This window comes from Teichococcus globiformis (assembly GCF_042646265.1).
GTDB classification, from domain to species: Bacteria; Pseudomonadota; Alphaproteobacteria; order Acetobacterales; family Acetobacteraceae; genus Pseudoroseomonas; species Pseudoroseomonas globiformis.
Genome location: NZ_JBHRTN010000008.1, coordinates 1 through 56,042 on the forward strand (window position 1 = coordinate 1; position 56,042 = coordinate 56,042).

General features: G+C 68.0%; 51 protein-coding genes and 1 tRNA gene (1 of these 52 running past the window's edge). 29 read left to right on the plus strand and 23 right to left on the minus strand.

Going from position 1 to position 56,042, the window contains the following annotated elements; all coding sequences use genetic code 11:
- Positions 1-114 precede the first annotated feature (114 nt).
- Positions 115-1,002, minus strand: coding sequence for a LysR substrate-binding domain-containing protein (locus ACFOD4_RS07270; RefSeq protein ID WP_379595281.1), 888 nt, complete (start codon positions 1,000-1,002; stop codon positions 115-117).
- A gap of 115 nt (positions 1,003-1,117) precedes the next feature.
- Here ACFOD4_RS07270 and ACFOD4_RS07275 point away from each other — a divergent pair, with 115 nt between their 5' ends.
- On the plus strand, positions 1,118-1,351 hold the full coding sequence (locus tag ACFOD4_RS07275; RefSeq protein ID WP_379595282.1) for a DUF1127 domain-containing protein: 234 nt from the start codon (positions 1,118-1,120) through the stop codon (positions 1,349-1,351).
- A gap of 102 nt (positions 1,352-1,453) precedes the next feature.
- Here the strand turns inward: ACFOD4_RS07275 and ACFOD4_RS07280 are convergent, their stop codons facing one another.
- Positions 1,454-1,783 (minus strand): hypothetical protein, encoded by a 330-nt coding sequence (locus ACFOD4_RS07280; protein WP_379595283.1) that lies wholly within the window; start codon positions 1,781-1,783, stop codon positions 1,454-1,456.
- 348 nt (positions 1,784-2,131) lie between these two features.
- Here ACFOD4_RS07280 and serA point away from each other — a divergent pair, with 348 nt between their 5' ends.
- The 4 genes from serA to ACFOD4_RS07300 all read left to right on the plus strand — a co-directional run bounded on the left by serA (position 2,132) and on the right by ACFOD4_RS07300 (position 5,250).
- On the plus strand, positions 2,132-3,391 hold the full coding sequence (gene serA, locus ACFOD4_RS07285) for a phosphoglycerate dehydrogenase (RefSeq protein ID WP_379595284.1): 1,260 nt from the start codon (positions 2,132-2,134) through the stop codon (positions 3,389-3,391).
- Positions 3,392-3,566: 175 nt separating this feature from the next.
- The gene (locus ACFOD4_RS07290; protein WP_379595285.1) at positions 3,567-3,752 is read left to right on the plus strand and encodes a CsbD family protein; all 186 of its coding nucleotides are present in this window, start codon (positions 3,567-3,569) and stop codon (positions 3,750-3,752) included.
- A gap of 159 nt (positions 3,753-3,911) precedes the next feature.
- Positions 3,912-4,916 (plus strand): hypothetical protein, encoded by a 1,005-nt coding sequence (locus tag ACFOD4_RS07295; protein WP_379595286.1) that lies wholly within the window; start codon positions 3,912-3,914, stop codon positions 4,914-4,916.
- A 49-nt stretch (positions 4,917-4,965) separates the two neighbouring features.
- Entirely contained in the window at positions 4,966-5,250 is a 285-nt protein-coding gene (locus tag ACFOD4_RS07300; RefSeq protein ID WP_379595287.1) for a CsbD family protein, read from the plus strand.
- Between the two features lie 90 nt (positions 5,251-5,340).
- On the opposite strand, the gene ACFOD4_RS07305 is transcribed toward ACFOD4_RS07300, so the two are convergent.
- The 3 genes from ACFOD4_RS07305 to ACFOD4_RS07315 form a co-directional block, all read right to left on the minus strand.
- Complete coding sequence (locus ACFOD4_RS07305; RefSeq protein WP_379595288.1) at positions 5,341-6,231, minus strand: PPK2 family polyphosphate kinase; 891 nt, start codon at positions 6,229-6,231, stop codon at positions 5,341-5,343.
- A 169-nt stretch (positions 6,232-6,400) separates the two neighbouring features.
- Complete coding sequence (locus tag ACFOD4_RS07310) at positions 6,401-6,847, minus strand: OmpA family protein (RefSeq protein ID WP_379595289.1); 447 nt, start codon at positions 6,845-6,847, stop codon at positions 6,401-6,403.
- Complete coding sequence (locus ACFOD4_RS07315) at positions 6,844-8,073, minus strand: cupin domain-containing protein (protein ID WP_379595290.1); 1,230 nt, start codon at positions 8,071-8,073, stop codon at positions 6,844-6,846. The genes ACFOD4_RS07310 and ACFOD4_RS07315 overlap by 4 nt, the downstream gene beginning before the upstream one ends.
- A gap of 156 nt (positions 8,074-8,229) precedes the next feature.
- On the opposite strand from ACFOD4_RS07315, the gene ACFOD4_RS07320 reads away from it, so the two are divergent.
- On the plus strand, positions 8,230-12,924 hold the full coding sequence (locus ACFOD4_RS07320; RefSeq protein ID WP_379595291.1) for an NAD-glutamate dehydrogenase: 4,695 nt from the start codon (positions 8,230-8,232) through the stop codon (positions 12,922-12,924).
- 126 nt (positions 12,925-13,050) lie between these two features.
- The gene (locus tag ACFOD4_RS07325) at positions 13,051-13,638 is read left to right on the plus strand and encodes a type 1 glutamine amidotransferase domain-containing protein (RefSeq protein ID WP_379595292.1); all 588 of its coding nucleotides are present in this window, start codon (positions 13,051-13,053) and stop codon (positions 13,636-13,638) included.
- 38 nt (positions 13,639-13,676) lie between these two features.
- Here ACFOD4_RS07325 and ACFOD4_RS07330 read toward each other — a convergent pair whose 3' ends face one another.
- Positions 13,677-14,795, minus strand: a complete 1,119-nt coding sequence (locus ACFOD4_RS07330; protein ID WP_379595293.1) for a glycosyltransferase family 2 protein — start codon at positions 14,793-14,795, stop codon at positions 13,677-13,679.
- A gap of 165 nt (positions 14,796-14,960) precedes the next feature.
- Positions 14,961-15,881: a 16S rRNA (cytidine(1402)-2'-O)-methyltransferase gene (gene rsmI, locus ACFOD4_RS07335; RefSeq protein WP_379595294.1), complete on the minus strand. Its 921-nt coding sequence runs from the start codon at positions 15,879-15,881 to the stop codon at positions 14,961-14,963.
- Between the two features lie 17 nt (positions 15,882-15,898).
- Here rsmI and ACFOD4_RS07340 point away from each other — a divergent pair, with 17 nt between their 5' ends.
- Both ACFOD4_RS07340 and ACFOD4_RS07345 read left to right on the plus strand, forming a co-directional pair.
- Positions 15,899-17,098, plus strand: a complete 1,200-nt coding sequence (locus ACFOD4_RS07340) for a penicillin-binding protein activator (RefSeq protein WP_379595295.1) — start codon at positions 15,899-15,901, stop codon at positions 17,096-17,098.
- A gap of 90 nt (positions 17,099-17,188) precedes the next feature.
- Entirely contained in the window at positions 17,189-18,580 is a 1,392-nt protein-coding gene (locus tag ACFOD4_RS07345) for an ATP-binding protein (protein WP_379595296.1), read from the plus strand.
- Positions 18,581-18,583: 3 nt separating this feature from the next.
- Here the strand turns inward: ACFOD4_RS07345 and ACFOD4_RS07350 are convergent, their stop codons facing one another.
- The 3 genes from ACFOD4_RS07350 to ddpX form a co-directional block, all read right to left on the minus strand.
- Positions 18,584-19,372 carry a TIGR03915 family putative DNA repair protein gene (locus ACFOD4_RS07350; RefSeq protein ID WP_379595297.1) on the minus strand — a complete coding sequence of 263 codons (789 nt, stop codon included), beginning with the start codon at positions 19,370-19,372 and terminating at the stop codon, positions 18,584-18,586.
- A complete protein-coding gene (locus tag ACFOD4_RS07355; RefSeq protein WP_379595298.1) occupies positions 19,362-20,618 on the minus strand; it encodes a putative DNA modification/repair radical SAM protein in 1,257 nt (418 codons plus the stop codon). The genes ACFOD4_RS07350 and ACFOD4_RS07355 overlap by 11 nt, the downstream gene beginning before the upstream one ends.
- An 83-nt stretch (positions 20,619-20,701) precedes the next feature.
- The gene (gene ddpX, locus ACFOD4_RS07360; RefSeq protein WP_379595299.1) at positions 20,702-21,250 is read right to left on the minus strand and encodes a D-alanyl-D-alanine dipeptidase; all 549 of its coding nucleotides are present in this window, start codon (positions 21,248-21,250) and stop codon (positions 20,702-20,704) included.
- A gap of 91 nt (positions 21,251-21,341) precedes the next feature.
- On the opposite strand from ddpX, the gene tsaB reads away from it, so the two are divergent.
- Together tsaB and ACFOD4_RS07370 are read left to right on the plus strand one after the other, a co-directional pair.
- Positions 21,342-22,001 (plus strand): tRNA (adenosine(37)-N6)-threonylcarbamoyltransferase complex dimerization subunit type 1 TsaB, encoded by a 660-nt coding sequence (gene tsaB / locus ACFOD4_RS07365; RefSeq protein WP_379595300.1) that lies wholly within the window; start codon positions 21,342-21,344, stop codon positions 21,999-22,001.
- Positions 21,994-22,428, plus strand: coding sequence for a GNAT family N-acetyltransferase (locus ACFOD4_RS07370; protein ID WP_379595301.1), 435 nt, complete (start codon positions 21,994-21,996; stop codon positions 22,426-22,428). The genes tsaB and ACFOD4_RS07370 overlap by 8 nt, the downstream gene beginning before the upstream one ends.
- Here ACFOD4_RS07370 and ACFOD4_RS07375 read toward each other — a convergent pair.
- A complete protein-coding gene (locus tag ACFOD4_RS07375) occupies positions 22,406-22,666 on the minus strand; it encodes a sulfurtransferase TusA family protein (protein WP_379595302.1) in 261 nt (86 codons plus the stop codon). The two genes, ACFOD4_RS07370 and ACFOD4_RS07375, sit on opposite strands and share 23 nt — an antisense overlap.
- A 147-nt stretch (positions 22,667-22,813) precedes the next feature.
- Here ACFOD4_RS07375 and ACFOD4_RS07380 point away from each other — a divergent pair, with 147 nt between their 5' ends.
- From ACFOD4_RS07380 to ACFOD4_RS07395, 4 genes are all read left to right on the plus strand, one after another.
- The gene (locus tag ACFOD4_RS07380) at positions 22,814-23,263 is read left to right on the plus strand and encodes a MucR family transcriptional regulator (protein ID WP_379595303.1); all 450 of its coding nucleotides are present in this window, start codon (positions 22,814-22,816) and stop codon (positions 23,261-23,263) included.
- Between the two features lie 281 nt (positions 23,264-23,544).
- Positions 23,545-24,003 carry a Fur family transcriptional regulator gene (locus tag ACFOD4_RS07385; RefSeq protein ID WP_379595304.1) on the plus strand — a complete coding sequence of 153 codons (459 nt, stop codon included), beginning with the start codon at positions 23,545-23,547 and terminating at the stop codon, positions 24,001-24,003.
- Positions 24,000-24,809, plus strand: coding sequence for a GNAT family N-acetyltransferase (locus ACFOD4_RS07390; protein ID WP_379595305.1), 810 nt, complete (start codon positions 24,000-24,002; stop codon positions 24,807-24,809). The genes ACFOD4_RS07385 and ACFOD4_RS07390 overlap by 4 nt, the downstream gene beginning before the upstream one ends.
- Before the next feature lie 76 nt (positions 24,810-24,885).
- The gene (locus ACFOD4_RS07395) at positions 24,886-25,839 is read left to right on the plus strand and encodes a lysophospholipid acyltransferase family protein (RefSeq protein ID WP_379595306.1); all 954 of its coding nucleotides are present in this window, start codon (positions 24,886-24,888) and stop codon (positions 25,837-25,839) included.
- Between the two features lie 15 nt (positions 25,840-25,854).
- Here the strand turns inward: ACFOD4_RS07395 and ACFOD4_RS07400 are convergent, their stop codons facing one another.
- The 6 genes from ACFOD4_RS07400 to miaB all read right to left on the minus strand — a co-directional run bounded on the left by ACFOD4_RS07400 (position 25,855) and on the right by miaB (position 32,069).
- On the minus strand, positions 25,855-26,304 hold the full coding sequence (locus tag ACFOD4_RS07400) for a helix-turn-helix domain-containing protein (RefSeq protein WP_379595307.1): 450 nt from the start codon (positions 26,302-26,304) through the stop codon (positions 25,855-25,857).
- Between the two features lie 149 nt (positions 26,305-26,453).
- A complete protein-coding gene (gene lnt, locus ACFOD4_RS07405) occupies positions 26,454-27,965 on the minus strand; it encodes an apolipoprotein N-acyltransferase (protein WP_379595308.1) in 1,512 nt (503 codons plus the stop codon).
- Between the two features lie 111 nt (positions 27,966-28,076).
- The gene (locus tag ACFOD4_RS07410) at positions 28,077-28,988 is read right to left on the minus strand and encodes a hemolysin family protein (RefSeq protein ID WP_379595309.1); all 912 of its coding nucleotides are present in this window, start codon (positions 28,986-28,988) and stop codon (positions 28,077-28,079) included.
- Positions 28,985-29,470 carry an rRNA maturation RNase YbeY gene (gene ybeY / locus ACFOD4_RS07415; protein ID WP_379595310.1) on the minus strand — a complete coding sequence of 162 codons (486 nt, stop codon included), beginning with the start codon at positions 29,468-29,470 and terminating at the stop codon, positions 28,985-28,987. Before ybeY ends, ACFOD4_RS07410 begins: the two co-directional genes overlap by 4 nt.
- Positions 29,471-29,535: 65 nt before the next feature.
- On the minus strand, positions 29,536-30,618 hold the full coding sequence (locus tag ACFOD4_RS07420; RefSeq protein WP_379596049.1) for a PhoH family protein: 1,083 nt from the start codon (positions 30,616-30,618) through the stop codon (positions 29,536-29,538).
- 53 nt (positions 30,619-30,671) lie between these two features.
- Positions 30,672-32,069, minus strand: a complete 1,398-nt coding sequence (gene miaB / locus ACFOD4_RS07425; RefSeq protein ID WP_379595311.1) for a tRNA (N6-isopentenyl adenosine(37)-C2)-methylthiotransferase MiaB — start codon at positions 32,067-32,069, stop codon at positions 30,672-30,674.
- 334 nt (positions 32,070-32,403) lie between these two features.
- On the opposite strand from miaB, the gene ACFOD4_RS07430 reads away from it, so the two are divergent.
- A complete protein-coding gene (locus ACFOD4_RS07430; RefSeq protein ID WP_379595312.1) occupies positions 32,404-33,900 on the plus strand; it encodes a tetratricopeptide repeat protein in 1,497 nt (498 codons plus the stop codon).
- Between the two features lie 66 nt (positions 33,901-33,966).
- Complete coding sequence (gene hemW, locus ACFOD4_RS07435) at positions 33,967-35,169, plus strand: radical SAM family heme chaperone HemW (protein WP_379595313.1); 1,203 nt, start codon at positions 33,967-33,969, stop codon at positions 35,167-35,169.
- 6 nt (positions 35,170-35,175) lie between these two features.
- Here hemW and ACFOD4_RS07440 read toward each other — a convergent pair whose 3' ends face one another.
- Positions 35,176-36,099 (minus strand): DUF305 domain-containing protein, encoded by a 924-nt coding sequence (locus tag ACFOD4_RS07440; protein WP_379595314.1) that lies wholly within the window; start codon positions 36,097-36,099, stop codon positions 35,176-35,178.
- 113 nt (positions 36,100-36,212) lie between these two features.
- Between ACFOD4_RS07440 and ACFOD4_RS07445 the strand changes: the two genes are divergently transcribed.
- On the plus strand, positions 36,213-36,875 hold the full coding sequence (locus ACFOD4_RS07445; RefSeq protein WP_379595315.1) for a LolA family protein: 663 nt from the start codon (positions 36,213-36,215) through the stop codon (positions 36,873-36,875).
- Between the two features lie 111 nt (positions 36,876-36,986).
- Entirely contained in the window at positions 36,987-37,397 is a 411-nt protein-coding gene (locus ACFOD4_RS07450) for a GFA family protein (protein ID WP_379595316.1), read from the plus strand.
- Positions 37,398-37,416: 19 nt separating this feature from the next.
- On the opposite strand, the gene ACFOD4_RS07455 is transcribed toward ACFOD4_RS07450, so the two are convergent.
- Positions 37,417-38,322, minus strand: a complete 906-nt coding sequence (locus ACFOD4_RS07455; RefSeq protein WP_379595317.1) for a DMT family transporter — start codon at positions 38,320-38,322, stop codon at positions 37,417-37,419.
- A 170-nt stretch (positions 38,323-38,492) separates the two neighbouring features.
- Between ACFOD4_RS07455 and ACFOD4_RS07460 the strand changes: the two genes are divergently transcribed.
- The 9 genes from ACFOD4_RS07460 (at position 38,493) to ACFOD4_RS07500 (ending at position 49,268) form a co-directional block, all read left to right on the plus strand.
- Positions 38,493-39,485 carry a Bug family tripartite tricarboxylate transporter substrate binding protein gene (locus ACFOD4_RS07460; RefSeq protein ID WP_379595318.1) on the plus strand — a complete coding sequence of 331 codons (993 nt, stop codon included), beginning with the start codon at positions 38,493-38,495 and terminating at the stop codon, positions 39,483-39,485.
- 130 nt (positions 39,486-39,615) lie between these two features.
- Entirely contained in the window at positions 39,616-40,419 is an 804-nt protein-coding gene (locus ACFOD4_RS07465; protein WP_379596050.1) for a gamma-glutamyl-gamma-aminobutyrate hydrolase family protein, read from the plus strand.
- Positions 40,420-40,671: 252 nt separating this feature from the next.
- Positions 40,672-41,478, plus strand: a complete 807-nt coding sequence (locus ACFOD4_RS07470) for an exodeoxyribonuclease III (protein WP_379595319.1) — start codon at positions 40,672-40,674, stop codon at positions 41,476-41,478.
- Positions 41,479-41,604: 126 nt separating this feature from the next.
- On the plus strand, positions 41,605-42,627 hold the full coding sequence (galE, locus tag ACFOD4_RS07475; protein WP_379595320.1) for a UDP-glucose 4-epimerase GalE: 1,023 nt from the start codon (positions 41,605-41,607) through the stop codon (positions 42,625-42,627).
- A gap of 109 nt (positions 42,628-42,736) precedes the next feature.
- Positions 42,737-44,398: a phytoene desaturase family protein gene (gene crtI, locus ACFOD4_RS07480; RefSeq protein ID WP_379595321.1), complete on the plus strand. Its 1,662-nt coding sequence runs from the start codon at positions 42,737-42,739 to the stop codon at positions 44,396-44,398.
- Complete coding sequence (locus ACFOD4_RS07485) at positions 44,395-45,987, plus strand: phytoene desaturase family protein (protein WP_379595322.1); 1,593 nt, start codon at positions 44,395-44,397, stop codon at positions 45,985-45,987. Before crtI ends, ACFOD4_RS07485 begins: the two co-directional genes overlap by 4 nt.
- A 106-nt stretch (positions 45,988-46,093) precedes the next feature.
- Entirely contained in the window at positions 46,094-46,882 is a 789-nt protein-coding gene (locus tag ACFOD4_RS07490) for a lysophospholipid acyltransferase family protein (protein WP_379595323.1), read from the plus strand.
- Complete coding sequence (locus ACFOD4_RS07495; RefSeq protein WP_379595324.1) at positions 46,879-47,982, plus strand: glycosyltransferase family 2 protein; 1,104 nt, start codon at positions 46,879-46,881, stop codon at positions 47,980-47,982. The genes ACFOD4_RS07490 and ACFOD4_RS07495 overlap by 4 nt, the downstream gene beginning before the upstream one ends.
- Positions 47,979-49,268 (plus strand): aldehyde dehydrogenase family protein, encoded by a 1,290-nt coding sequence (locus ACFOD4_RS07500; RefSeq protein WP_379595325.1) that lies wholly within the window; start codon positions 47,979-47,981, stop codon positions 49,266-49,268. Before ACFOD4_RS07495 ends, ACFOD4_RS07500 begins: the two co-directional genes overlap by 4 nt.
- A gap of 349 nt (positions 49,269-49,617) precedes the next feature.
- Here the strand turns inward: ACFOD4_RS07500 and ACFOD4_RS07505 are convergent.
- The 4 genes from ACFOD4_RS07505 to ACFOD4_RS07520 all read right to left on the minus strand — a co-directional run bounded on the left by ACFOD4_RS07505 (position 49,618) and on the right by ACFOD4_RS07520 (position 55,698).
- Positions 49,618-49,703: transfer RNA gene (locus ACFOD4_RS07505), tRNA-Leu, on the minus strand.
- A gap of 101 nt (positions 49,704-49,804) precedes the next feature.
- A complete protein-coding gene (locus ACFOD4_RS07510; protein WP_379595326.1) occupies positions 49,805-51,280 on the minus strand; it encodes an efflux transporter outer membrane subunit in 1,476 nt (491 codons plus the stop codon).
- 17 nt (positions 51,281-51,297) lie between these two features.
- On the minus strand, positions 51,298-54,459 hold the full coding sequence (locus ACFOD4_RS07515) for an efflux RND transporter permease subunit (protein WP_379595327.1): 3,162 nt from the start codon (positions 54,457-54,459) through the stop codon (positions 51,298-51,300).
- 9 nt (positions 54,460-54,468) lie between these two features.
- The gene (locus tag ACFOD4_RS07520; protein ID WP_379595328.1) at positions 54,469-55,698 is read right to left on the minus strand and encodes an efflux RND transporter periplasmic adaptor subunit; all 1,230 of its coding nucleotides are present in this window, start codon (positions 55,696-55,698) and stop codon (positions 54,469-54,471) included.
- Between the two features lie 123 nt (positions 55,699-55,821).
- Here ACFOD4_RS07520 and ACFOD4_RS07525 point away from each other — a divergent pair, with 123 nt between their 5' ends.
- A protein-coding gene (locus tag ACFOD4_RS07525) for a TetR/AcrR family transcriptional regulator (protein ID WP_379595329.1) crosses the window boundary here: on the plus strand, positions 55,822-56,042 show its beginning. It continues 397 nt past the right edge of the window; only the first 221 of its 618 coding nucleotides appear in the window; its start codon is at positions 55,822-55,824; the stop codon falls past the right edge of the window.

The following is a 56,042-nucleotide window of genomic DNA, read 5'->3' on the forward strand; positions in this document are numbered from 1 at the left end:
CCACCCAGCGGTCAGTGACCAACCAGCGGCGTGGGCGGGCTTATAACCACCACCACACACACCCGTCAAACCTAAACCTTCAATTAAATTGAAAGCGAAACGACATGCCTGGGCTCAGGATGGAAGACCGCCATCCTCATGCCGGAAACTGTCGATGATGTGACGCTCCATTGCATGCGCGGCAGGGCTGTCCGCGCCCCGCGCCAGGGCAATGCGGAACTCTGGTAGTGCTGGCAAACCGTCCTCGGTGGTGAGCACCTTCAGCCCTGCCGGCAAAGGACCCTCCAAACCCACCGTGATGGCAAGGCCTGCCATCACCACCGCATGGGTGCCCAGCTGAGAACTTGAAGAGTAGGTGACGCGCCACGGCAGCCCAGCCTGGTCCAAGGCCGCTGTCGCGGCCCGCGACCAGACGCAGTTGCCCCGTGCCAGGGAAAGCCGCAGCGGCATCTGGCGATGCACCGCATGGGCCACAGGTCCCACCCATCGGAGGGGACCGTGCCAGAGCGATGTCCCTTCCATTCCGGAGCGAAGCTCGTTTCCGGCGGAATAAAGGGTGAGGTCCAGATCTTCCGCCTCCAGCCGCGTCAGCAGCTCGGTGGAAGGCGCGCAAACCACCTCGATCTCCACCGCGGGATGCGTTTCGGCAAACCGGGCCAGAATATCCGGAAGCCAGCCCATCGCGTAATCGTCCGGTGTTCCCAGCCGCACCGGCCCTGAAACCTCGGTTGCACGGAAGTTCGCGACGATTTCGTCATGCATGTAGAGCCAGGGACGGGCCCGCTCCAGCAACCATGCGCCGTGCGGGGTGACGGCGAAGCCGCGGGGCCCGCGCACCAGCAAGGGCTGGCCCAGCAGTTCTTCCAGCCGCCGCATCTGCATCGACACGGCCGACTGGGTGCGCCCGACACGTTGCGCAGCCCGGGTGACGCTGGCGCCATCGGCGATCAGCACGAAGGAGCGAAGCAGGTCGGGGTCGAGCCCCGGAGGTAGGGACAACATGCAGAACATTATCAATTCCGCTGATGCCTGGCGTCAAAACAATTCGTTGGGCTTATTCCGTGTCCGATCCCATTCTGTGGTCCACAGCAACACGGTGCATGAAAGGCCCGAACCCATGTCCGCCCCGATCAGCTCCTCCCGCCTTCCTGCCGCCTGGCTGTCCCCGGCGAGCGCTGCGCGTCCGGGACCCTGGGCTGGCGTTCTCCGCTGCATCCTTCGGACGGTCAGGACCCGCCAGCAACTGGCCGCCCTGGATGAGCGTCTTCTGCGCGATATTGGCATGAGCCCAGGCGATGCCCTGGCGGAGGTCAACCGCCTGCCCTGGGATGTTGTCTCCCGCCGCGGCTGACACCCGGTTCATCGAGGCATCGAACGCCTCCAACGATCCGGACGTGAAAAAGGCCGGGACGCTACGCCCCGGCCAGTTCATCCATCGATACACTTCTTGACGTCAGGCGGCGCGCAGTAGCTCCGGTGCGCCACGCAGAAGCGCTGCCGCCCAGCGAGGCCCCTCTGCCAGGAGCTGATCCAGCGCGGCCGGCGGCAATGTCTCGGCGTATTCCAGTGCCGTCTCGGCATGGGCATCCCAGCCGGCCATCACCGGCGGCAGTGCAGCCGGTACCTCGGCCATGGCAAGGGTGCGTTGAGCGGTGCGCAGGATCTCGGCCGCGGCACGATGCCGTGCCCGCTCAGCCACACCGCCACTCGCGATCTCGGCCAACGCATTACGCGTCACTTGGATTTGCGCCGCACGCGGCAGCGCGGTGATCTTGTTCAGCATAGGGAATCTCCGGATGCAGGCCCACCTTCTCACGAAATGGGAGCGGGCACGTGGAAAGGGAGATGGACCGGCAAGGCCGGCGCAGCAAGGCTGAAGGCACGCATTGGACCTGCCCAAGCCGGCATGGTGCCATGCGATGAGCGAAGGGCTCCGGTCCGGTTATCCGATAAGGCCGTCCGGGCGTTCGGCGTCCGGTCGCGCATCCTGTGGCGGCAATGAATTTCCACCACATCGAACCCTCCGGACAAAACACAACCACCGGTAGGGTAGATCATGGGAGACACAACGCAGGTCCGGGCTGACGGTTTCGCACTTCACGAAACGGAAGCGGCACGGCATTCAACAGCCATGTCGCACAGCATCCCGAACCAACGCATTTCTCTTCCGAAGGATCGTATCCGTATCCTGTTGCTGGAAGGCATCTCGGATAGCGCGGTGGCCGTGCTGGGCGATGCCGGCTACACCAACATCCAACGCGAAACCAAGGCTCTGGAAGGCGACGCCCTGAAGCAGGCGTTGCAGGGTGTGCACCTCCTGGGCATCCGATCCCGCTCCCAGCTGACACGTGACGTGCTGGAAACCGCGGACCGGCTGATTGCTGTGGGCTGTTTCTGCATCGGCACCAACCAGGTCGATCTGGCGGCGGCGAAGGAGCTGGGCATTCCAGTCTTCAACGCGCCCTTCTCCAACACCCGCTCCGTGGCGGAGCTGGTGGTCGGCGAGATGATCATGCTGCTGCGCCGCATCCCCGACCGCTCCCGCTCGGCTCATGATGGCGGCTGGGACAAGTCGGCGGTGAACGCGCGAGAGGTGCGTGGCAAGACGCTGGGCATCGTCGGCTACGGCAACATCGGCAGCCAGCTCTCGGTCATGGCCGAAGCCATGGGCATGCGCGTTATCTACTACGATACCGTGACCAAGCTTCCGCATGGCAATGCCGTCGCCGCCGCGAGCCTGCACGATCTGCTCGGCGCCGCCGATGTTGTCAGCATCCATGTGCCGGAAACACCTGCCACCGCCGGCATGATCGGCGCCCGCGAGATCGCGGCGATGCGCCGCGGCGCAATCCTGATCAACAATGCCCGCGGCACAGTGGTGGATCTCGACGCCGTGGCGGAGGCGCTGCGAACGGAACAGCTCCTCGGCGTTGCCGCGGATGTCTTTCCCGAGGAGCCGAAACGCAACGGCGACCGCTTCGTTTCGCCGTTGCAGGGCCTGCCCAACGTCATCCTGACTCCGCATATCGGCGGCAGCACCGAGGAAGCGCAGGCCCGCATCGGCGAGGAAACGGCCCGCAAGCTTTCCGACTATTCGGACAGCGGCACCACGCTGAGCGCCGTGAACTTCCCCGAGGTCACACTACCCGCCCGGCCCAATGGCACGCGCTTCCTGCATGTGCACCGCAACGTCCCCGGCGTGCTGGCCGCCATGAATGAGGTGTTCAGCCGCTTCAGCCTCAACATCGGTGCGCAGTATCTGCAGACCGACCCGAGCATCGGCTATGTTGTGGTGGACGCCGAGGGCGTGACGGACCCCGAGGCGGTTCTGGCCGCGCTGCGCCAGATCCCTGGCACCGTTCGGGCACGTCTGATTTATGAGCGGCACTGAACCGCAGGCTTAAATCATCGTCAGATCGGGCCGATCGCACCAGGGACGCGGCCCTTTTCGCAACCAAGCCATGGCTTTCTCCGTTTCTTCACCGCAGCCGCCCCGCGAAGGGAAAAGCGCGGCAGGGGCGCCGCCTTTCCGGCGACGTCGCATGAAGAAGAGAGGAGTAGCCACCATGGACAAGAACCGTATCGAAGGTGCTGCCAAGCAGGCCAAGGGCGCCATCAAGGACGCTGCCGGCAAGGTGACCGGCGACCAGGCCTTGCAGATGGAAGGCAAGGCCGACAAGGCCGAGGGCAAGACCCAGAACGCTGTGGGCGGCGCCAAGGACAAGGTGCGCGACGCCACCGGTCAACACTGATCGAAGCACCGGCGCAACCAGGTTGCGCCGGTGTCATTTTGGGAAGGCGGCCAGCTGGCGCCCGACAACCCGGAAAATCCGGCGGGAAGCTGAATCAAGCGTCCCGATCCGATCCCTGGCTCGGTTCGACAGGCTTGGCCACTGGAGAACGCCGGACGCATGAGCACCACGACACCTCCCAAGGGCGGCCCTTCCGGCCGCGCCTCCTATTCCGAAAGCGCCACGCCCGCCACGGCTTGGCCTCAGCAGCCCTACGCCGTGCCAGGCGGCAAGGTGTCACGCATGTCCTGGGGCGCCGTTCTGGCCGGCACAGTCATCGCTGTGGTGGTCGGCGGTGCGCTGAACATCCTGGGCATTGCCATTGGCGCCAACTTAGTGGACGCCACAGCGCGGCAAACCCCTGATGCCACGACCTTCGGCATCGGTGGCGGTGTCTGGATGCTGGTTTCGCACATGATCGGCCTTGGCATCGGTGCCTACGCCGCCGCGCGGCTGGCGGGCGTGACCGACCGCACCGACGGCGTGCTGCATGGCCTGGCCATGTGGGCGACCGCCACCCTGGTGGGCGCCATGCTGCTGGGCAGCGCGGCAAGCAGCGCCGTATCCGCTGTTGGTCAGGGCGTTTCAGGGTTGGTGGGCGGAGCCGCCGGCGGGCTCGGTCAGCTGACCACGGCCGTGGGAGGCCCTGTCGCGGGCGCTGCCGCCAACCAGCCCGGAAGCGGTGAGGATGTGGCTTCGGCGGCTCAGGCTGCGGTGGATCGGGTTCAGAATGCCCTTTCTGCCAGCAATGCCGACCCTGCGCAGATGAACAGCGATCAACGCCGGGCCGAGATCGGCAGGCTGGCCGCGCGTCGTATTGCCGACGGGAACCTGTCGCAGCCCGATCGCGACCGACTGACCGCGCTGGTCGCTGCCGAAGGCGACATCAGCCAGGACGAAGCCCGCAACCGGATCCAGCAGGTCGAGCAGGAAACGCAGGCCCGTGCGCAGGAAGCTGCCGAGCAGGCCCGCCGCGCCGCCGATGCCGCGGCCAGCGGTGCTGCCATGGCGGCGTACTGGACCTTTGCCCTGCTGCTGCTCGGCGCTGTGGTGTCGGCCATCGCTTCCCGCTTGGGCACCCGCGACCGCGCCACAATGGAACCCGCCCCCGCCCGATTTCGTTGAAAGGTCGGCGGCCCCGCCCGGGGCCAGGCTCACAAAGGAGAAAGACTTGATGAACAGTGATCGCGTGGAAGGCACCGTCGACGACATCACCGGTCGTGCCCAGGAAGCCTATGGCGATCTGGCAGGTGACTCGGATCACAAGGTGCGTGGCATGGCGCGCCAGGCTTCGGGCCGCGTGCAGCATGCCTATGGCGAGGCGCGCGACTACGCTCGTGAATATGCCGGACATGCCGGTGAGCGTGTCGCCCGTCAGGTGGAGCAGCAGCCCGTCACGACCATGCTGATCGTGGGTGCTGTGGGCTTTGCCCTCGGCCTGCTGGCCGGTCGGCGCTGAGCCAGCTCAAGCGGGTGCGCGGAGCCGGATCAGGCGACTGAACGACGTGCGAAAGCCCCGTCCGCCGTAAGGCGGGCGGGGTTCCTGTTTTCAGGCACCTTTGCGCCGCAGGGCCTGACCTGCTTGCCGCAGGGCCTCACGTTCCGCATCATCCACCTCTGGATAGCGGGGATCGATCTTCTCCAGCGCCTCGATCATCGCCTCGACCACCAGCAACCGGGTCAGCCACTTGCGGTCGGCCGGAATGACGAACCACGGCGCCGCCGAAGTTGCCGTCGCGCGCACCGCTTCCTGATAAGCCTCCTGGTAGTCGTCCCAGTGCGCCCGCTCGGCGATGTCGGACGGATCCATCTTCCAGTTCTTGTCCGGCTCATCAATTCGGGCCAGCAGGCGCTCCCGTTGCTCTTCCTTGCTGACGTGCAGGAAGAACTTCAGCACCATGAAACCCTGTCGCCCGAGGTAGCGCTCGAAGGCGGCGATATCCTCCAGCCTTTCACGCCAGATTTCCGGCCCCACCACTTCCTGCGGCAGGTTCTGCCGGGCCAGAATGGATTTGTGCACACGGGCGATCAGCACCTCTTCATACCAGGAGCGGTTATGAATGCCGATCTGCCCGCGGGTCGGCAGGCGGATGATGTGGCGGCGCAGGAAGTCGCGGTCCAGATCCTCCGATGTCGGGGCTTTGAAGGAATAAACGGAGGTTCCCTGCGGGTTCAGGCCGGAAAAGGCATGCTTGATCGCCCCGTCCTTTCCCGCCGCATCCATGGCCTGGAATATCACCAGCACGGCATGCCGGTCCTGCGCCGCCAGCCTGTCCTGAAGAGCAGCCAGCGTCTCGATGCCCTGACGCAGCAGCGCCGGCGCATCAGCCTTGCTGACGCCGATCTCGCCGCCATGAGTGGAATGCTCCGACAGGCTGAAGCCAGAGCCTTTCTCGATGCGGCACTTTTTCAGGATCGACCGGGCCAGTTCGCGGTTCATGCGGGGCGTCCTTTATCCCTTTTGGCGCGGACGATCCTGCGGCCAGTGCGCGGCAAGAGCAACCAAGCGCCATCAAACTGCCGGGCAACCGCACCTTGCGCCCGGCTGCCAACGGCAACCTTACACCCGTGCCGGCAGAAACCTCACGATCCGGGCGCTGCCGGCAACCTCACGGTCCGGGCGCCGGCAGCACCACGATGGTCACGCTGCGCGCCTCACGGTTCTCCGTGCTGCGGCTGAAGCCAGGATTGCGAGCCTCGGCGCGAATGCGGTCACGCTCGACGCCATGTTCCACCGACAACATCTCCGCCACTTCCCGCGCGCGGCGCGCGGCCAGTTCCGTGCTGGTAGCCTGGCCTCCTTCCCGCACCGCATGACCGAGCACGCAAATGTTGCGTGCCAGGTCCTCCTTCGCGAGCGCCGCAGCAGCAGCTACCGGCGTGCGCGCCCCGGGCGCGGGCTGGGCGCTGCGCGAGGGAAAGCTTACCTCGAAAACATCATCCTCCAGCTTCTCGGCGCCAATGCAGTTGAAGGCGCGGGGCTGGGCCACCGCTTCCGCGGCGAGGCCGAGGCACATCAGCGCCGCGAGGGATGCCGGAACCATCAGGTGCATCATGTGGGCGCCAGCATCCCGGCCTCTGCCAGCCGGCGCAGCAGCGCCACGGCATCCACCGCCGGGTGGGCGGTCCGCAGTTCGGCCTCGGTTCCATCGGGCCGGGCCAGCAGCCAGTTGGCGGCTTCCGCTTCCGCCGGCGCCAGAGGAAGATTGCCGGCCGGCGCCTTGACCACCCACTCGGTGCCGCGCCGCACCGCCTTGGCACCGGGCGCCAGCACGCGGAACGCCGCGCCTTCCTCGCCTCCCCTCGCTGTTCCATTTCCAGCTGAGGGCGCCGCAATGCCACGCGCCGCCAGCAGGTCATTGCCGCCGCGATGAAAGCGGTAATCGGCCACGAACTTGCCCAGCACCTCCATCACCTTGGGATCGCGCGTCAGCTCGACCAGTCGCTGGCCCAGCTGGTTGGCTCGGCTGGTCAACGCGAACTTCGCCGCCGCCGAACCGTCCTGGCGGGGCAGCGGCTTGCGGAACTCGGCGTCGTAGAGCACCCGCTCCAGCAGCATGTTCACCAGGTCCATGCCCAGCGGCGCGTGTACGCCATAGGCGATGTGGACGGAGGACGGCGCCTCGGCCAGTGCATCGTGGTACCAGCCGCGCGGCAGGTAGAGCAGGTCGCCCGCCTTCACCGTCACGGCGCCGCGCAGTTTGCCGCGGGCGCGCTCGTGATGCTCCCTGGGGAAGTTGAACACGGGATGGGCGATGGGCCATTCGGCACGCCCTTCCCAGATGTTCCAGGTCTTCTCGCCCTCCACCTGCACCGCCCACACATCATGGGTGTCGAAGTGCGTCGGGAAGGCCTTGTGGCTCTGCCAGGAGATGTAGACGTTGCCCTGTGCCTTGCCGAGCCCCGCGCCCTCCAGCGCCTCGGACACGGCGGTGAGGCCGGGGGTCAGGCTGTCCACATCGTTCATCACAATGGAGGCGCCCTGCGCCACCCAGTGCGCCACGCGGGCGGCGACTGGCTGCTGCAGCTGCGCTCCATCGCGGCTGGTGGCGCGGGTGCAGTATTGCTCGGGCGGGATGGGCGTGCCGTCCATCACCAGCTTCAGCGACTGGCTCGACCAGATATGCGTCTGGTCCAGCAGACGATTGATCTGCCGCCAGGACAGGACGGAGGCGAATTTGGCGGCGCCCCCCTGAACATGCAGCGGCTGCCGGTCGTAATACTCGGCGAAGAACTGCTCTGGCGTGATGGGCGCAAGGAGGTCGGCGAGTGTCATTGTCATGGCGCAGCCAGGATAAACCCGCTTTCGCGGCTTGGATACCAAGCATGATCAAGCCGAAACTTTATGCAAAATGCCGCGGTTTTCGGCACAGACCGGCTTGATGGCAGGCAATCCAGCGCCGATCCTGAAACTTGGTCAGGACGACAGGAGGCCGGCATGCCGGATGGTCATCAGGCGGAAAAAGGCGGCGCACGCGCCGAATTGCTGCGTTCTGCGGAGGACGCCCTGCGCCAGCAGGCGCCGTCCCTGCCACCGTCCGCCGCCGCCCTGCTGCGCCGCATGGCCGATGCCTTGCCCACGGCCGAGCTTGCCGAGGAACCGCCGGAACGCCTGGCCGCCGCCGCCGCCAGCCTGTTCACCTTCGCGCGGGACCTTCCCGGCACGGAAGAGTTCAAGGTCCGGCTGCGGCCGCCCGGTCCCGGCCGCGGCGCCGTCGCGGTGGCCGAAATCGCGACGCCCGACATGCCCTTCCTGGTGGACAGCGTGCTGGCCGCGCTCACCCTCTCGGGCCGCACGGCGCGGCGGCTGCTGCACCCGGTGATGCGCGTGCGCCGCGATCCGGCGGGCCGGCTGATCGACTTCGCGCCGGGAGACGGCGTGGATGGCCGCGCGGAAAGCCTGATGCATGTGGAGATCGCCCCCTCCTCCACCCGGCTCATCAGCGCCGGCGCGGCTCCCGATGAGAGCTGGGAAGGAACCGAGGCGGCAATCCGCCGGGCGATTGCCGATGTTCGCCTCGCGGTTACCGATTTCCCGGCCATCCTGGAGCGGCTGAAGCAGGCCGAAGCCGAGATCGACAGCGACGACACCACCGGTGGCGGCGACTTCCTGCGCTGGCTGGCGGAAGAGAACTTCGTTTTCCTCGGCCACCGGCTGATCCGCTTCGGCGAGCAGGACCGGATGGAGGACAATCTCGGCCTGTTGCGCGACGAAAGCATACCCGTCTTCGATGCGTTGCGCGATCTGGCCGCCGTGCCGGGGGCCATCCGCACCTCGTTGCGCGACGATCCGGCGGCGATCGGCGTGGCCAAGGCCAATCTGAGGGCGCGGGTTCACCGGCCGGCCCATGCCGACGTGGTGGCCACCCGAATCTACGGCCCGAACGGGGAGCGCGCCGGGGTCCGGCTGTTCCTCGGCCTGTTCGCCTCCAGCGCCTATAATCGCAACCCGCGCTCGATCCCCTGGCTGGGTGCCAAGGTCGAGCGCATCCTGAGCCGTGCCGGGGTGAACCCCAACAGCCATGACGGCCGGGCCCTTCGCAACATCCTCGACACCTGGCCCCGGGACGAGCTGTTCCAGGCCAGCGAGCAGGCCATCCTTGACGGGGCGCTACGGGCGCTCGACCTCGGCATTCGGCCCCGCCCGGCGCTGTACCTGCGCCGCGACCCATTCGAGCGCTTCGTGTCCGCCATCGCCTGGCTGCCGCGCGACACCTTTGACACCCGCTTGCGCGAGCGCGTCGGCGACATGCTGGCCCGCGCTTTCGACGGCCGTCTGTCCGCCTTCCACATTGCGCTGGGTGACACGCCTCTGGCGCGCGTCCACTACATCGTCGGCACCACTCCGGGCGCTGTGGCGCAGGTCGATGACGCGGCGATGGAGGCGGCGATCGGGCAGGCCGCGCGCTCCTTCACCGACCGGCTGGGCGAGGCGCTGACCGCCGAGCGTGGCGAGGCCGCCGCGGCCGCCGCCCTCGCCCGCTGGGCCGGCACGGTACCCGCAGCCTATTCGGAATGGGTGTCGCCCACCACCGCCGTGGCCGACCTCCATCTGGTGGAAGAGGCGCTGTCCACCGGCCGCCCTGCGGCAAGGATCGAGCGCGCGCCGGGCATGGGCGAGCGGTCGCTTTCGCTCAGGCTGGTGCATCCCGGTGGGCCGCTGCCGCTGGCCGATGCGCTGCCGCTCTTTGAAAGCCTCGACCTCCGCGCCATCGAGGAACATCCCTTCCACCTCCGGCGCGACGAGCAGACCATCGCCGTGCTGCATGTGTTCAGCCTGGAAGCAGGCTCCGCCCTGCCGGAGGCGCGCTTCACGGCGCTGCTGGAAGCGCTGCAGGCGCTGCAATCGGGCCAGGCGGAGGTGGATGGCTTCAACCGCCTGGTGCCGCGCGCCGGCCTCGCCTGGCGCGAGGCCTGGCTGTTGCGCGCCTTGTTCCGCTGGTTGAAGCAGGTGGGGTTTGCCTTCGCGCAGAGTTCGGTGGAGGCCGCGCTGACCGCGGAGCCGCGCGCCGCGCGCCTGCTGGTGGACCTGTTCAACGCCCGCTTCGATCCCACCCATGCCACCACCGCCGACGAGGCGCGGCTGGAGGGTGACTGGCAGGCGCTGATGGAAGGCATCGAGGATCCGGACACTGACCGCATCCTGGCGCGGCTGCGCACCGCGCTGGATGGCGTGCTGCGCACCAACTTCTTTCAGGACAAGCCTTACCTGGCGCTGAAGTTCAACAGTGCCGAGGCCGGACCGATGCCGATGCCACGCCCCTGGCGCGAAATCTTCGTGCATGCCCCCCACATGGAAGGCTGCCACCTGCGCGCCGGCCCAGTGGCGCGCGGCGGCATCCGCTGGTCTGACCGACGGGAAGATTTCCGCACCGAGATCCTGGGGCTGATGAAGGCGCAGCGCCTCAAGAACGTCGTCATTGTGCCGACCGGCGCCAAGGGCGGCTTTGTGCTGAAGGGCCATGTGCCCCCGGCCAGTGATCGGGAAGCCTTCATGGCCACCGGCATCGCCGCCTACAAGACGCTGATCCGGGCCATGCTGGACATCACCGACAACCTCAAGGGCGAGGTGGTGGTGCCGCCCGCCCATGTGGTGCGGCGCGACGGCGACGACCCCTACATCGTCGCCGCCGCCGACAAGGGCACCGCCACCTTCAGCGACATCGCCAACGGCCTGGCCCAGGAATATGGCTTCTGGCTGGACGACGCCTTCGCCTCCGGCGGATCGAAGGGCTATGACCACAAGGCCATGGGCATCACCGCCAAGGGTGCCTGGGTGATGATCGCCCGCCACTTCGCCGAGCAGGGCCACGATATCCAGGCCCGGCCCTTCACCATGGTCGGCGTGGGTGACATGTCGGGCGACGTGTTCGGCAACGGGTTGCTGGTTTCGAGGCAGACGAAGCTGCTGGCCGCTTTCGACCACCGCCACATCTTCATCGACCCCGATCCCGACGCCGCGGCGAGCTACGAGGAACGCGCGCGGCTTTTCGCCCTGCCGCGCTCCTCCTGGGCGGATTACGACACGGCGAAGATCAGCGAAGGCGGCGGCGTTTATCCCCGCAACGCCCGCACCGTGCCGCTGTCCGACAAGGCCCGCGCCTTGCTCGGCATTGCTGCCGAGAAGCCGGACCCCGCAACGGTGATGCAGGCTATTCTGAGGGCCAAGGTGGACCTCCTGTATTTTGGCGGCATCGGCACCTATATCAAAGCCTCCACGGAAACCCAGGCTGAGGCCGGCGATCGCGCCAACGATGCCATTCGCATCGATGGGCGCGAGGTAGGTGCGCGCATCCTTGGCGAGGGCGCCAACCTGGCGGTAACCCAGGCCGGGCGGATCGAGGCGGCGCGATCCGGCGCAGGCGGCCATGGCGTGCGGCTGAACACCGACGCCCTGGACAACTCGGCCGGTGTCTCGACCTCCGACCATGAGGTCAACATCAAGATCCTTCTGGCCGATGCCATTCGGGCCGGCGCGCTCACCGGACGGCAGCGCGACGAGTTGCTGGTGGCGATGACCGACCAGGTCGGCACGCTGGTGCTGCGCGACAACGACCAGCAATCCCTGGCCGTCACCCTGGAAGCCGAAGCGGGGGCCGAGGCGCTGCCTGCCCATGCCGCGCTGATGGTGCGACTGGAACAGGCGGGGCTGCTGGACCGTGAGGTGGCTGGCCTGCCCGACGCGGATGGCATGGCCAGCCGTATCGCCGCCGGCCAGCCGTTGACCCGGCCGGAGTTGGCGGCGCTTCTGCCCTTCGCCAAGCTGTGGCTGACCGAGGCCATCGAGGCCAGCGACCTGCCCGACGACCCCGCATTGCTGCCGATGCTGGAAGCCTATTTCCCGACCCAGCTGCGGGAAGGCTACGCCGATGCCATCGTCCGGCACCGGCTGCGCCGCGAATTGCTGGCCACCATCCTGGCCAATGAGATCGCGAACCGGCTGGGACCTGCCGCCCTGGCGCAGCTGGCAGCAGGCACCGAGCCCGCCCTGGCCGCCCGGGCGGCGATCCTGGCCGGTCGCCTGCTGGGCCTCGATGCTGCGGCGGAACAGGCTGACGACGCCCCCGGTACCACGCCGCAGGCCCGCCACGCAGCATTGCTGGCCATCCGGCACGTCCTGGCCGCCACATCGCGTGAGCTGCTGGCCATGCCTGAGCTGAAACAAAGCCTGGGGGAGGCATTGTCCACGTTGCAACCTGGCGTCACGGCCCTGTTGTCGTCCGAGGTCGCTGCCGCCACCCCGGCCGAGGACGGCATGCCCGACGCCATCGGCCGGCTGGTTGCCGCAGCCCCGGCTCTGGAGGCGACACCTGCGATCGTTCGGCTGGCGGCCACGGCGCAGGTGCCGCCCGACCATGCGGCGGAGGCCTGGCATGCGGTTGGTCGTCGCTTCCACCTGCCCGAACTGCGGGCGGCGACGCAGCGCGCCCCTGCGACCGGCCCCTTCGCAACTCGCGCCAAGGCGGCGCTGTTGGACGACCTGGCCGCAGTGCAGGCCAAGCTGGCCACACGCTGCCTGAACGGCAGCTTGCCGGAGGACGACGCAGCCGCGCGCATGGTGCAGGAGGCTGCGTCCCGCCCCGATATCGCAGCGGTCACGGTGGCTGCGCGCGAACTGGCGCGCCTCGCCTGACGCTTGGCGGCGGAGGGAGTTGCATGCGGCGCTTCAGCCCGTGCCATGCAGGGAGGAGCCGGCCCGGGGCGTAACCGCCTCGGGCCCGGTGCGTTCTGCGGGCACCCCCCGGTCTGGAGACATGCGATGCCCGAGATTCAGCAAGCCAAGATCCTTATCGTCGCCACCGACGGCTACGAGGAAAAGGAGCTGACGGTTCCGCTCGAAACACTTCGCGGCAAGGGTGCCACCGTGCATGTGGCCGCCCCGGAGAAAACCCGCGAGCCCGGTGTCATCAAGGGTTGGGACGGGCAGAAGCAGCCGGAAGACTGGGGACGCACCGTGCAGGTCGACCGCAAGATCAACGAGGTCAAGGCTGCCGATTATGATGCGATCGTATTGCCCGGTGGCGTCATCAACCCCGATCACCTGCGCGTCGATCAGGCGGTCCTCTCCCTGGTCCGCGATTTCGCCGGGCAGGGCAAGGTGGTAGCTGCGATCTGCCACGGTCCCTGGATCCTGGTAGAGGCCGGGCTGGCCAAGGGCCGTCGCATGACTTCCTTCAAATCCATCCGCACCGATGTGGAGAATGCCGGCGCTCAATGGCTGGACCAGGAGGTGGTGACCGACAAGGGCATCGTCACCAGCCGTTCCCCCGACGATCTGGACGCTTTCGTGGCCAAGATCGTCGAGGAGGTGCGTGAGCCAGGCCACGGCGACCGCCGGGTGGCCTGACCCCCACGCAGGACTGCGCAACCTCCTCCTGGGCGGCGTCAGTCCCGCCGCGTGCGGCCACGGAACTCGCGGCTGTTGATCATGATGTCGCGCAGGCGCCGCACCGGCGTCTTGCCGACATACTGATCATAGATGTGCTCGCCCTCGGGGAGCCGGTCGAGCAGCAGGGAATAAAGATTATCGATATCGGCGCGTGTGACGGCGCGTTCGGAATCCCAGTTCCGTGCGGCGTAGCGGGTCATGAAACCGTTGAATTCCCGCTCGCGAAAGACGCGGAAATGCGCCTGCTGGCCCTCGGTGATGGTGCGGATCTTCTCCACTGTCTGCGGCTCGATCGGCAGGTCGCTGCGCTCCGTCGGCGTCATCCGGTCATAGCCCATCTCGCGGAACCGGCGTTCGTTGAAGGAGGCGCCCTTTTCGCCAATGTAGCGGGCGAAGCACATGTCGGTCATGACCCGTGCAATGCCCAGATTGGCGCAGGCAAGTGCCTTGAGCGCGTCCTGGGAAGATTTGTCGATCGCCATGGCCTGCCCCTCCAGCCAGCGATAGACGCCGATATGGTTTCGGCTCTGGTAATCGGTCTTCGACAGGATGGCGAAATAAGGGGCCAGCCACTCCTGGAGCCGCTTCCATGCGTCGCGGCGCAGCCCGAATCCCCAATGGTGATCCAGCGGCACGATGCGGACCCGATCGGGATCGGGCGTCGCACGATGGTCGCCGTAGGCGGCGAAGTACCCGACCTCCGGAAACGGGGCCAGAAGGGCCCGCATCCGTTCCATCATCAGCATGTAGCCGGGCCCGAGTTCCAGGTCGTCCTCGAAGAAATAGGCCGTCTCGGCACCCAATGTCTCGAAGGCCAGCTGCTCGCCCCGGCGGATGTTGAAGGCGATGCCGAGATTGTCGGCGCTGGCCAGAACCTGCCCGGCTGGAAACACCTCGCGGAAGGCCGCGATGCTTTCGGCCATCGCCGCATCATCGGCGTAGCGCACGCCTGAACGGTGCGAGACCGGACCGTCCTGAAGCAGGTAGATGCGCTGTGGATCCAGTTCCACCCCTTGTTGCGCCTTCAGGGAATCACAGAAGCGCTTCAGGTAGGCCGCACGGTCGAAGGCGAAGATAATGATCGGCGCTTCGATGGGTCGTGCGGCTTCCGTCATGCTCTGGCTGCTCCCCAATCTCCGCCGTCTTGGCGGCGCCGACTCCTTCTGGTCTGCTACCCGCCCCCTGCCTTGCAGGCAAGCATCGCCCGGCGTTCACTGGCGTGGCGCCGCATACCGCACCTTCAGGTGGCGGCACGGCGGGATCCTTCAACCGATCAATCGTCAGGGGTCCTGACGCAGCTCCAAGGCGCGGGCATAGACCCTCTTGCGAGGCAAGCCGGTCGCGGTGGCCACCAGGGCTGCGGCATCGCGCAGGCTCTCTCCCGCCGCCATCGCGGCCTGCAATCGCTCATCCAGCCCGAGCTCGGCCTCGGGTGTCGCATCGCCGGGCGGCCCCACGACCAGCGCGATCTCGCCACGCGCCAGATGCACTCCGTAATGCTCCGCCAATTCGGGCAAGGTGCCCCGCCGCACTTCCTCGAACCTCTTGGTCAACTCGCGCGTGACCGCGGCCGGCCGGGGACCCAACACCTCGGCCATCTGCGCCAGGCACTCGGCCAGCCGATGCGGCGCCTCGTAGAAAATCAGCGTGGCGGAAAGGCCAGCCTGTTCGGCAGCACGCAGTCGGCCCAGCTCGGCGGCGCGGGCCGCGGCGCGGGGCGGCAGGAAGCCGTGGAACAGGAATGGGTGCGGTGGCAGGCCGGACAGGGTCAGCGCCATCACCGCCGCATTCGGCCCGGGCACGGCGGACACCTCGATCCCTGCCGCGATGGCCGCGCGCACCAGACGGTATCCCGGGTCGCTCATCAGCGGGGTTCCGGCATCCGACACCAGGGCCAGCCGCTCCCCCGCTTGCAACCTGGCGATCAGCCGGGGCAGCGCGGCCTCCTCATTGTGTTCATGCAGTGGCGACAGCTTCGCGGAAACGCCATGTCGCGCAAGCAAAGGCGCTGTTACCCTGGTGTCCTCGCACAGCACGCCATCGGCCGCGCGAAGCACGGCAATGGCACGCGGCGCGAGATCGCCGAGATTGCCGATCGGCGTCGCCACCAGAGTCAGCCCCGGCCCCTTGCCGGGCTCATGGGAGATTTCATTTGCCGTTTCCGTGGTCCCGGTCCCGTCCCGCCCATCGTCCTGCTGCATCGACCGAGCCCCGCTCCTTGTGTCACCTGCCGCGGCGCCTGCTGCCGGGGGTGATGCTGGGCGCCGTTCTGGGCCTTTCGGCCTGTGCGCCGCAAGTGTCGGGGCTGGGTGGCGTGGCGCCGCAGCCCGGCGGCTATGCCGGTGTGCAACCCCTGCCGCCGCAGCCGCAACGTGAGAAGGTGGCGGTGCTGCTGCCACTTTCCGGGCCCCAGTCGGCGCTTGGCCCGTCGCTGCTGAACGCTGCGCAACTGGCCTTGTTCGAGCAGGGCGGGCCCGGCTTCGAGTTCCTGCCGCGCGACACGGGTGGCAATGCGCAGGGCGCCGCCGAGGCCGCGCGCCGTGCCATTGCCGAAGGCGCCCGCATCATCGTTGGTCCCCTGACCGGCCCGGAAACCGCGGCGGTGGCGCCGGTGGCCCGTGCCTCGGGCGTGGCGGTGCTGCCCTTCACCAATGATGCCAACCAAGCTGCCAGCCATGTGTGGCCACTGGGCCTGACGCTGGACCAGCAGGTGCGACGTCTGGTCGCGGCAGCGCATGAGCAGGCGCAGGTGCAGCGCTTCGCCCTGGCCGGTCCGGACAACGCGCTGGGACGGCAGATGGCCTCTGCCCTGCGGGGGGCCGCGCGCGACCTTGGCTTGCCGCAGCCGCAGGTGGAGCTGTATCCGGCTGCCGCCGCACCGGGACTGATCGCCCGCGAGCTCGCGCCGCGCTTCGCCGGGCCAGAGGGCGAAGCGGACCAGGCACCGGAAATGCTGATCCTGGGCGAGGGCGGAGCACGGGCACGTGATTTCGCCGGCGGACTGGTGGCGGGCGGAGTGCCGGTGCCGCCGCTGCGCCTGGGGGGCAACGCGCTATGGGCCGGCGACGAAAGCCTCAGCCAACAGCCTGCCCTGGCGGGTGCCTGGTTCCCCGGCCCCGACCCCGCCGCCCGAGCCCAGTTCGACAGCCGCTACCAGGGCGCGTTCGGCGAGGCGCCGCCCCGGCTCGTGGGGGTTGCCTATGACGCGGCCGCCATTGCCGCCCAAGCGATGCGCAGTGCCGGGCCCGGCCAGCCTCCCCGCATCCCGGTGGGCGAGGTGATCCTGGGCGCCGACGGCGCGCTCCGGCTGAGCCCCGATGGGCGCGTGCAGCGCTCCCTGGCAGTGTACGCCGTGGCGCCGGGTGCGTTGCCGGCACCCGTTGCACCTTCCGACCTGCCCGGCGGTCCGGGACTGTAGGCCAGGACATCACTGAACCGCCATGTCAGCGTCACGTCGCGTGGTCGACAACCGGCGGTTTCCCCGCCATGACCACATTCGGGAGGCGGCATGGCTGACATGATCACACAGGGCGACGAGCCGACGGCCCGCCGCTGGCTGGGCTCGGCGGCCCTGATCGGCGGTGTGCCGTTTCTTGCCCTCGCCGTGCTGGTGCTGACGGGCCACGCGAATCCTGGCCCTGCCTTTGTTGCCATGATGCTGGTGGCACTGATGGCTCTGCTGCTGTCGCGCTTCTGGCTGCGCGACCTGGCACGGCTGGATGCCGTGCTGCACCATTCCGCGATCGCGGGCGGGCAACAGCCCATCAATCCCAAGCTACCCGCCCTGGCCGACGTTGCCGAGGGCGTGACCCGACTCTCCCGCTCCCTGGCCGAGCGCAGCGAGCAGATCGGGCGCATGCGCCGCGTGGATGGCGCCATTCTGGAGAGCCTGCCGGATCCGCTGCTCGTGCTGGGAGCCGGTCGGGAGCCGCTGCGCACCAATGCCGCTGCCCGCGCCCTGTTCGGCGCCCGCGCCGGCGAATCCGGTCCGTTGCCGGGAGATACCGCGGCGCTGCTTCGCCACCCCGCGCTGGCCGGGGCGGTGGACCGCGCTCTGGCCGACGGCATCCGGCAGATGGTGGATGTGATTCTTCCGGTGCCGATCTCGCGTGAGCTGGCGGCGCAGGTCATTCCCCTCGACCCGCCTCTGGCCGATGGCGGGCGGCTGATCGTGTTGCTTTCCGATCGCACGCGCGAGCGGGCGGTGGAGCGGATGCGGGCCGATTTCGTGGCGAATGCCAGCCACGAGCTGCGCACCCCCCTGGCCAGCCTGATGGGCTTCATTGAAACCCTGCGCGGCCCCGCCAAGGATGACCCGGAGGCGAGCGAGCGCTTCCTGTCCATCATGGCCGAGCAATCGGAGCGGATGCGGCGCCTGATCGAGGACCTGCTCGGCCTGTCGCGCATCGAGCTGGCCGAGCATCAGGCGCCGACCGGCCGGGTGCCGCTGGCCGACATGGCGCGTGCCGAGGCCGAGGCCATGGCGCCCATTCTCGCCACCCGCCAGGTCACGCTGGAGCTGGAACTGGATGAGGGCGCCATCGCTGCCCCCGCCGATGCGGAGCAGCTGGCCCAGGTCCTGCGCAACCTGCTGGAGAACGCGGTGCGCCACGGCCATGCCGGCGGCGTAGTGAAGCTGGCAACGGCGCAGGTGCCGGGATCCAGGCGGGGGGTCACCTTTAGCGTCACCGATGACGGGCCGGGCATCGCGCGCGAGCACATTCCGCGCCTGACCGAGCGCTTCTACCGCGTGGACAAGGCACGCTCGCGGAATGCCGGGGGCACGGGGCTGGGCCTCGCCATCGTGAAGCACATCGTCAATCGCCATCGTGGCCAGTTGCTGATCGACAGCAGGGAGGGCGAGGGTGCGACCTTCAAGATCTGGTTGCCGGCGGAGTGAAGCTCACTCCTTGCCGTCGTGCGACTGTCCCAGCATGGCTCGCATCCGGCCGCCCGCCCCCTGCATCAGTTCGGGGATGATCTGTGCCTCAGGCAGGTTCTTCCAGTATTTCTTCGGCATCTCGGCGCGCATGGCATCGGGCTTCAATCGCGCCGGGTTGAAGATGCTGGCGAAATAGGTACGCCACAGATCCTCTGCCGCATCCTCCGCCGGGGCATCGGCCCGGCGCGCGCCGGGGGAGAAGCTGACCGCTTCCCCGTCCCAATGGGCGCAGCGTCGCGGCGTCAGGATGGACCAGCGCAGCGCGGCGAAGCGACGCTGAAAGAAACCCGCCTCCGCCTCCACGATATGGTGCTCCGGCTCGAACCAGGCGACGGAGCGCTGGCCATTCGGCGTTTCCACCTCCCGGAACCGGATGAAGGCGTGCATCTTGTGCGCATCCCGCCGCACAGCGCGGGCCATGGCATGCAGCCGCACCATCCGGGCCTCGGCCGGGTTGCGCAGCAGGCCGGGATCGGAGCGACCATCCCACAACAGGCTGTAGAGCAGGGCAAAGCGGGCAGGGTCGCTGTGGCGGCTGGCAAGTTCCGCCTTGTCGACAAACTCGCGCGGAACCGACAGGGATACTGGCCGCGCTTCGGGCGGCAGGCCACCGGCGAAGAGATCGCCGTCATCGCCCGGAACGCGCCAGGTGACGACATCCGGTGGAGTGCCGGCGCCAATCAGCCGGCGCGCCGCCTGCCGCCAGCCCGCGAAATCAGCCGGCCCGGCCAGCAGGATGCTACAGCGCAAGGGAAAGCTGCCGGGGTTGCGCCGCTGCGAAAGCGGAAGGATCGACGAGCTTCTGCCGCAACCCGGTTGAGTCGAGCTGTCCTGGCGGCGGCCGATGGTCCGGCGCCATCAGAAACGGCGCTACCTTGCGCAACGGTACACGCAGCCGCGCCAGATCGGCCAGCTTTACCCGCGAGTGTCGCCGCGCTTCCAAGATGCGGTCCACGTTGCGAGCACCAAGTCCAGGAACGCGCAGCAACGTTTCCCGCGAGGCCCGGTTCAGGTCCACGGGGAAATCGTCCCGGTTCTTCAGCGCCCAGGCCAGCTTCGGATCGGTTTCGAGGTCCAGCATGCCGCCTTCGCCGCCCGTCATGATCTCGTCCGTGGTGAAGTCGTAGAAGCGCAGCAGCCAATCGGCCTGGTACAGGCGATGCTCTCGCAGCAGCGGCGGCGATTGCGGAGGCAGGCGGGACGAGGCGTCGGGGATGGGCGAGTAGGCCGAGTAATAGACGCGCCGCATCCTGAACTTTTTATACAGGCCATCGCTGGTGCCGAGGATCTGGCCGTCCGTGCTGTTATCGGCGCCGATGATCATCTGCGTCGATTGCCCGGCCGGAGCGAAACGTGGCGGAACGGCCCGGCTCGGCGTTCGCCGCGCGTCCTTGGCCTCGGCGATGTGCTCAGACAACGTGCCCATGGCGCCATGAATGCCAGGCAGGTCTTTCTCCGGCGCCAGCTCGCGCAGGCTCGCCACCTGCGGCAGCTCGATGTTGATGGAAAGCCGGTCGGCCCATCGCCCCGCCTCGGCCAGCAATTCCGGCGCCGCCTCGGGAATGGTCTTCAGGTGGATGTAGCCATGGAAGCCGTGCGTTTCGCGCAGCGTGCGGGCAACGCGGATCAGCTGCTCCATGGTGTAGTCGGAGGAGCGGATGATGCCCGAGGACAGAAACAAGCCTTCGATGTAGTTGCGCCGATAAAAGGCCAGGGTCAGCCGCACCACCTCCTCCACGGTGAAGCGGGCGCGGCGGACACCGGACGATTTTCGGTTGATGCAATAGGCGCAGTCAAAGATGCAGCTGTTGGTCAGCAACAACTTCAACAGTGAGATGCAGCGGCCATCCGGCGCGTAGGCATGGCAAATGCCCATGCCTTCGGTGCTGCCGATCCCGCCCTCCGTGGAGTCGCGCTTCTCCGACCCCGAAGAAGCGCAAGACGCGTCGTACTTGGCCGCATCGGCCAGAAGGGCGAGTTTCGCGCGCAGTTCCATCCCGGTCGATCCACGTTGGTGTTCTTTATATGTTCTTAAAAACCGAATTCCAACTCTTTCCCGGAAGACGCGTGAAGCTGGCCCTATAACGGGCCCGTAGGCACCGCTGAGGCGTCGAGCGGAGGGAAGTCACGGGCTTCAGGGAGCTGGTAATGCCACCATTCCAGCAGATAAGGTTGCCAACCCGCTCCCACCATCAGCCCCAGAAGCAGGGCACGGTTGCGCTGATCGGCCAGCGGCACTCCCGGGTGGGCATGGGCGGATTCCGGCTGAACCGCATCGAAGCCGGTGCCCATAGGCAGTTCGGCGCCGGTGGCGGCGTCGCACAATGTCAGGTCCACCGCCGCGCCGCGGGGATGCACCCCGCCGGTGCGCGGATCGGATACGAAGCGCTTATCTTCCACCGCATGCCAGAGTGCCCACTGCGCCTGGATGGGGCGAAAAGCATCAAACACCTTGATGCGCAGCCCCAACGCAGCCGCCTGGTCCCGTGCCCGGAGCAGCCGACCATGGGCCAGCGGCAACAGCATCGCCACAGGTCGGGCATAGATGGGCCGGCCGGTGAGGTTATCCGGCGTGGCATAGCGGATGTCGAGAAGGAAGCCCTCGGCTTCGGTGATCGGCTTGAGCATGGTCCGGACCCTGCCATGCCCCTGGCGAGTCGCGGACGGGCTTTTCCCCACCTGTTTCGCGGCCTATGCACGGTTCATGCGGATTTTGGCGATGGATGGCGCCCTGGCGCGGGCTTCGGCGGCAGTTTGGGCGGACGGGCATGTTCTGGCCCATGCGGCGGCAGAAGGAGCACGCGGCCAGGCCGTTGCCCTGCCACCCATGGTGGCCGATGTGCTACGCCGCGCCGGCCTTCTTGCGACGGAGCTCGATGCGGTGGCGGCTGTGGTTGGGCCAGGCGGCTTCACTGGCCTGCGCGCGGCGCTGGCCCTTGCGCAAGGCTTGGCGCTGGCCGCGGGCAAGCCTGCCATTGGCGTCACCACAGGCGAGGCACTGGCCGCCGCCCTCCCCGATGCAGTCCGAGGCAGTCACCCCGTGTGGTCCGTTACCGATACCCGGCGTGGGCGGGTGCTGCTGGAGCGGCTTGTCCCCGGTGCATGGGCGGCCGAGGCGATGCCGCAGGCTTTTACGCTCGATGCCGTTCCACATCCGGAAGAGCCAACGCTGCTGGTGGGTGACGCCGCCGAAGCCGTTGCTGCGGCCTCGCCGGGCCATGGCTTCATCCTGATGGGCCTTGCCCTGCCGGATGCGGCGGCGGTGGCGGCCGTAGCGGCGCGGCGGCTTTCCGGCGCTGTGCGGATGTTGCCAGCCTTGCCGCTCTATGTGGAGCCGCCCGCTGTGCGCCTGCCATCGTCCGAACTGCCCCATGCATGAGCTGAGAGGCGCGTGCCCTGCCGATGCGGGCGCGCTGGCGGCGCTGCACGCCCGGTCCTTTCCGGCGGCGGAAGCGTGGGGAGCCGATGCGTTGCGGCTGATGCTGGAGGCGCCGGGCGGGGCCGGGTTGTGGGATGGTCGCCATGGCTTCATCCTGCTCCGCGTGGCGGCCGACGAGGCCGAGATCCTGACCTTGGCGGTGGTGCCGCAGGCACGCCGGCTCGGGCTCGGTGCTGCTTTGCTGGGTGGCGCGCTGGGATTGGCCGCCGCCGGTGGGGCTGGCACCATGTTCCTGGAAGTTTCCGCCAACAACCGGGCCGCAATGGCGCTTTATTGCAACATGGGCTTCAGCCAGGTTGGATCGCGGCGGCGTTATTACGCCGATGGCAGCGACGCGCTGGTGCTCAGCCACCCTTGCGGATGCTGAGGCGCAAGCTTCCATCCGGCATTTCCTGCTGTTGCAGTACGGTGTGGCCCTGTTCTTCGGCTGTCTGAGGAATATTGCGCCGAGGTTCCTCCCCGCGAAGTTGCACAACCAGAACATCGCCGCCGCGCAGCCTGTCGAGAGCGAGACGCGTGCGGACAAATGTCATCGGGCAAGTCTCGGTTGTGATGTCCAGGATGTTGTCGGGTGCGTATTCTTTGATCACTGTATTTTGGTCCATTTCAGCTTTTTCCTTGTGGCGGTTGGATGTTTGGTTATTGCGGACCGCACAATTTCCACGATACAGTTGAGCAAGTCATGATGGACAGAATTGTCCAATTCAAATGATAGCTGTTCAATACCGATCCTATTCCGATGAGGCGCGGCAATGTCCGAAGAGCAAGGTGGTCGTGAACTTCTTGGCCTGACGGCGCAGATTGTGGCCGCGCATGTCTCGAATAACTCGGTTCCACTGGCCGATGTCCCTTCCTTGATCGAGCAGGTGCATCGCACGCTCTCGGGGCTTGGCACCGTGCCTGCGGCCGCTCCCACCCCGGCAGAGCGGCCCCAACCTGCCGTTCCGGTGAAGAAATCCGTCACCGACGAGTATTTGGTGTGTCTCGAGGACGGCAAGAAGCTGAAAATGCTGAAGCGCCACCTCAAGACGGCCTATGACATGACGCCCGAACAGTATCGGGAGCGTTGGGGCCTGTCGCCGGATTACCCGATGGTGGCCCCCAACTACGCCCGGCACCGTTCCTCGCTGGCCAAGAAGATCGGGCTCGGCACCAAGCCTCGCAACACGCGCCCGCGGCGCGGTGGCGCCGCCAGCGCCTGATGGCAGCGAAAACAGTCCCGGCGGCTCGCCTTGCCTTCGTTCGCCGATAGTGGCAAGCCACCCGTCAGGTGCCTGTTGATCTGCTGCCGCCCGGAGCGGGGCGCCAGGAGCGGCCTGCCCTTCCGCCGTTAGCTGGCGGTATGGCGCGCCGCGCCGACGTGTCATAATGCGGGAAGGCGCGGCCGGTTACTGCCGCGCTTGGCCCAGGAGAGCTGTCGACCCACCCCATGGACACGCGCACCGCCCCGCCCCGGACCGCCGCGCCAGAAGCCCCCGATCCCATGCGAATCGAGCGGCTCTGCATCGAACGTGGCCTGAAGATGACCGGCCAGCGCCGGCTGATCGCCCGTGTTCTTTCCGAAGCCGTCGATCACCCGGATGTTGAGGAGCTCTACCGTCGCGCCCTCGCACTCGATGCCCGCGTCTCCATCGCCACCGTCTACCGCACGGTGCGGCTGCTGGAAGAGAAGGGCATTCTGGAGCGGCATGATTTCGGCGGTGGCCGCGCCCGCTACGAGGCCACCGACCATGGCCACCACTACCATCTGATCGATGTGGACAGCGGCAAGGTCATCGAGTTTGCCGACGCGCAGCACGAGGCGTTGGCCGAGGCCATTGCGGAAAGGCTGGGCTTCAAGCTGATCGGCCACCGGCTCGAATTGTTCGGCCGCCGCGCGGAAACCGGCCCCGCCTCCTCCGCGCGTCGCAGCAAGGTCCGGCGCGGAGAGGATCCGGCATGAGCCTGGACGCGGGCGCCGGCTTCGGCGAACTGCGGACGGGCAATCTCGGCGTCCGGATCGCCACGGACGCGGGCGAGGTCGAAGCCGCCCAGGCGTTGCGATATCGCATCTTCTACGAGGAGCTGGGCGCTCACCCGGATGAGGAAACCGCCCTTCTCCGCCGCGACTGCGATGATTTCGACGCCGTCGCCGATCACCTGCTGGTGCTGGACCACGACCTGGGCGAGGGCTCGGCCGGGGTGGTCGGCACCTATCGGCTGATCCGGCGCGGGGCGGCGGCACGGGTCGGCGGTTTCTACTCGGCCTCGGAATACGATCTGGGTCCCTTGCTGTCGCAGCCGGGCGAGATCCTGGAGCTGGGGCGCTCCTGCGTGGATGAGCGGTATCGCAACCGGCAGGCCATGCAGCTGCTCTGGTCCGGCATCGCCGCCTATGTGTCCCGGCACCAGATCGGGCTGATGTTCGGCTGTGCCAGCCTGCCCGGCACCGACCTGGATCAGCTGGCCAGCCCGCTCAGCTACCTCCACTCCAGCCATCTCGCGCCGCCCGAACTGCGGCCTCGCGCGCTGACCGAACGATTTGTCGCCATGGACCGCCTGGATCCTGCCAGCATCGACCCTCGGCAGGCTCTGGCCGAATTGCCCCCGCTGGTGAAGGGATATCTGCGACTGGGCGGGTTTGTCGGCGATGGCGCGGTGGTGGATCAGCAATTCAACACCACCGATGTCTGCGTCGTGGTGAAGACCGAGCTCGTAACGGAGAAGTATTCCCGCCACTACGAGCGCAAGATGGGCGGCGGGGATTGAGGCAGGTGCGAATGCCACGACGGTGCCACGGCGCTTTCATTGAGACGTCACGGTTCCCCTTGTATCGCATCAGGCCATGCAGGCCCGTCCCCTCATGCCACCGCTGCCCCTGTTCCGCAGGCGGCCTCGCACCGCTTTCGCGGCTCTCACCGGCGTGGCCGACGCCCCGCTGATCCGCCACGGCCCTCGCGATGCCGCGGTGCCGGCCGGGGGCTGGCTGCCCGTGACTGAAGGGCTGGCAGGCCCGCTGCGCGCGGCGTGGCGGTTGTTGCTGATGGCTTTCTGGACGCTGCTCTGCATCCCCGTCCAGACCGTGCTCCTGCTTCTTCCGGGTCAGTCCAAGCGCCACTTCCCACAGTTCTACCACCGGGTGATGTGCGGCCTGATCGGGCTCAAAATACAGGTGATCGGCCAGGCCAGCCGCAGCCGTCCCGTGCTGTTCCTCTGCAATCATGCCTCCTGGCTCGACATCATGGTGCTGGGCAGCGTGCTGGAAGGGGCCTTTGTGTCGAAGGCGGAAGTTGGCGAATGGCCCCTCATCCGCACGGTGGCCCGGCTCGGGCGGACCGTCTTCGTCAGCCGCAGTCGCGGCCGTACGGGGCAGGAGGCCATCGCCATGCGGGATCGACTACGGCAAGGCGAGAACCTGATCCTGTTTCCGGAAGGCACCAGCAACGATGGAACTCGGGTGCTGCCCTTCCGCTCGTCCTTTCTGGGCGTGGCCGATGCGGCCGTCAGCGTGCAGCCCGTCTCGGTCGCTTATGACCGGTTGGGCGCGCTTCCGGCAGGGCGCAGGGATCGCCCGGTGTTTGCCTGGTACGGCGACATGGAGATGGGCCGACATTTCTGGCAACTGGCCTGCCGCCCCGGCGGGCGGGTCACCGTGCTGCTGCACGAGGCGGTGCCTCCGAACGCCTTCCGGGACCGCAAGGCCTTGACGCGAGCCGTGGAGCGAACCGTGGCCAATGGTGCTGCGACCCTGCGGCAGAATCGCCCGGCCCGGCCGCTATCCACCCACGCTCATGCCTGAGGCTTCGCTTTCTGCTCAGTCGGTGGGAGCGAGACTTTTGATCAGATCGAAGACGCGCTTGCGCACAGCGGGCTCGGTGATCCGGTAATAAGCGCGGACGAGTTCCAGCGTTTCGCGCTTGTGCAGTGTATCGTCCTCGAAGCCTTCCTGCTGCTCGGCGAAGCCGCCCATGCGTGCGCGTAGCGCGTTGGTGCCGCCCATGGCGTCCGGCATGTCGTCGAAGAAGAAGCCGATCGGCACATCCAGAACACGCGCAAGGTCGAACAGGCGGCTGGCGCCGATCCGGTTCACGCCGCGCTCATACTTCTGCACCTGCTGGAAGGTAAGGCCCAGCGCCTCGCCCAGCTTCTCCTGGCTCATGCCCATCAGTGTCCGGCGCAGCCGCACCCGTGACCCGACATGCACGTCAATCGGGCTCGGACGATGCTCCCGCTCGGTCCGTTCAGCCACCTCGTCGCTCGGCATATCCCAACCTCCGCAAGATCCAGAAGGGCTGCACCGCGCCTTCGGACCCTGGTCCCGGCTTCGCAGCTACCGGAACCCTGAGTAAGAGTGAGGTAGGGGTTTGTCAACTCTTTCGAAGATTCTCAATAAAAAGACGTTCGAGCACTGAACTAAGGTGCCGTGCGTGCTTTGCGTAGGAAAGCCACAACCACAAGCAACAAAAATGCTGTCAATACCGCAGGAAAATTGCCGAACTGGCTGTAAATCGTCGCGGGAAGAGGGCCTGGAAGTGGCGCAGAGACGCTGCCACCCACACCCAGGCCGAGGCGGACCATCGTGCGGCCACGCGCATCAAAGAGTGTTGATATTCCCGTCTGCGCCGCCCGCGCGAGTGGCAGACCCTCCTCTACAGCCCGTAGTCGTGCCGCAGCAAGGTGCTGATAGGGACCCGTGGAAAAGCCGAACCACGCGTCATTGGTGATGTTCACGATCCATTGCGGGCGCTCGGCGGGCACCACCGCACCCGGGAAGATCACCTCGTAGCAGATCAAGGGGCTGAACGAGGGAAGACCGCCTGGCGCCAGCGCGACCGTGCCCGGCCCAGCGCTGAAATCCAGTCCGCCCTGCACCACCCGCACCGGCAACAGGCCACCGAGCGGCATGTACTCTCCGAAGGGCACCAGATGCGCCTTGTCATAGACGCCCAGCAGCGTGCCATCATGGCCCACAACGGACAGGCTGTTGAAGACTTGGCTGGCGCGTCCGTCCGCTCCCCATTCGGCACGCACCGACCCGGCCAGCAGCACGCTTCCGGGCGGCAGTGCCCGGGCAATGAAGTCGCGGGCTACGGCATCCGCCGGCAACAGGAAGGGGCTGGCGGTCTCGGGCCAGATTGCGACGATCCTGCGGCCCTCCGTGCTTTGAGCGATTCCCTGCTGCGTCAACTCCAGGTAGCGGGCGAAGATGGGCCAGCGCTGCTCTTCGCGCCATTTCGCCTCTTGCTGGATGTTGCCCTGAACCAGCAGCACGTCGACCGGCTGTGCGGCAGGCTCAGGCTGGGCCAGCCGCCACGCTCCGAAGCCCGCGAGCGTCGCCAGGGCAATGCCGCCACCCAACCAGCCGCGCCGTCCCAGGAATGGCGCCCCAGCCACCAGCAGGGTCACCAGCGACAACCCGTAAACGCCGACGACCGCAGCCCCCTGCAGGGGCAGCGGGTCGAAGCTCCAAACGCTTCCCATCAGGTTCCACGGGAATCCGGTGAACAACAGGCCCCGCAGCCATTCCATCAGCGTCCAGGCGGCAGCGAACGCCAGCCAGCGGGGCCAACCGGGCGCCGCCCGCCAGGCCAGGGCCGTCGCCGCAGCGATGTAGAGCGCCAGAGGTAAGGCCAGCCCCGGCACCGCCACTGGCACCAGCCAGCCCCAGCGCCAGGGATCGATCAGCAGCGAGTGGCTGATCCAGTACAGTCCCGCCATGTGGTGACCCCATCCCCAGGCAAAGCCCAGGACAGCGGCTTGGCGGGCGCTGCGAGCGCCATCCAGCAGCCAGAGTAGGCCGGGGATGGCCAGCAGCAGCACGGGCACGATGTGGAGGGGCGGCAGGGCCAGCGCTGCCAGCCCGCCGAGCCCGAAGGCGGCAAGCCAGGCACGGCGGGCAGATAGTCCGGAAAGAATGGCGGGCAAGAGACGATCCGTACGCAAAGGAATGCGCAGAGGGAATCCGATGCCGCGCCTCCTCACAAGAGACGAAACGGAGATCCGCCCCGGTTCGGGCGGATACCGTTCCCGCGGCGGCTATGCGGCCGCCGCGCTGGGCACCGGTGGAGCCGCCATTCCGGGCCGCCTGACCCGAAGACGGCGGATCCGGCGCGGATCGGCCTCCAGAACCCGGAACTCCAGGCCGGAGGAATGCGATACCAGCTCGCCCTTCGCCGGCACGCGGCCTGCCAGGGAGAAGACCAGCCCGCCCACCGTGTCGATATCCTGCTCGCGCTCATCCTCGGTCAGGAGGGTGCCGATGCGAGCCTCGAAATCCTCGATCGGGGTCCGGGCATCGAGGTCGATCAGCCCATCCGTCCGCTCGACGATCTGCGGCGCCACATCCTCGTCATGCTCGTCCGAGATGTCGCCGGTGATGGTTTCCACCAGGTCCTCGATCGTCACCAGACCGTCGATGCCGCCATACTCGTCCACCACCAGCGCCAAATGCATCCGTGCCTGCCGCATCTGCAGCAGCAGGTCGAGCACCGGCACCGAAGGCACAACGAAGAGCGGCTTGCGCAGCACCGCCGCCAGGCTGAACGGCGCCTCGCGGCCGACGCTGGCGAACACGTCCTTGATGTGGACCATGCCCACGATCTCGTCGAGTTGCTCACGGTACACCGGGAAGCGGCTGTGGCCTTCACGCTGGATCAGGCGGATGGCCTGTTCGAGGGTCAGGTCCTCGGGCATGGCGACGATGTCGGCGCGCGGCACCATCACGTCGTTGGCCGTCTTGTCCCGCAGGCGCAGCACGTTGCGCAGCATGAGCCGTTCCTGAGCGTCCAGCTCAGGGCGCGGCGGGCCTTCATGCTCATGGTGCTCGTGATGCTCGCGCCCTTCAACAAGCGCCTCCATCTGGTCGCGCACCGTTTCGGCGTTCTTTTTCCGCAACAGGCCCTGGATCCGCCAAAGGATGCCTTCGCGGGTTTCGCGCGTCTCGCTCATGTCACACCCCGCCAGGGATTGGGCAGGCCAAGGCGCCGCATGATGCGGGCCTCGGCGCGTTCCATGCGTCGGGCCTCGCCGGCCTCGATGTGGTCGTGGCCGCCCAGGTGCAGCGCGCCATGCGCCACGAGGTGCGCCAGATGCGTCGCGACCTTGCGCCCAGCCGCGCGGGCTTCCCGCCGCACCACGCCCAGCGCCAGCGCGACATCCCCGAGATGGCCGAAACCCTCGCCGGGAAAGGACAGGACATTGGTGGATTTGGTTTTGCCGCGATGATCGCTGTTCAGGCGCTTCACCGCCCGGTCATCCGTCAGCAAAATGGTCATGGCCCCGGCCGGCGCGCCAACAGGCGCGTATCCGCCATGCGGGCCTTCCAGAAAGCCGTCCTGTGCCATTTCGGCCCAGGCGGCTTCGGCGGCCCTGCGTGCCAGGGACTCGGCGCGGGGCACCGCCGCGCGCCAGGCCGGAGCGTCGATCAGCACGACCACCTCCGGTATCGATTGCCCGGCCACGTTTCCGTGACCGGGCCTAGAACTTCCCGGTTCCATCACTCTCCTTCCTGCCGCGGCGGGCCATTCCCGATGCGGCGCCGCCCAAACCCGCCCATACGTGGCGCGGGCCCATCGGCCGATTGATCGGCCCGGTTATACGCGGCCACGATCCGCGCTACCAGCGGATGTCGCACCACGTCGGTCTCGGCGAAGCGCGAAACACCGATCCCCTCCACACCATCCAGAATGGAAAGCGCCTCGACCAGTCCGGATTTCTGCCCGGGCGGCAGGTCCACCTGGCTGGGATCGCCGGTGATCACCATTTTGGTCCCCTCCCCCATACGGGTCAGGAACATCTTGATCTGGGCCGGCGTGGTGTTCTGCGCCTCGTCCAGGATGGCGTAGCAATGCGCCAGCGTCCGCCCGCGCATGAAGGCCAGCGGCGCGATCTCGATCTCGCCTGACGTGATGCGCCGTTGCACCTGGTCGGCGGGCATCATGTCGTTGAGCGCGTCATAAAGAGGACGGAGATAGGGATCGACCTTCTCCTTCATGTCTCCGGGGAGGAAGCCCAGGCGCTCGCCCGCCTCCACCGCCGGACGGCTCAGCACGATGCGGTCCACCCGCCCCGCCAGCAGCAGGGCAACACCCTGCGCCACGGCAAGGTAAGTCTTGCCGGTGCCGGCCGGGCCAATACCGAACACCATGTCCTGCCGCGAGAGCTGATCGATGTAGGCGGCCTGGGCGTGACTGCGTGGCGCCACCGCGCCCTTGCGGGTGCGGATCGCCGGCAGGTCCGCCAGCGGCAGGCGCGGCTCCGGCGCATCCGCCGGCCGCCGCTCAGGCGCGGCGGGCGCGCCCTCCGCCAGTCTCAAAGCCGTCTCGACCTCGGCCATTCCCACCACATCACCTCGTTCCAATTGCCGCCAAAGCGAGCGGATCGCCGTCTCGGCCACTTCGGCCGCGGTGGCCGCACCGATGATCGACAGGCGGTTGCCTCGGCAAGCCAGTCGCACGCCCAGCCGCTGCTCGATCCGCGCCAGGTGCCGGTCATGCTCGCCGAAGAGCAATGGCAACAGCGCATTGTCGTCGAATTGCAGCGTAACACTGCGGGCGGCGGACACGGTGTCAGCCATCATGGGCCGGTTCAGCGCGCGGGGATCGGCCCGCAGCGCGATGGGGGCGGGGTCGCTCAAGCGCAGGCGAGCTCCTTCTCGTCGAGCAGGGTGGCGGACAGGGAGTTGGGATGCGCGGCATCGATGCGCACCCGTGCCAGGGAACCGGCAAGGCTTGCCGGACCCATTGCATGAACCGGCTGCAGCCAGGGGGTGCGTCCCGCCACCTGGCCCGGATGGCGGCCCGGACCGGTCCACAGGATGTCGCACTCCCGGCCGACGCAGGCACGGTTAAAGTCGTCCTGCTGGCGACGCAGCACCGCCTGCAGCTCCTGGAGCCTGGCGTCCTTCACATCCTCCGGAACCTGGAAGGGCTGACCGGCGGCCGGTGTGCCTGGACGCTGCGAATACTTGAAGGAATAGGCCAGGGCGAAGCCGACCCTCCCGACCAGCGCCATGGTGGCTGCATGGTCCTCGTCCTTCTCGCCTGGATGGCCGACGATGAAGTCGGAAGACAGCGCCATGTCCGGCCGGACCTCGCGCAGGCGGTCGGCGATGCGGAAGAACAGGTCCGCCTTGTGCTGCCGGTTCATGGCGGACAGCATCTTGTCCGATCCGCTCTGGACCGGAAGGTGCAGGAAGGGCATCAGCTGCGGGATGCGCCCATGCGCCCCGATCAACGCGTCATCCATGTCGCGCGGATGGCTGGTGGTGTAGCGGATACGGGCCAGACCATCGATCTCGGCCAGCTCGTAGAGCAGGCGCGACAACGTCCAGGCCGAGCCGTCCGGCGCTTCGCCATGCCAAGCATTCACGTTCTGGCCGAGCAGTGCGATCTCCCGCGCGCCGCCCGATACCAGGCGCTTTGCCTCGGCCAGGATGGCGGCGACGGGGCGGGAGAATTCAGCGCCGCGTGTATAAGGCACCACGCAGAAGGAGCAGAACTTGTCGCAGCCCTCCTGAATGGTGAGGAAGGCGATCGGCCCTCCGTCGGTGCTCACCTGAGGCAGCAGGTCGAATTTCTGCTCGGCCGGGAAGTCGGTGTCGATCTGGGCGCCGGCAGCGCGGCTGGCGCGGGCCACCATCTCCGGCAGGCGATGATAGGTCTGCGGGCCGAGCACGATGTCGACCCAGGGAGCCCGGGCAGTGATCTCTGCACCCTCGGCCTGGGCAACGCAGCCAGCGACCGCCAGCACCATCTTCTGCCCGGCGGCGGCCTTCTCATTCTTCAGCAGCCGTAGCCGGCCCAGGTCGGAGAACACCTTCTCCGAGGCTTTCTCGCGGATGTGGCAGGTGTTCAGGATGACCATGTCCGCTTCCTCTGGCGTGGCGGCCGGGCCATAGCCCAGCGGCGCCAGCACGTCGGCCATGCGGTTGCTGTCATACACGTTCATCTGGCAGCCCCAGGTGCGGATGAACAGCTTCTTGCGATTGGTGGGCACGGAAACGGGAACGGACACGGCTTCTGATGTCATAGGGGGATCGAACCTGGATTCTCGGGGCCCGGCGGCACAAGGCGGCCGGGGCCACCCCGGCAAGGGGCGGCGGGCTGCGCGGATGTGCGGGGCGCGAGGCCGCGGGTCAAGCGGCCAAGCCCCCCGAGACCGCGATTGCGGCAAGCGATCCAGGGCGCGTCATGCTGCCTTGAGAGTTGCGGATGCGGATGCGTCGGGTCAAGGCAAACCCAAGCCGTGCGCGTGACGATTTGATGCGGAATTGCCCTCCTTGGGCGCTTGGCGTGTGAAGATGGTAGCGTTTTTGTCGCTCAGGCGGATACAACGCCCTGCCTTCACAATCATCGCGAGCACGATGCCCCGCGCCGCAATCATCTTTGAGGATGAGCACCTTCAGGTCGTTCACCAACCCGGCAGCTCCTCCTTCAGCCTGGTGACGTTTGGGGGCCTTACCGACCGGCCCGCTGCTGCCGGTCGGCCGGCCGTCTTCTGGGGGCAGGAACCGGCGGAGCGGCTTGGGCTGGAGGCGGTTGGATTGCTGGCCAAGGCCGAGAACTGGTATCCCGCCGCCTCAATGCAGGCCGCGGCACCCGTCATGCTGCCTCTGCTGCGGCCACGTCGCCTGGGCTACGGCTTTAGCATGGGCGGCTACGCGGCGCTGCGTTACGGCACCCTTCTGGGGCTGGACGGCGCCCTGGCCGTGTCCCCCCAAGGCAGCATCGATCCGGCGGACGCCACGGGAGACACCCGCTTTGGTCGCTGGTTCCGCCCATCGCTGCATGCCGGCATGGCGGTGTCGGCCGCTGAGGCCGCGGCTTTTGCCGTACAGATCATCGATCCCTACGAAGCGGAGGATCTGGCACAGGCCCGCTTCATCGCCGCCCGCACGGAACTAGCCACACTGCCCCTGCCGTTTCTTGGCCATGCAACGGCCTGGCACCTGGCGGATTCGGCTTTGCTGGGCCAGGCGCTGAATCACGTGCTGGCACGCGACACCGCCGGCCTGCGCGCGCTGCTGCGACGCCACCGGGCGCATTCCCCCCACTGGTCACGGCTGATGGGCCGTGCCGCCCTGGTCCGTGGCCGGCCCGAACTGGCGGAGCGGCTGTGGCGACGGGCCGTGGCGCTGGGTCTGGCAGCCGCCTGGCTGCCGGTGGACCGCGCCGCCGCACTGGAGGCACGGTCCGAGCGGCTGGCTCCGGAGACGGCCGAGCCGCTGCTGCTGCAAGCGGCAGGGCTGATGCACGGGCTGGCAGCCACCCAGCTGCGGATCGCCGCGACGCTGCGGCGGCGCGGACGCGGGGCGGCCGCCATGCCCCTGCTACGCCGTGCCGTGGCGCTGGAACCGGGACAGGCCGAGGCGCAGCTGGCACTGCTGGCTTGCGTCACGGCCTTTGCAGAGGCGGACGCGGTGTTGGAGGTGCTGCTGGACCTGGCCCGCCACTGCCCCTCCGCCGCCGCAGAGGCGCTCGGCATGGCACTGGACCATGGAAAGATCGATGAAGCCGTCGACCTCAGGTCAGACCACTTGCAGCAAGTCGCCTCCAGCCCGGACGATACCACGGTCAAGGCGATTGCCGCCCTGCTGCTTTGTCGCCGGATGCGCCGTGCGGAGGCTTGGCCGGAAGCCTTGCACTGGGCCGGGATCGCCGCCCGGGGCCTGCCGGAGAGTGACCAGCCCCTGATCGAGCAGTGGCGTGCCCAGGAGGCAATGAACGCCCCCCCGGTCGATCCAATCGGTATCGGAACACAGGCGGGCGATGCCGCGCCTCCCATGCACCGTCCTGTGGGGAAACGCCTTCTCGCATGGTGGGGTCGCCGCCGAGGGGCTTCCGCGCCGCGGCCGGGCTGAGGGAGGCTGGGGACGGCGCATCGGGCCTCGACTCCGCCGCACCCCGCCCCCCATATGCGCGGCGCGATGCGCGACGCCCCGATCTCCCTTCCAGAGCCCCTGGCGCTCTACGTCCATTGGCCGTTCTGCGCCTCCAAATGCCCGTATTGTGACTTCAACAGCCATGTGCGCGAACGGGTTGATGTCGCCCGCTTCGGCGCTGCGCTGCGTCGGGAGCTGGAATACGAGGCCGCCCGCATCGCCACCGCCGCCCCCGGCGGCAACGCCGGACGCCGCCGCCTCGGCTCCATCTTCTTCGGCGGCGGCACCCCGAGCCTGATGCCGCCAGAGGTGGTCGAAGGCGTGATCGCCGATGCCACCCGCCTGTTCGAGCCTGTGCCGGACCTGGAGATCACGCTGGAAGCCAATCCCACCAGTGTCGAAATCGGCCGCCTCCGCGACTTCCGCGCCGCCGGTGTCAACCGTGCCAGCCTGGGCGTCCAGTCGCTGGAGGCGGAAGCGCTCAGCTTCCTGGGCCGACGGCACGACGTGGCGCAGGCGGTGGCGGCGCTGGAAGCGGCGCGGGAGATTTTTCCCCGCCTGTCCTTTGACCTGATCTATGCCCGTCCGGAACAGCAGGAATCCGCGTGGCGGGCCGAGCTGCGCCGTGCCCTGTCGCTGGCGGCTGACCACCTCTCGCTCTACCAGCTCACGATCGAACCGGGGACGCGCTTCGCCACCGAGCACGCGCGCGGCGCCTTCGCCCTGCCGGAGGATGACGCCGCCGCCGCCCTTTACACTGCAACGGCGGAGGAGGCCGGGCACTTCGGACTGCTGCCCTACGAGGTCTCGAACTACGCCAGGCCCGGCGCGGAGAGCCGCCACAACCTCGCCTACTGGCGCTACGCCGACTACATCGGCATCGGCGCCGGGGCGCATCAGCGGCTGACCCTGCGCGAAGGGCTGGTGGCTTTCCGGCGTCACCGCGGCCCGGAGGAATGGCTGGCACGGGTCGAGGCCACGGGGCACGCCGTCACCGCCACGGAAACGCTTTCTTCCACCGACCGGGCACGCGAGGCGCTGCTGATGGGGCTCAGGCTTTCCGAAGGCGTCGACCCCGCACGGATCGAGGCCCGCACCGGCCTCACCCTGGCCGAGGCGCTGGAGCCGGAAATGCTGGAAGCGTGCCTGGCCGAGGACTACTTGGTGTGGACGCCGGAAGGCCGGCTGGCCGCCACAACGGAGGGCCGGCTCCGGCTGGACCTGATGCTGCCAGCCCTGCTGCGCTGAGCCTCCTCAGTGATGCGAGCCATGGCCGTGGCTCCCTGTGCTGCCGCCATGTCCCATCGATTGATGGCTCCCGGATCGGTGGCCGGCGGGATGATGCCGAGTATGCTCGCCCTCCGGGGCGGGTGGCGAGGCATGGCCGTGATGGCCATGACCCTGCCCGCCATGCATCATGTGCTCCATGCCCGGAATGCTGGCCGCATCGATCACAATGGCCGCCGCATCGCCCGGATAAGCGGCGATGACACGCTCCATCAGTGCGATTTCCTGGCTCTGATCGGTCACGATGTCGATGTTCAACAGCTTGAGGTAGCCATTGCGCGAGGCTGGGTCGGCGTTGAAGTCGCGGGCCATGCGCAGGGCTGCCTGATGATGCACCGCCATTTCCTTGGCGAAGCGCACATCCCGTGCCCCGATCGGCTGGGCCGGGCTCAGCAGTGCCAGCACGCCGGAAGGCGGGGTGGGCTGGTAGCGCAGGCGCGCGCCCATCCCCTCCGTGGCCATGGGCCGCATCGACCATGGGCCTAGCGCCGTCACCGGCTGCTCCGCCTGTCGTCCCACCTCGTCCAGCAGGGCGATCTCGAAGGCCTGGTTGGGGATGATGGCGGCAGCCAGCCGGCGCAGCACCGGGTTGCGGGCTTCCGGATCGGCCAGGTAGTCGCGCGACAGGGTCAGCGCCCCGGCATGGTGCGGCCGCATGCCGCGCACATAAGCCAGATCGGCCTGTCGCCCGGCTTCAACCTGCGCCGCCTCGCCCAAATCCCACCAGGTTGTGGTGGCCGGGGTGTTGCGTCCGTCGGGATCATAAGGATCGGCCGGCCCCATCTCCGCCCGCGCGGCGGCCGGAGCCAGGAAGGGCACCGTCAAGATCGAGGTTGCCAGCAGCAGGGCCAGCATCGTCCCCCGGCGCAATCCGCTCCAACCCAATGCCATGACATGCCTCCATTCACTGTTGCGGCACGCTTGCCGCCTTGCCGCGTGGCAAGGTCAAGTGGCGCCTGACCGAGGCCTTTCTTTCGCCACGGCGGGGGACCAGATAGGCGGTCATGCTGCGACGCTCGCTCCTGGCCACCCTGCCCGCCCTGATCCTGCCGCCCGGCCTCGCCGCCGCGCAGAACCGCCCTGCCCTTCCCCCCGCCGATGCGGGCGTCGTGCCGCCGCAGGCGCGTGCGCCGCTGCTGGCTCGGGCAGAGGCCTATCTGAACAGCATCGGCACCATGCGTGCCCGCTTTCTGCAACTGGCGCAGAATGGCGGCTCGGCCGAAGGCACGGCCTATATATCGCGCCCGGGCCGCATGCGGTTCGACTACGATCCGCCGGAGCCGCTGCTGCTCGTCGCCTCCGACAACCAGTTCCTCTACTACGACCGCGAGTTGAAGCAGCCTTCTGTGGTGCCGGTGGGCGCCACGCCGCTCGGCCTGCTGCTGCGGCGGGAGATCCGCTTCGCCGGCGATGTGGAAGTGCTGGAGGTAACGCGGAACGCCGGGTTCCTGGGCATCACACTGCGCCGCCGCGATGCTCCCGCCGAAGGCAGGCTGAGCCTGATCTTTTCCGAGGAGCCGATGGAGCTGCGGCAATGGCTGGTGGTGGACGGTCAGGGCCGGCAAACCCGTGTTACCCTGTCCGCCATTGAAACCGGCATGCGGCTGGAGCGCGGGCTGTTCACCTTCAACGACCCGACCTTTTTCGAGCAGGAGCGCAACCGCTAGGCCGCATTCTCCCTGACCGAGCGCGAGGCTCGCCGGCACGGAAGCTCGTGGAACCGGGGCCGGGGCAACCGCTCCAACCCCGCGGCCGTTGCCTGACCCGGAGGACACACCATGCTGCGGCTCGGAGGATGCCAGTGCGGTGCCGTGCGCTTTTCCAGCGAGGATGCGGCGCCGACCCTTTACGTCTGCCATTGCCGGGAATGCCGCAAACAATCAGCTTCGGCCTTCGGCATGTCGCTGCGGGTGAACAGGAGTGGCTTCGCCCTGCTTCGGGGCAGGCCGCGGTGCTGGTCGCGCGGCGCGGCCAGCGGGCGGCGGCTGTTCTGCCTGTTCTGTCCGGATTGCGGCACCCGGCTCTGGCATCAGCGGTCGGCAGATTCGCCCTGGGTGACCCTCAAGGCCGGAGCGCTGGACGAGCCGGTCGATCTATCCGGCGCCATCCACATCTGGACCGAGAGCCGGTGGCCTGGCCTTGCGATCCCGGACAGTGCGCCTTCCTTTCCACGCGAGCCGCCAGAGTGACGGCGGCCAGCTTCCCGGCTTAGCCTGGCCGCTTCAACGCCAGCCCCGCCGCCCCCAGCATCAGCACGGCCCCAAGGATCTGCCGGGGCCCCAGCGCCTCGCCAAAGGCGACGGCGCCCAGCAGCAGCGCCACCACAGGCGAGACGAAGGCATAGAGCCCTGCCCGCGCCGAGCCCCAGCGATCCATCAGCCGCAGATAGATGCTGTAGGCGATGAAGGTGCCGCAGATGACCATGAACAGCAGGCTGGCCAGTGGCACGGGCCGCAGCAGCGCGGCGAAAGGCTCCATGGAGACGGGTTCCAGCAGAAGTGACAGCAGAAACAGCCCGGCGGTCCCCGACAGCGCCTGCGCGCCGGTAAGCTGCAGCGGTGTCGCATGCCGCAGCAGCGGCCGCGACAGAACCGAGCCGAAGCAGTAGCAGAACGAGCCCAAAATGATGGCCAGCAGCCCCCAGGCTTCCGTGGCGCCGCCGCCGAAACCGGCGCGGTCGTAGAACAGCGCCACCAGCCCGCCGGTACCCAGAACCAGGGCCAGCGCGTGGCGCCAGGAGGCGCGCTCCTCTCCACGCAGCAGGGCCAGGGCATAGAGCCCGATCACGATCAGGGACATGTTCACCAGTCCGGCGACACCGCTCGCCACGAACTGGATGCCCCAGAACAGCAGGGAATAGGTGCCGGCATTGACCAGCAGACCGGTGCCCGCGACCCGCAGTCCCAGAGGACCGCGCAGCAGAGCCGGAATGCCCGGCACCGTCAAAAGCAGCCCGGCGCCGACCAGCGCGTAGCGCAACGCCGAGAACAGGATGGGCGGAATGGCCTCCACCCCAAGCTTGGCCGCCACCCAGGTGGTGCCCCAGATCAGGCACATCACCGCGAAAAGCAGTCCGTCGGCGGTGGACCGCCCGGACGGTTCGGCAAGCTTCACGCGGGGCCGCTCCCTGTCTCGTCTGCCGCAGCATGGGCGCGGCGTGGCTGCCCGCCAAGCCCGGCCGTTGACCCCGGACTCCGCATCAGGCTCCATGACCGAAACGGGAGGCCAACGAAATGCTGCGGAAACAAGATCGCGTCAGGCGCCGATCTGTCCTGGGAACGGCATTGGCCGCGTCCGTGCTGGGCGGCAACCGGCTGCACGCCGCAGCGCCACGCTTCGCATGGCCCGGCACCATCACCCTGGTGGTGCCGTTCACAGCCGGCGGCTCCACCGACATCGCCGCCCGCGTGCTGGCCGAGCGCATGGCGCCGCAGCTGGGGCCGCAGGTGACCATGGTGGTGGAGAATCGCGCGGGCGCCGGCGGCTCGGTCGGCAGCGAGTTCGTGCGGCACCGGGCGGCGGATGGCGCGACGCTGCTGCTCGGTACCGCCTCCTCGCATGGCAGCAACCCCGCGGCGCTGCCGGACCGCACACCGTACGACCCGGTGCGCGACTTCAGCCCCGTGGCAGTGATCGGCGGTGGGCCGCTGGTGGTGGTGGTGCCGCGGACCTCGCGCTTCGGCACAGTGGCCGAGTTGTTCGCCGCGTTGCGGGCCGAACCGGGACGGCTGCACTGGGCGACCTCTGGGGTCGGTGGCATCGGCCATTTGACGGGCGAGGCCATGCTGGCCCAGGCCGGGGCTGCGGCAGGCGCACCGGGCGGCAAGCTGACCGCCGAGCACGTTCCCTATCGCGGCGGCGCCCAGGTGATGGAGGCGCTGGCCAAGGGCGAGGTGGATTTCTCGCTCGAGGTGCTGGCCTCGGCCGCATCCCATCTGCGGGACGGCGTTTCTCGTGGCCTTGCGGTGACCGGCGTCCGGCGCCACCCCATGCTGCCCGAGGTTCCGAGCCTGGCCGAGGCCGGTCTGGCCGGCTTCGACATCACCACCTGGAACGTGCTGCTGGGTCCGCCCGGCCTGCCGGAGGAGGCGCTCGGCAGCCTCAGCGCCGCCGCCAATGCTGCCCTGGCCGAGCCTCGGGTCCGACAGCGCCTGAGCGATGCGGGGGTTGACCCGGCGCCACCGGGCAGCCCCGCCGCTACCGAAGCTTTTCTGCAGGCCGAACTCGCCAAGTTCCAGGCGGCCGTACGCACCGCCGGACTGCAACTGGGCGGTTAGGGAAGGATTCGCCGCATCGACTGCCTCGGAAGCCGATTCCAGCCAGACAAGATGAGCTTGCAGGGCGGATGCCACAAAGCCGCATGATTCTTGACTTGATCGCGCCATGCCGAGGCGCGACCTTTCCTCCATGCGCCCCTTGATCGGTATTCCCTGCTGCATGAAGGCGTTCGGTGCCTTCGCCATGCCCAACCACGCGGTGTCCGACCACTACATCAAGGTGGTACTCGGCCCCGTCGGTGGAATTCCCGTGCTGGTGCCCGCCGCCGGCGGCGCGGTGGCCGAGGAGATCCTGCCCAGGTTGGACGGGCTGATGCTGACTGGCAGCCGGTCCAACGTGGCGCCTGGCCTTTATGCGGGCCCGCCACACCTGGAAGGCACGCCCGAGGACCCGGCGCGCGACTCGACCACCCTGCCGCTGATCCTGGGGGCCCTGGAGGCGGGGCTGCCGATCCTGGCGATCTGCCGCGGCTTCCAGGAGCTTAACGTGGCGCTCGGCGGCACCCTGGACCAGCGCATCCAGGATCTGCCGGGCCGCATGGATCACTCCACGCCATCGGACCAGGCTCTGCCCAAGGTGCGCACCGGCAAGGCCCACGCCGTTCGGGTCGCGGCCGACGGCCTCCTGGCGCGGCACTGGCAGGGGTTGGACTGGTCGCCGGATGCGGTGCCGGTCAATTCCCTGCACAATCAGGGCGTGGCGCATCCCGCGGCACGGCTGGTGCCGGAAGCCTGGGCGCCCGATGGCACCATCGAGGCTGGCCGGATCGAGGGTGCGCGCGGCTTCGCCATCGGCGTGCAATGGCACCCGGAATATGATTGGGCGGAGGATATGCTCTCCCGCCGGTTGTTTGAAGCTTTCGGTCACGCCGCCCGTGGCTATGCATCCCGAATGGCACAACCGGCCCTAACGCCCACGCTTGCGGCCGAATAGCAACACCCCTGAATCAATTTTCCTGATCAAACGTTTTTGAATTGTGGATAAACCTCTTATCAACGCGTCTGCGCATCGCCATTCTGACTCGTGGGCAGCCGGTCCCCCATCGGCTTTTCCCGACCATTCCGAGACGGAATGCATCCCCCCAAGGCGCCCGGTCACCCCCCTGACCGGGCGCCGCCTTTTTCGGCCCTGACATCTGGCCAGAGCCCCTGGCCCATTCGGTGCTTCCGGCCTATGGCTAGCGCCATGTCCAAGCTTCGCATCGTCACCTGGAACATCAATTCGGTCCGCTTGCGCCTGCCATTGCTTTCCGCGCTGATCGAGGCATTGGGGCCGGATGTGCTCTGCCTCCAGGAAACCAAATGCCCGGATGACCTGTTCCCGCACGCCGGTCTGGAAGCACTGGGCTTCACCCACCGCGCGGCACGGGGCATGAAGGGCTATAACGGCGTAGCCATCCTTTCCCGGATTCCATTTCGCATTCGGGGCGATGATCCGGATTGGTGCGCGCGCGGCGATTGCAGACATCTTGGTGTTGATCTGGACGTGCCGGGCGGCCTGGAACTGCATGATTTCTATGTACCGGCCGGAGGCGACATCCCCGACCGGGAGGCCAATCCCAAATTCGCGCACAAGCTCGATTTCATTGCCGAGGCTACGGCCTGGAATGCCGCGCGCGGACCAGCGACGCGCGCGGTGATGCTGGGCGACCTCAACATCGCGCCGCTGGAAAGCGACGTCTGGAGCCACAAGCAGTTGCTGGACGTCGTGTCCCACACCCCGGTCGAGGTCGAGGCGTTGACCGGCTGGCAGAAGGCCGGCGACTGGTACGACGCGCTGCGGCACTTTGTGCCGCCTCCGGACAAGCTCTACACATGGTGGTCTTACCGCGCGCGGGACTGGGAAGCCTCGAATCGTGGGCGGCGGCTCGACCATATCTGGGTCAGCCGGGATCTGGCCGGCAAGCTGACCGACTGGCGCGTCCACAAGCCGGCGCGCAGCTGGTTGCAAGCCAGCGACCACGTCCCCGTCATGGTCGAGCTGACGCTCTGAACCATCCCGAAGCGGTGACATGACAGTGACCGCAGTGTCGCCATGGCTGCGGCGTTGTGGTTTTGCGCTATGTTCAGGCGCAGAAGCCGGCGCACAGGTGCATCGGCGATCCGGAAAGGAGATCCGATGGCACGTTTCCTCGTGACCGGCGGCGCCGGCTATGTCGGTAGCCATGTGGTGCTGGCGCTGCAGGAGCGCGGCGACGAGGTCGTGGTGCTGGACGATCTGCGGCAGGGGCATCGCGCCGCGGTGCCGCCTGGGGTCGAACTGGTGGTGGCTGACCTGGCCGACCGCCGGCGGGTGGATGAGGTCTTCGCGGGCTGGTCCTTCGAGGGCGTGCTGCATTTCGCCGCCTTGTCCCTGGTGGGCGAGAGCATGCGCGAGCCGATGCGCTACCTGGCGGAGAACCTGTCCAACACCGCCACCCTGGCCGATGCGGCAGTGCGGTCTGGCTGCCGACGCTTCGTGCTTTCGTCCACTGCCGCCCTGTTCGGCCATCCCGAGAAGATGCCGATCGACGAGGCGGCGCGCATCATTCCCGGCTCCGCCTATGGCGAGAGCAAGTTCATGGCCGAAACGGCATTGGACTGGGCCGACCGCGTCCATGGGCTGCGTTCCGCGGCGTTGCGCTACTTCAACGCCGCCGGTGCCGATCCCAAGGGACGTCTGGGCGAGGACCATACCCCCGAGACGCACCTGATCCCCCTGGCCATCGACGCGGCACTGGGTCGGCGTGACCCGCTGATGGTGTTCGGCGATGACTATCCGACGCCGGACGGCACCTGCATCCGCGATTATGTGCATGTCACCGATCTGGCCGATGCCCATCTGCGGGTGATGGACAGGCTGAAGGACGGGCCCAGTGTCCGCTACAATGTCGGGAACGGGCTGGGCCATTCGGTGAAGCAGGTGATCGAAAGCGTCGAGCGCATCGGCGGGCGCCGCGTGCCGCACAGCATCGGGCCCCGCCGCCCGGGCGACCCGGCCATTCTGGTGGCCTCCAACGAGAAGCTGCGGCGCGAGACGGGTTGGCAGCCCTACCATGCGGGACTGGACGAGATCGTGCGCACCGCCTGGGCGTGGCGGGAAGCGCATCCGCGCGGTTATGACGATCGTGCCGTGCCGGAAGGTGCTGCCCGCGCTGCCTGACCACCGGGCCGAGCAGGGCCAGGAGGCCGGGTCATCGCTTCTCCCCCTTGGCAATTCGCCGAACGGCCGCACCTGTCACAAGTGTAACACAGGACATGGTAGGGCCGGCATGGGGATCTCGCTGCAGCGCACCGGATTGGATTGGCCGGAGGCGCCGGTGCAGGCCGCGCGGCCAGAATCCGGTCGGGGTCCATCGGGCGAGCCGCGGCCGCGCCATGTGGTGGTGATCGGTGCCGGCCCTGGCGGGCTGGCGTCGGCCATGCTGCTGGCAGCCCGTGGCCTGAAGGTCACCGTGCTGGAACGCGACGGCGTGATCGGGGGCCGCAGCCGTACCCTGGAAACGCCGCAGGGCTACCGCTTCGACCTTGGCCCGACCTTCTTCCTTTATCCTCGCATCCTGGAGGAAATCTTCACCACCTGCGGCGCCTCGCTGGCGGATGAGGTGCGGATGACGCGGCTCGATCCGCAGTACAGGCTGATCTTCGGCGGTGGCGCCGGCCCGGTGGTGAACGCAACCTCGGACCTGGATCGGATGGAGGCCGAGATCGCCCGCATCGATCCGGCCGATGCCCGCAACCTGCGCCGCTTCCTGGCCGACAACCGGCGCAAGCTGGAAGCCTTCCGCCCTGTGCTGGAACGCGGCTTCGCCACCGCCTCGGACCTGTTCGCGCCGGACATGCTGCGGGCCCTGCCGCAGCTCCGGCCGCACTTGTCGGTGGATACCGAGTTGTCGCGCTATTTCCGCGATCCACGCACGCGGCTGCTGTTCTCCTTCCAAACCAAGTACCTGGGCATGAGTCCGTTCCGCTGCCCCAGCCTGTTCACCATCCTCTCCTTTCTGGAATACGAGCACGGCGTGTTCCATCCGGAAGGGGGTTGCGGCGCCGTGGCCGCCGGCATGGCGCGGGTGGCCCAGCGTCTTGGCGCCGAGATCCGGCTGAACACGCCCGTCGAGCGCATCGTCTTCGAAGGGCGCCGGGCCCGCGGCGTGGACACCGCCGCCGGCCGCATCGACGCCGACGCGGTGGTGATGAACGCCGATTTCGCCCATGCCGCGCCGCGCCTGATCCCCGACGCACTGCGCCGCCAATGGTCCGACCGGCGGATCGAGAAGGCGCGCTATTCCTGCTCCACCTTCATGCTCTACCTCGGCGTGGAGGGACGCTTTCCACAGTTGGCACATCACACGGTGCTGCTGGCCGAAGAATACCGCCGCAACCTGGCCGAGATCGAGGCCGGGCAGGTTCCATCCGAGCCTTCCTTCTACCTGCACAATCCGGTGGCAACCGACCCCTCCATGGCGCCACCGGGGCATAGCGCCCTGTACCTGCTGGTTCCCGTTCCCAACCTGCGTGGCGACGCCGACTGGACAGCGCATGCGCCGGAGTTCCGCGCGGCGGCGCTGCGCCGCCTGGCGACGCTCGGCATCCCCGACATCGAGAGCCGAATCCGGTTCGAGCGCATGGTGACTCCTGCCGATTGGCAGGATGAGTTCGCGGTCGGCTATGGCGCCACCTTCAACCTGGCGCATGATCTGCGGCAGATGCTGAACTTCCGGCCCGGCAACCGCTTCCGCGATACGGAGTCTCTCTATCTGGTGGGGGGCGGCACCCATCCTGGCAGTGGCCTGCCGGTGATCTACGAGGGCGCGCGGATCAGCACCGACCTGCTGCTGCGCGACCTCGGCCTGCCCGGCACTCCCACGCGCCTGCCGGACGTTCCGGTATCCCGCGCGGAGCGGGAAGCGTCTGAGAAGGAGATGATGGCGTGACGGCCTCGCATGTTGTGGTGATCGGTGGCGGGCTTGGGGGGCTTTCGGCCGCCGTGGTCGCGGCGGCGCGCGGGCACCGCGTCACGCTGTTCGACAAGAATGAGTGGCTGGGCGGCAAGGCTGCGGTGCTCAACCTGCCGGCGCGGCCGGGTGGCGGCCCGTCCGATAATGCCGGGTTCCGCTTCGACATGGGTCCGACCATCCTGACCATGCCGCGCGTGCTGCGCCGCATCGTCGCTGAGGCGGGGCGCAACCTGGACACGGTGCTGCCGCTGATCCGGCTCGACCCGCAATGGCGCTGCTTCTTCGAGGACGGCACGCGCATCGACCTGATGCAGGATGTGCCGGCCATGGCCGAGGCCATGGACAGCTTCGCGCCCGGCAACGGCGCCGGCTATCGCCGCTTCCAGGATGTTGCGCACCATCTGCACGATGTGTCGGAGAAGTTCTTTTTCTGGAAATCGGTTGAAGGCATCAGCGACACGCTGGACTTCAAGGCGAATTTTTCGCCCTCCACCATGCGGGACGTGCTGGCGCTCCGCATGGGCCAGACCGTGGCCAAGGTGATCCGCGGCCATGTGCCGGATGCCCGGCTGGCGCAGATGCTGGACCATTACACGCAGTATGTCGGCTCCTCTCCCTATCTGGCGCCTGCCGTGCTCTGCGGCATCGGCGACATGCAGGCGCAGGAGGGGATCTGGTACCCGCGGGGCGGCACGCGCGGCGTGGCCGAGGCGCTGGCGACCCTCGCCGCCGAACTGGGCGCCGATCTGCGCCCGGGTTGCGAGATCACCGGCATCGAGGTGGAGAACGGCGCCGTCCGCGCCGTGAAAGCCGGGGCGGAACGCATCGCCTGCGATGCGGTGGTGTCCAACATGGACGCCATCCGAACCTATGGCGAGTTGCTGGGCGGCGCCCCGGCGCGGAAATACTCGCGCAGCAAATATGAACCGGCCTGCTCCGGCGTCGTGCTGTATCTCGGCCTCGACCGCCGCTACGAGCACCTGGCGCATCATGACTTCGTCTTTTCCCGCGATGCCGAGGAGGAGTTCGACGCCATCTACCGCAAGGGCATTCCAGCGCCCGATCCCACCGCCTATCTGGCAGCGCCCTCCGCCACCGACCCGACCGTGGCGCCGGAAGGCGGGGAGGCCCTCTACGTGCTGGTCCATACCCCTTATCTGCGCCCAGGCCAGGACTGGCGAGCCATGTTGCCCGGCTACCGCCAAGTGATCCTGGACAAGCTGAAGCGTACCGCGGGGCTGGAGGATATCGAGAGCCGCATCGTGGTGGAGCGCCACCTGACGCCCGCCGACATCCACGAGCGCTACCGCGTGCTGGACGGCGCGATCTACGGGCTGGCCAGCCACGGCAAATGGACTGGCGCCTTCAAGCCCGGCAATCGTTCCCGCGCGGTGAAGGGGCTGTATCTGGCTGGCGGCGCGGCGCATCCGGGGCCGGGCATGCCGATGGTGATGATGTCCGGCTGGATCGCGGCTGATGCGCTGGACCAGGATCTGGGCGGGCCCGGCATGAGCGAAGCGGCGCGCCTGGCCGGCGAGAGGGGATTGCCCCTCGCGGCGGAATGAAGGCGGGGGGCTGCGGCCAGGAAGGGCCGATGATGCCGGGGTCCGAGATGGTCCAACCACCACGGATCCTGTCTTCGTTCATGGCGGTGAAGGGCCGCACCGGCTGATGGACCCGCTCCGTACCTACTCTCCCACCCTGATGCGCTTCTACGACGTGATGTTCACGCGCTTCTGCCGCCGCCACATGCGGGCCCTGCGTGTGCCGCACTGGGGGATGCCGCCGGAGACGGACAACAGCGCCACCCCGCTGGTGGTGTTCGCCAACCATCCCTCCTGGTGGGACGGCGTGGCCTTCATGCTCCTGTCGCGCCGACTGTTCGCCGGGCGCCGCATGTTCATTCCGATGGAGGCGGCGGCGCTGGCCCGCTACCGCTTCATGCAGCGGCTCGGCGTGTTCGGCGTGGAGCCGTCCAGTGCCCGGGGAGCGGTCGCCTTTGTTCGCGTGGCGGGACAGGTGCTGGCGCCGAACCGAGACGACATGCTTTGGATGAACGCGCCCGGGCGCTTCGCCGACGCACGGGAACGGCCGCAACCCATAGCGCCCGGCCTAGTGCGGCTCGCGGAAACGGCGCCGCACGCCACCTTCGTGCCTCTGGCGCTCGAGTATCCCTTCTGGTCCGAACGGAAGCCGGAGATGCTGGCGGCCTTCGGCAAACCTTGGCTCGGCGTGGCGTTGCAGGCCATGGGACGGGAGGAACGTGCCGCGGCCATGTCTGCCACCCTGGGCGACACCATGGATCGCCTGGCGGCAGAGGCGATATCGCGCGATCCGGAACGGTTCCGCGTGGTGGAACAGGGGAGCGAAGGCATGGGCGGCATCTATGATTGGTGGCGACGCGGGCGGGCGGCGCTGACCGGAAGCCGCTTCGATGCACGGCACGAGTGGCGGCGATGAACCTGCTGGCCTGGATCGCCCTTGGCCTTGCTGTTTTCCCCTGGCTACTGGCCCTGCGCAATGTTCCGCGCCTGCCGCGCGTGTCGGACGATCCTCCGGCAGCGGCGCTGGTATCCATCCTGATCCCGGCACGCGACGAGGCTGCGCACATCGAAACCTGCGTACGCGCCGCTCTGTCCAGCCAGGGCGTCGGGATCGAGGTGGTGGTCATGGATGATGGCTCGCGCGATGCCACAGCCGCCATCGTGACCCGCCTGGCCCAGGAGGATCCACGGCTCCGCCTGCTGCGCGCGCCGCCGCTTCCCCAAGGCTGGACCGGCAAGGTGCATGCCTGCGCCCGGCTGGCCGAGGCGGCGCGGGGAACCCACCTGCTGTTCATCGATGCCGATGTGACGCTGCGGCCGCACGCCGCGGCGGCCATGGCGGGCCATGCCATGCGGCATGACATCGCGCTGGTCAGCGGCGTGCCGCGGCAGGTCATGCGGGGCGTGGGGGAGGCGCTGACCGTGCCGGTCATTAACCTGATGATGCTGGGCTACCTGCCGGCGGGCGGGCGGCGCGGCGCCAAGCCCTCGCTGGCAGCGGCCTGCGGCCAGCTGGTGTTGGCCGAGGCGGCCGCCTACCGCGCGGCCGGCGGGCACGCGGCGGCCCCGGCCATCTTGCACGATGCGCTGTCACTGGCGCGCCGGATGCGGGCACGCGGCTTCACAACCGAGGTGGTGGATGGCAGCCGCCTTGCCACCTGCCGCATGTATGACAGCTTCGCGGCCGCCTGGTCCGGCTTCGTCAAGAATGCAAGGGAAGGCATGGCGACCCCCCTGGGCCTGCCGGTCTGGACGGCACTGCTGGGCGGGGCCCATCTGCTGCCCTGGCTGCTGCTGCTGCATCCGGCGGCACTGCTGGCGGTGGCCTTATCCCTGGGCCTGCGCTGCCTGATCACCTGGCGCATGCGGGAGCCATGGTGGAGCGTGCCGCTGCATCCCTTCGCCGTGGCCGTGGCGCTGGCCATCCAGTGGACGGCGCTGTTGGGAGGTGGGCTAGGGCGTCGGCCGGAATGGAAGGGCCGATCCTATGGCGGGCCGCCGGCCAGCCCGGCATGATTGAGACCCCCTCCGCAGCGCTTTCCGCGCTGCGGGCCGAGACGACGCGGCTGTCGATCGGCGACCGTCGGGCTTTGCTGGCGGCCCTGGCCGATGCCGCGATCCGCCGCGCCGAGGACTTGGCCTCCGCCGCCGACGCCGATTACAACGGCCGCTCCCGGACCGAGACGCTGATTGCCGACGTGTTGCTGGTCGCGCAGGCGGCGCGGCGCGCGCGGCGGTGGCTGCGCTGGTGGGCACGTCCGCGTCTGGTGCCGGTGCCCCTGGCCTTCATGCCCAGCCTTGCCTGGGTGGAACCGGTGCCGAAGGGGGTCGTGGGGGTGATGGCGCCCTGGAACTATCCCATTCAGCTCGGTCTCTGGCCCTTGGCGGAGGCGCTGGCAGCCGGCAATCGCGTGGTGCTGAAGCCCAGCGAACACACCCCCCGGACAGCCGCATTGCTGGCGGAACTGGTGGAGGCCGCCCTAGGCCCTCGCATCGCACGGGTCGTGCAGGGCGATGCGGCGGTGGCGGCGGACTTCGCCGCTCAACCCTGGGATCACCTGGTCTTCACCGGCGGCACGGATACCGGGCGGCAGGTGATGCGAGCGGCCGCGGATCATCTGGTGCCGTTGACGCTGGAGCTGGGTGGCCGCTGCCCTGCCCTGGTTCTGCCGGGAGCCGACCTCGCCCGCGCGGCCAAGGCGATCCTGGCCGGCAAGGCGATGAATGCCGGTCAAACCTGTGTGGCGCCCGACACGGTGGTGCTGGTCGGCCATGAGCCGGAGATGTTTCGCGCGGCCTGCCGCGCCGCATCGGTGCCTTGCGAAAGCGCGGTGCTGCCGCACCGCCGCACGGCCCAGGCGAAACTGGCAGCCGGTGGGGAGATCCTGCCCGGCGGCATCGCCCTGCTGCCCGATGATCCGGGCAACGAAATTTTCGGCCCTGCGCTGGCGCTGGAAACAGTGTCGAACCTGGACTCCGCCATCGGCTGGCTCCGGCAGCGACCGGCGCCGCTGGCGATCTATCTTTTCGGCGCCAGCAAGGAGGAGCGACAGGCGCTGGCGGCGCGGAGCCGTTCCGGGGCCATCGTCGAGGACCGCTGCGTCGATTATGCCGCCTTTCCTGCCCTGCCCTTCGGTGGTGTCGGCGCGTCGGGCTTCGGGCGCTATCACGGACGCGCCGGCTTCGACGCCTTCAGCGACTGGCGCGCTCGCGTGAGGCACGGCCCCTTTGCGCTGTCCCGCCTGCTCGATCCGCCGCGTGATCATCGCGCACTGACCCTGGCACGCCGGCTGCTCCGCTGATTGCCGAGATCCGCGCGGCAAACATGACAGCCAAGCCATGCGCCCTTCCGTGCCGCATGCGCGAAAACAGCAACGCTCCATTCATAGTTGTGGGTGTATGAATCCTTTCGCAGCCGCAGCATTGCGGCGGTTCTAAAGGATCAAGGGGCTTACCCATGTCCGCTTTTCTGTTTGTCACTGTTGTTGCCACCCTGGTTGGGGGTGGACTGTTTGCCCGCTCGCTCGTGGAGCGGGATCTGCCGGTCGAGTGGCGCTCCTTGCGCGCCGCGGACTGACCGGATCAGTCGGCAAGGGGCGCAGCAATGCGCCCCTTTCGTCTTTCTGGCCTCTGGCTCAACAACCGGATAATTGGTGCTGGCGGCGGGATTCGAACCCGCACGAGCGATTGCCCTGCAGATTTTAAGTCTGCTGTGTCTACCGTTCCACCACGCCAGCCGCACCGGAAGGCCCGAACGATGTCCGGGACCGCGCCGGCCTAGCTTACACTGGCCTCGACGAGCCGACGAGATGCGGCATGGCCACATCCACGCCTGATGTCAGCGCCCGGCCACGGTCCGGGCTTCGCTGCCGCGCCAGCCCCCCCCCAAAACCTTGTAGAGCGTTACCCGGCTTGAAAGCCGCGCCTGCCGCAGCGTGATCAAATCCTGCTGCGCGCCATAAAGGTCACGCTGCGCCACCAGCGTCGTCAGGTAGTTGTCCACCCCGCTTCGGAAGCGCAGCTGCGCCAGCCGGTAGCTTTCCGAATAGGCATCGGCCAGGGCCTGTTGCGCGCGGAGCTGGTCGTCATAGGTACCGCGTGCCGCGAGCGCGTCGGCGGTTTCGCGGAAGGCGGTCTGAATGGTCCGCTCATAGGTCGCAACCTGCACATCCTTCTGCAGCTTGGCGTAGTCGAGCGTGGCCTGGTTGATGCCGCCGGTGAAGATTGGCAGGTTGATCTGCGGCGCGAAAGTCCAGGCGCCGGATAATGGCTGGAACAGGCGCGACAAGGCAGCACCGCTGGTGCCGTAGCTGCCGGTGAGGCTGATGGACGGGAAAAATGCCGCCCGCGCCGCGCCGATATTGGCGTTGGCCGCCAGCAACTGCCGTTCGGCCGACAGCACATCAGGGCGCCGCAACAGCACCTCGGAGGACAGGCCGGCCGGCACATCAGCCAGCATCAGCCGGCTGTCCAGGCTGCGGGCCACTGGCAGGTCAGCCGGCAGAGGCTGTCCGATCAGCTCGGCCAGGGCGTTGCTGTCCTGCGCCAGTTGCCGTGTGTAGAGGGCGAGGTTGGCCCGTGCCGTCTCCACCGCCGTCTGGGCCTGACGCAGCGTCAGGTCGGTGGCCGTTCCGCCCTGGGTCTGGGCGCGGGTGAGGCGCAGCGACTCTTCCTGGCTCGATAGCGTCTGCCGTGTCAGCTCCAGCAGCTCCCGGTCGGCCAGCACTGCGAGGTAGGCATCCGCCACCGAGGCCACCAGCGCGATCTGCGTGGCACGGCGGGTTTCCTCCAGTGACAGGGCACTCTCGAAGGCCGCGCGGCTCAGGCTGCGCACCCGGCCGAACAGGTCCAGCTCATAGGCGGTGGTGCCCAGGCCCGCGCTCCAGGTGCGGGAAGTCACGGGCTCGTTCCGGCCGAAAGCCGCCGCGCTGGTGAGATCGGCGGGGGTCTGCCGGTACTGGGCATTGCCGGAAGCGCCGATCTCGGGAAACAGCCCGCCGCGCTGGACGCGAAACTGTGCCTCGGCCGCCGCCACGTTCAGCGCGGCGATGCGCAGGTCGCGGTTGTTGTTCAGCGCGATGCCGATCACGCGCTGCAAGCCGGGATCGAGAAAGAAGCGGTCCCAGCCGATGGCGTCCGCCGTTTCGGCCCCGGCGCCGGATCGGCGGTCCACCCCACCCGCGGCGACGGTGCGGTAGGCTTCGCCCTGCGGCCAGGCGGACGGCACGGGGGAGGCTGGCCGGTCATAATCGGGGATCAGTGAGCAGCCGGCGAGGAAGCTGGCACCCAGCAACAGGGCTGCAAAACGCGGCATGGTCGAGGCTTTCATTCTCAATCCCCCGCCCCCGGCTGGGCCACGGCCTCGGAGCGTTGCTCGGCTTGGCGCTCGGAGGCGCGCTTGGTGCGGAACAGCTTCAGGACCAGCACAAAGAACAGCGGCACGAAGAAGACCGCCAGCACGGTGCCGGTCACGACGCCGCCGATGATGCCCGTGCCGATGGCCACGCGTCCGCCCGCGCCGGCACCGGTGGAAATGGCCAGCGGCACCACGCCGAGGCTAAAGGCCAGCGACGTCATCAGGATCGGCCGCAGGCGCTCCTTCGCCGCGTGAAGCGCGGAGCTGAGCAGGTTCTCTCCGGCCTCGAAGTGCTCGCGGGCGAATTCCACGATCAGAATGGCGTTCTTGGCTGAAAGCCCCACGGTGGTCAGCAGCGCGACCTGGAAATACACGTCGTTCTCCAGGCCGCGCAGCAGCGTCGCCGTCACCGCGCCAAACACACCGAGCGGCACCACCAACATCACCGAAGCCGGGATCGCCCAGCTTTCGTAGAGCGCCGCGAGGCAGAGAAAGACGACAATCAGGGAGATGGCATAGAGCGGCGCGGCCTGCGAGCCGGAGGCGCGCTCCTCATAGGACAGGCCGCTCCATTCCACGCCGAAGCCGGGCGGCAGCTCGGCGGCCAGCCGCTCCATCTCGGCCATGGCGGCGCCGGTGCTCTGCCCTGGCGCGGCATCGCCCGAGAGTTCCACCGCGCTGATGCCGTTGAAGCGCGTCAGGCCCGGTGAGCCGATCTCCCACTGCGCTGTGGCGAAGGCGCTGAAGGGCACCATGGTGCCGCTGGCGTTGCGCACATACCACTGGCCGATATCCTCGGGCAGCATGCGGAACTCCGCCGCGCCCTGGACATACACCCGCTTCACGCGGCCGCGGTCCAAAAAGTCGCCCGCATAGGAGGAGCCGAAGGCGGCGGACAGGGTGCTATTGACGTCACGCACCGAAAGCCCCAGCGCGCTGGCCTTTTCCCAGTCGATGTCGAGCTTGTACTGCGGCTCGTCCGGCTGGCTGCTGGGGCGCACGCCCACCACCGTGCCGCTCCGCCCGGCCGCCCCCAGCATCTGGTTACGCGCCTGGGTCAACGCCTCATGACCATTGGCGCCGCGATCCACCAGCTGCATCTCGAAGCCGGTGGCATTGCCCAGTTCGGGCACTGCGGGCGGTGCGAAGGCGAAAACCTGGGCATCCTTGAAGCCGGCGAAGTGCCGCATGACACGGCCGGAAATGGCGCTGACCGACTGGTCCGGCCGCCCGCGCTCCTCCCAGTCCTTCAGCCGCACGAAGGCCATGGCGGCGTTCTGGCCGCGGCCCGAGAAGGAGAAGCCGGTGATCGCCATGACCGAGGCGACGTTCTCCTTCTCCTGCTCCAGCATGTACCGGTTGATGGCTTCCACGGCCTCGCTGGTGCGCGCCACGGTGGCGCCCGGAGGCGCGGACACCTGCACAAACATCACGCCCTGATCCTCACTGGGCAGAAAGGAGGAGGGCAGGCGCATGTACATGACGCCAAAGGCGACCGCGACGGCGGCATAGATCAGCAGAAAGCGTGCGGGGCGGGTGGCGACGTGCCGCACCCCGCCGACATAGCCGCGCGTGGTACGATCGAAATTGCGGTTGAACCAGCCGAAGAAGCCGCGCTTCTGCGCACCGTGGTTCTTGGGCCGGCGCAGGATGGTGGCGCAAAGTGCCGGGGTGAAGATGATGGCCACCGCGACCGACAGCGTCATCGCCGTGATGATGGTCAACGAGAACTGCCGGTAGATCACGCCGGCGGAACCGGCGAAGAAGAACATCGGCAGGAACACGGCCGACAGCACCAGGCCGATGCCGACAAGGGCGCCGGAAATCTGATCCATCGACTTGCGCGTGGCCTCGAGCGGCGAGAGATGCTCTTCCTCCATCACGCGCTCGACATTCTCCACCACGACGATGGCGTCGTCGACCAGCAGGCCGATCGCCAGCACCATGGCGAACATGGTGAGGGTGTTGATCGAGTAGCCCGCGAAAGCCAGCACCGCGAAGGTGCCGAGCAGCACGACCGGGATCGCCAGCGTCGGGATCAGCGTGGCGCGGAAATTCTGCAGAAACACGAACATGACGATGAAGACGAGGACCATGGCCTCGACCAGCGCCTTCACCACCTCCTTGATCGAGATCTCCACGAACGGGGTGGTGTCGTAGGGGATCACCATCTCGATGTTGGAGGGGAAGCTGCCGCTGATCTCGTCCAGCGTGGCGCGCACGGCTTCCGCAGTGGCGACCGCGTTGGCGCCGGCGGCCAGCTGCACGCCGATGGCGGCGGAGGGGCGGCCGTTGAACTGGGAAGACACGGCGAAACTCTGCGCGCCCAGCTCGATCCTGGCCACGTCTCGCAGCCGCACCTGCGATCCGTCGGGATTGACCCGCAGCAGGATGGCGCCGAACTGGTCCGGCGTCTGCAGGTAGGACGGGCCGATCAGCGTCGCGTTCAACATCTGCCCGGGCACGGCCGGACGTGCGCCAATCTCGCCCGAGGCCACCTGCACGTTCTGCGCCGAGATCGCCGCCGTCACGTCGGATGGCATCATGTTGAAGGCGTTCAACCTGTTCGGATCAAGCCAGATCCGCATCGCGTATTGCGAGCCGAAGAGATTGAAGTCGCCGACGCCCAGGGTGCGGGTCAACGGATCCTGCACGTTGGTGGCGATGAAATCGGCCAGGTCCGAGCTGTTCAGAGTGCCGTCGGACGATACGAAGCCAATCACCATCAGGTAGGCGGAGGATGATTTGGCGACGCGGATGCCCTGCTGGCGCACCGTCTCGGGCAGACGTGTCTCGGCCAGGGAAAGCTTGTTCTGCACCTGTACCTGCGCCGTGTCGGCATCGGTGCCCTGGGCAAAGGTCAGCTCCACGGCGGCGCTGCCGTCGCGGTTCGAGGACGAGGTGAAATAGAGCAGGCCGTCAAGCCCGGTCATCTGCTGCTCGATCACCTGCACCACAGTGTTCTGCACCGTCTCGGCTGAGGCGCCGGGATAGTTCAGCGTGATGCGGATGGAAGGTGGCGCGATGCTCGGGTATTGCGAGATGGGCAGGGTGCGCAAGCAGATCAGGCCGATCAGCATGGTCGCCAGCGCCAGCACCCAGGCAAAAACCGGGCGGTCGATAAAGAAGCGTGCCATGGTGTTCGTTCAGCCCCGGTTCGGTGCCTGCTGCGCGGTTTGCCGGTTGCGGCCCAGCTCGTCGCGCGTGATCTCACTGACTTGCGGCCGAGCGCCGGCCTGCACGCGCTGCCCCCCCTCCACAATGACCTTGTCGCCGGCATTCAGGCCGGATTGCGCCAGCCAGTCGGTACCGATGGCGCGGTTGGCATCGATGGTGCGCTCGGCCACCGTGCCGTCGGGCTGCACCACCTTGACCACGGCCTCGCCGCGCGGATTGCGCGTCACCGCGCGCTGCGGCACCAGCAGGGCATTCTGGCTGATGCCCTCCTCCACCTTCTGCCGGACGAACATGCCCGGCATCAGCAGGCCCTCGGGGTTGGGAAACTCGGCCCGAAGCACCACGGAACCGGTGGAGGGATCCACCGTCACCTCGGAGAACTGCATCATGCCGGCATGGGCATACTCGGTGCCATCCTCCAGCAGCAGCCGGACCTCGGCGGCATCGCCCTCGGCGCGGCGGATGCGCCCGGCCTCCATTTCCCGCCGCAGCCGAAGCAGCGTGGTCGCGGGCTGGGTAACATCGACATAGATGGGGTCGAGCTGCGTCACGGTGAGCAACGGCTCGGCCTGATCGGCCGTCACCAGCGCGCCCACCGTCAGCCTGGCACGGCCGGTGCGGCCGGGAATCGGCGAGTTCAGCGTGGTGTAGCCCAGGTTGATCTTCGCTGTCTCCACCGACGCGCGGGCCGAGGCCACGGCAGCCTCGGCCTCCTTCTGCGTCGCCACGGCGGTTTCGTAATCCAGTCGGGACACCGCGTTCTGCCGAACCAGCGGCGCGTAGCGCGTGGCGGTGACGCGAGCCGAGGAAAGCTGCGCCTGGGCCCGTTCCAGCCCGGCTTCGGCACTGGCGAGCTGCGCCCGGTACGGTGCCGGGTCGATCTGGAACAGCTTCTGCCCCGCCTCCACCGCCTCGCCTTCGCGGAACAGCCGCTCGCGCAGCACACCGCCCACCTGGGGGCGCACTTCGGCGACCTGGAAGGCCACGGTGCGGCCCGGCAAGGTGGTGTGGATGCTCACCGGCTGCGGGTTCACCGCCATCACGGTTACTTCCGGCGCCGGTGGAGATTGCTGCGCCTTCGCCTGCGGCGTCTCATCGCAGCCTGCCAGGAACAGCCCCGCTGGCAGCACAGCTGCGATGGCCAGCATCGTACGGCGCGCGGCACGTACCGGCCCGGCAGCGGTGTCGGGGTGAACCATGGCAGGCTCCTGGAGCTGAGTTGCGTGGAGGCGGAAACTCGTTAGTATCCTGTGGAGAGTCAAGCCAAGCTTGCCGGACTCCCGAGGTATTCAGTGCACAACAACGTAACAACCGCCTGTGGAGTGCCCCTGGTCCCCGACACCGTCGGAGAGGATGATGCACGGGACGATGCGCGCGAACGCATCTTTGCCGTGGCCGAGGCGGAGTTTCGCCGGGTGGGTTTCCATGCCACCACCATGGATGTGGTGGCGCGGCAGGCCGGCTGCTCCAAAAAAACCATCTACAAGCTGTTCGAGTCGAAGGAGGCGCTGTTCTTCCTGCTGCTGAACCGCTTCAAGGCCAC

Coding starts and splice junctions, on each gene's coding strand:
- ACFOD4_RS07445 (WP_379595315.1), top strand. CDS start 36,213: ATGCTGCGACGCTCGCTCCTGGCCACCCTGCCCGCCCTGATCCTGCCG.
- ACFOD4_RS07495 (WP_379595324.1), top strand. CDS start 46,879: ATGAACCTGCTGGCCTGGATCGCCCTTGGCCTTGCTGTTTTCCCCTGG.
- ACFOD4_RS07345 (WP_379595296.1), top strand. CDS start 17,189: ATGGCTGACATGATCACACAGGGCGACGAGCCGACGGCCCGCCGCTGG.
- ddpX (WP_379595299.1), bottom strand. CDS start 21,250: ATGCTCAAGCCGATCACCGAAGCCGAGGGCTTCCTTCTCGACATCCGC.
- ACFOD4_RS07270 (WP_379595281.1), bottom strand. CDS start 1,002: ATGTTGTCCCTACCTCCGGGGCTCGACCCCGACCTGCTTCGCTCCTTC.
- ACFOD4_RS07440 (WP_379595314.1), bottom strand. CDS start 36,099: ATGGCATTGGGTTGGAGCGGATTGCGCCGGGGGACGATGCTGGCCCTG.
- ACFOD4_RS07515 (WP_379595327.1), bottom strand. CDS start 54,459: ATGGCACGCTTCTTTATCGACCGCCCGGTTTTTGCCTGGGTGCTGGCG.
- galE (WP_379595320.1), top strand. CDS start 41,605: ATGGCACGTTTCCTCGTGACCGGCGGCGCCGGCTATGTCGGTAGCCAT.
- ACFOD4_RS07420 (WP_379596049.1), bottom strand. CDS start 30,618: ATGATGGCTGACACCGTGTCCGCCGCCCGCAGTGTTACGCTGCAATTC.
- ACFOD4_RS07290 (WP_379595285.1), top strand. CDS start 3,567: ATGGACAAGAACCGTATCGAAGGTGCTGCCAAGCAGGCCAAGGGCGCC.
- ACFOD4_RS07295 (WP_379595286.1), top strand. CDS start 3,912: ATGAGCACCACGACACCTCCCAAGGGCGGCCCTTCCGGCCGCGCCTCC.
- miaB (WP_379595311.1), bottom strand. CDS start 32,069: ATGACATCAGAAGCCGTGTCCGTTCCCGTTTCCGTGCCCACCAATCGC.
- ACFOD4_RS07280 (WP_379595283.1), bottom strand. CDS start 1,783: ATGCTGAACAAGATCACCGCGCTGCCGCGTGCGGCGCAAATCCAAGTG.
- ACFOD4_RS07380 (WP_379595303.1), top strand. CDS start 22,814: ATGTCCGAAGAGCAAGGTGGTCGTGAACTTCTTGGCCTGACGGCGCAG.
- ACFOD4_RS07370 (WP_379595301.1), top strand. CDS start 21,994: ATGCATGAGCTGAGAGGCGCGTGCCCTGCCGATGCGGGCGCGCTGGCG.
- hemW (WP_379595313.1), top strand. CDS start 33,967: ATGCGCGACGCCCCGATCTCCCTTCCAGAGCCCCTGGCGCTCTACGTC.
- ACFOD4_RS07450 (WP_379595316.1), top strand. CDS start 36,987: ATGCTGCGGCTCGGAGGATGCCAGTGCGGTGCCGTGCGCTTTTCCAGC.
- ACFOD4_RS07470 (WP_379595319.1), top strand. CDS start 40,672: ATGTCCAAGCTTCGCATCGTCACCTGGAACATCAATTCGGTCCGCTTG.
- ACFOD4_RS07275 (WP_379595282.1), top strand. CDS start 1,118: ATGTCCGCCCCGATCAGCTCCTCCCGCCTTCCTGCCGCCTGGCTGTCC.
- ACFOD4_RS07355 (WP_379595298.1), bottom strand. CDS start 20,618: ATGGAACTGCGCGCGAAACTCGCCCTTCTGGCCGATGCGGCCAAGTAC.
- ACFOD4_RS07490 (WP_379595323.1), top strand. CDS start 46,094: ATGGACCCGCTCCGTACCTACTCTCCCACCCTGATGCGCTTCTACGAC.
- crtI (WP_379595321.1), top strand. CDS start 42,737: ATGGGGATCTCGCTGCAGCGCACCGGATTGGATTGGCCGGAGGCGCCG.
- rsmI (WP_379595294.1), bottom strand. CDS start 15,881: ATGCAGCAGGACGATGGGCGGGACGGGACCGGGACCACGGAAACGGCA.
- ACFOD4_RS07430 (WP_379595312.1), top strand. CDS start 32,404: ATGCCCCGCGCCGCAATCATCTTTGAGGATGAGCACCTTCAGGTCGTT.
- serA (WP_379595284.1), top strand. CDS start 2,132: ATGTCGCACAGCATCCCGAACCAACGCATTTCTCTTCCGAAGGATCGT.
- ACFOD4_RS07330 (WP_379595293.1), bottom strand. CDS start 14,795: ATGACGGAAGCCGCACGACCCATCGAAGCGCCGATCATTATCTTCGCC.
- ACFOD4_RS07300 (WP_379595287.1), top strand. CDS start 4,966: ATGAACAGTGATCGCGTGGAAGGCACCGTCGACGACATCACCGGTCGT.
- ACFOD4_RS07395 (WP_379595306.1), top strand. CDS start 24,886: ATGCAGGCCCGTCCCCTCATGCCACCGCTGCCCCTGTTCCGCAGGCGG.
- ACFOD4_RS07315 (WP_379595290.1), bottom strand. CDS start 8,073: ATGACAATGACACTCGCCGACCTCCTTGCGCCCATCACGCCAGAGCAG.
- ACFOD4_RS07520 (WP_379595328.1), bottom strand. CDS start 55,698: ATGGTTCACCCCGACACCGCTGCCGGGCCGGTACGTGCCGCGCGCCGT.
- ACFOD4_RS07310 (WP_379595289.1), bottom strand. CDS start 6,847: ATGATGCACCTGATGGTTCCGGCATCCCTCGCGGCGCTGATGTGCCTC.
- ACFOD4_RS07465 (WP_379596050.1), top strand. CDS start 39,616: ATGCGCCCCTTGATCGGTATTCCCTGCTGCATGAAGGCGTTCGGTGCC.
- ACFOD4_RS07510 (WP_379595326.1), bottom strand. CDS start 51,280: ATGCCGCGTTTTGCAGCCCTGTTGCTGGGTGCCAGCTTCCTCGCCGGC.
- ACFOD4_RS07500 (WP_379595325.1), top strand. CDS start 47,979: ATGATTGAGACCCCCTCCGCAGCGCTTTCCGCGCTGCGGGCCGAGACG.
- ACFOD4_RS07325 (WP_379595292.1), top strand. CDS start 13,051: ATGCCCGAGATTCAGCAAGCCAAGATCCTTATCGTCGCCACCGACGGC.
- ACFOD4_RS07385 (WP_379595304.1), top strand. CDS start 23,545: ATGCGAATCGAGCGGCTCTGCATCGAACGTGGCCTGAAGATGACCGGC.
- ACFOD4_RS07320 (WP_379595291.1), top strand. CDS start 8,230: ATGCCGGATGGTCATCAGGCGGAAAAAGGCGGCGCACGCGCCGAATTG.
- ACFOD4_RS07375 (WP_379595302.1), bottom strand. CDS start 22,666: ATGGACCAAAATACAGTGATCAAAGAATACGCACCCGACAACATCCTG.
- ACFOD4_RS07410 (WP_379595309.1), bottom strand. CDS start 28,988: ATGAGCGAGACGCGCGAAACCCGCGAAGGCATCCTTTGGCGGATCCAG.
- ACFOD4_RS07390 (WP_379595305.1), top strand. CDS start 24,000: ATGAGCCTGGACGCGGGCGCCGGCTTCGGCGAACTGCGGACGGGCAAT.
- tsaB (WP_379595300.1), top strand. CDS start 21,342: ATGGATGGCGCCCTGGCGCGGGCTTCGGCGGCAGTTTGGGCGGACGGG.
- ACFOD4_RS07305 (WP_379595288.1), bottom strand. CDS start 6,231: ATGAACCGCGAACTGGCCCGGTCGATCCTGAAAAAGTGCCGCATCGAG.
- ACFOD4_RS07400 (WP_379595307.1), bottom strand. CDS start 26,304: ATGCCGAGCGACGAGGTGGCTGAACGGACCGAGCGGGAGCATCGTCCG.